The organism is Legionella israelensis (assembly GCF_004571175.1).
GTDB classification, from domain to species: Bacteria; Pseudomonadota; Gammaproteobacteria; order Legionellales; family Legionellaceae; genus Legionella_D; species Legionella_D israelensis.
Genome location: NZ_CP038273.1, coordinates 1,211,099 through 1,268,769, shown reverse-complemented (window position 1 = coordinate 1,268,769; position 57,671 = coordinate 1,211,099). Strand labels below are relative to the sequence as shown.

Below are 57,671 nucleotides of genomic sequence, written 5' to 3'. Positions count from 1 at the left end.
GCTGGATGCAAAGTTTTTACCCGCCCATCAAGTATTTCCGGAAAGCCGGTGTAATCACTGACCTCAGTGACAGACAATCCTTTTTTTCTCAGTAGAGCAGCCGTGTTGCCAGTAGCAATGATTTCAATGTCTTGCTCTTGCAGTTGTTTTGCCAGTTTTACAATATTTTTTTTGTCCGATACGCTGATTAAGGCTCGCTTAGGGCAAAAGGGGATGGTTGTTTTTTTAGCCATATTTTATTTGTATTCCGGGGTGAATCGGACGAAAGGTAGCATAAATTTGGGAATCTGACAAAAAATAGCAGCTTCTTTTTTTCTTAAATTCACAGACAAATTTTTTATTAACCCCCCGTTCGAAGTTTTAGTGCATTTGTTAGATGTCAATATTTGCCGGATGTGCTGGTTATGACCGTTTAAATACCAATAATACCCATTCATCTATAATAAAACGCTCTTGGAACGTAAAGTGCGGTTGATAAACACGGATTAATTCTTCTGCCTGCTCTTTTAAAATCCCTGACACCACTAAACATCCATTTTCTTTTGTTAACTGATAAAAACGTTCTCTTAAATCCAGTAATGGGGCTAACAATATATTGGCAATAAGGATTTCACAACTGGTGTGCAACTCTTGTGGTTTTGAGATTCTGAGCTTGCTTTCAGAAATCTGGTTTGTTTGGGCATTATTTTGGGTTGCCAACAGTGCCTGCTCATCAATGTCTACGGCATACACCTGTTTTGCTCCAAGTTTAACAGCGGCTAATGCCAGTATTCCTGATCCGCAGCCATAATCAATTAAACATTTCTGGTTTAAGGAGGCCTGCTCCAGCCAGGTTAGACATAAAGCAGTGGTTGGGTGGGTACCGGTACCAAAAGCAAGTCCTGGGTCAAGAAACAGATTGACAGCTTCGGGGTCAGGAGGGGTGTGCCAACTGGGACAGATCCATAAGCTTTGGCCAAATTGGCGAGGCTTGAAGGTATCCATCCAGACTCTCTGCCAATCTTTTTCTGGGATTAATTCAATGTTGAAAGATAAAAAAGGATATTGTCTAGCTACTTGCTTCTTATTTTTCTCGGCCTCTTCCATTTGTTCAAACAAAGCTTGAATAATGACTTCCGGCCATAAAGGTGTAGTACCAGGCGCAGGTTCCAGAACAGGATCATCATTTTTATCCGTAAGGGTAACGGATAAAGCGCCCTGAGCTTCGAGCAGATCAGATAGCTCTTCAACCAGCGCTTCATCCTTGCACTCAATATTTAATTGATACCACACTGCATTCATTCCTTTAGCATTTTTTCAAGATAATGAATATTGGTTCCACCCTCGATGAACGATTTGTCTTTGATGATTTGCTGGTGTAATTCAATATTGGTTTTGATCCCCTCAATAATGATTTCATCCATCGCATTCTGCATTCTTGTTATAGCTTCCCGACGTGTTTTTCCATAGCTTATTAATTTACCAATCATTGAATCATAATTGGGGGGAACGGTATAACTGCTGTAGATATGAGAGTCAAAGCGGATACCAGGACCTCCCGGTTGATGTAATAATTTGATGGTTCCCGGAGAAGGAATGAACGTTTTAGGATCTTCGGCGTTGATGCGACATTCAATGGCATGACCTTGAATTCGGATGTCATCCTGTGTCCAGTTAAACGGTAGCTCGCTGGCTATTTTTATCTGTTCTTTGATGAGGTCAATGCCGGTAATCATCTCTGTAACCGGATGCTCCACCTGAATGCGGGTGTTCATTTCAATAAAATAAAAGCAGCCGTCCTGATACAGGAATTCAAAGGTTCCCGCTCCGCGGTAGTTGAGCTCGCGGCATGCATTGATCACCTTTTCACCAACTTCCTGCCTTAATTCTTCTGTGATTCCTGGTGCGGGCGCTTCTTCCACCACTTTCTGATGGCGCCTTTGCATTGAGCAGTCACGCTCAGCCAAATGAATGGCGTTTCCTCTACCGTCACCCAGTACCTGAAATTCAATGTGTCGAGGGTTTTCAAGGAATTTTTCCATGTAGACCATGGAATTGTTGAAGGCGGCTTTTGCTTCACTGCGAGTTAAGGCAATTGCATTAAGAAGATTGGCCTCAGTATGGACAACACGCATTCCACGGCCGCCACCTCCTCCTGCGGCTTTAATAATGACAGGATAACCAATTTTTCGCCCTAACTGTAGATTTAAATCATCGTTATCAGATAAAGGGCCATCGGAGCCAGGAACACAAGGCACACCGGCTTTTTTCATGGCGTTAATGGCGGAAACCTTATCTCCCATCAAGCGTATAGTATCGCCGCGTGGGCCAATGAAACGAAAACCACTTTGTTCCACAATATCAGCAAAATCGGCATTTTCTGCCAAAAAACCATAGCCAGGATGGATTGCGACGGCATCGGTGATCTCTGCTGCCGAAATGATGGCAGGAATGTTTAAATAGCTTTTTTGAGCGGGGGCTGGACCAATGCAAACGGTTTCATCAGCCAGCCGTACGTGCAGCAGATCCTTGTCCACGTCAGAATGAACAGCGACGGTTTGAATACCGAGTTCCTTACAGGCCCGTAAAATACGCAGAGCAATCTCACCACGGTTGGCGATGACTATTTTACTTAACATACTACACTCCCCTCTCATTCAATGATAAACAAGGGTTGATCGTATTCTACCGGCTCACCATTATTGACCAGGATAGCGGTGACGACGCCGGCCCGATCCGCTTCAATTTCGTTAAACATTTTCATGGCTTCAACGATACAGAGAGTGTCACCTACTTTAACCGACTGGCCTACGCTAACAAACGGCGGTGCGTCTGGCGATGGCGAAGTATACATTGTCCCCACCATGGGAGAGCGCACTTTATGTCCTTCCTTTTCTGAGGTGGAAGGTTGCGGTGGGACCTCGACTTGCGCAGGAGATGCAGGAGGAGGTGTTTGCGGTATTGCTGTTGGAGCAAGTGTGCTGGAAGGATAATAATGATAACGTGTTTCTTGAGGGCTGACATGGTTGTGGCGACTGAGACGTACAGACTCTTCACCTTCCTTGATTTCTATCTCTGAAATTCCTGTTTCTTCTAATAGTTCAATTAATTTTCTAATCTTACGAATATCCATGGATAAAATCTCTCTCTATTTGAGTTCGTCAATAACATGTTGTAAAGCAAGGAAATAGCCTTTAACACCTAATCCACAAATCACCCCTTGGGCAATATCTGAAAAATAAGAATGTTGTCGAAAGGTTTCCCGACCATATATATTGGTGATATGCACTTCGATGAAAGGAACATTGACACATTGCAATGCATCCCGCAGCGCAATACTTGTGTGTGTAAAGGCAGCTGGATTAAAAATAATGTATTGGATATCCTCATCTTCGCCGGTTTCATGGATAAAATCAATGAGTTGACTTTCGCTGTTGCTTTGTTTGCAGATGAGTCTCACACTTTCTTTTTCCGCCTCCTTTTGAAGCGCCTCTGTCAGGTCTGTCAGTGAGGTGAGGCCATAAAGCAGAGGCTCTCGAGTGCCAAGGAGGTTTAAACTCGGACCATTCAGAAGAAGTATTTTTTTCATGAAAGTTGCCTTTATTTATTTTGCGGTGAATTTTGCCTGAACTGAGCATAAAAGTCTATATATTAAGAGGATCTCCGCAAGTTCACGGCAGTTGCCTTCATTTTTATATAGGGACATCAACTTTGAACAGGCCAGAATATGATAATAGCTCTCTTTCGAGATTTTACCGCAGAGAAGAATGGTGTTTGCCATACAGTATTCGAATCCTCATGTATCTTTTCGCACATCTCTCTGCATTAAATTTTAAAAGAGAGTTAATGGCGATGTTCTGATGCAGGGGATTATGTTATTGTTTTTTATATTCGACTTTGTGAAAAATTTGCGAATCCCCATGGTCAAGCTACGGGGATTCGTAAGCGGAAAAAATTCACAGCAGAGTGATAATCAAAGCCTATTTATTCAGGATAATTTATGACCAAGACCTACATTACCGATGTGACGTTAAGGGATGCTCATCAGTGTCTGATTGCTACGCGTATGCGCACGGAAGACATGTTGCCGATATGTAAGAAAATGGATGCCGTCGGCTTTTGGGCAATGGAAGTATGGGGAGGAGCAACATTTGATGCTTGTTTGCGCTATTTAAAAGAAGATCCATGGGTGAGGCTGCGGCAATTACGCAAGGCTTTACCCAATACGCGTTTGTCCATGTTGTTAAGAGGACAGAATCTTTTAGGCTATCGTCATTACGCCGATGATGTGGTTCGTGCTTTTATTCATCTTGCAGCAAAAAACGGTATTGATGTGTTCAGAGTATTTGATGCCTTGAATGATGTAAGAAATCTACAGGTTTCTATAGAAGCGGTTAAAAAAAATAAATGCCATGCGCAGGGAACCATTTGTTATACCATAAGCCCGGTACATACGACCGAACGCTTCGTTGAGTTGGGAAAAGCATTGAAAGATTTAGGTTGTGACAGCATTGCCATTAAAGATATGGCCGGATTATTGACGCCTAAAGTCGCTGTAGATTTGTTTAAAGCTTTATCAAAGGCCACACAGCTACCCATTCACTTGCATAGTCATTCCACTTCCGGGCTGGCAAGCACCTGTCTTTATGAGGCGGCTCTAGCTGGGTGTCAACATATTGATACGGCTATCTCTTCCTTTTCAGGGGGAGCATCACATCCTGCTACCGAAGCTTTGGTGGCCGCCTTGGCAGACACCGCTTATGATACTGAACTTGATTTGAATTTATTAATGGAGATCGGGGATTATTTTAAAGAGGTGCGCAAGAAATATCAGCAATTTGAAAGTGAGGCCCAGTATATTGATTCTCGCGTGCAGGTATACCAGGTTCCAGGAGGTATGATTTCCAATCTTTACAATCAGCTAAAAGAACAGCAGGCTTTGGATAAAATAGATGCTGTACATGACGAAATACCGCGTGTTCGCAAGGATCTGGGATATCCACCTTTGGTGACACCGACTTCCCAGGTGGTAGGAACCCAGGCGGTTATGAATGTATTGACCGGAGAACGGTACAAAACCATTACTAATGAAGTTAAATTGTATTGTCAAGGCAAATATGGTGCTGCTCCAGGTAAAATCAGTCCCTCCTTGCGCAAGAAAGCGATTGGACGAACGGAGGTAATTGATGTTCGTCCAGCGGATTTATTGTCTAATGAATTAAATAAACTTCGTAAAGACATTGCTGATTTGGCTGAATCAGATGAGGACGTGTTGACTTATGCCATGTTCCCCGAAATTGGCCACCAGTTTTTGGAGCAGCGTAAAAACAATACACTTGTACCGGAACCTTTGCTGACGCGCGCAGCGGTTGATGAGCGTTCAAAATTATCCGAATTTGATATCAGTGTGCACGGTGAGAATTACCATATCCAGATTGCCGGTTTTGGTGAGCGGGCTCCTGGACAGCGTGCTTGTTTTCTGTGGGTGGATGGTGTTCCCGAGGAAGTGATTGTGGAGCATGGAGCAGTGGAAAATGAGCCTGAGTCAAAGCAGAAACCAAAGCCAAATCAGGCCGGGGATATTACGGTTGCCATGCCGGGAACGATCGTTTCTGTGGACGTTAAGACAGGTGATAAAATAAAGAAAGGACAGGGCTTGCTGGTATTGGAAGCCATGAAAATGGAAACGGAAATTCAGGCTCCTTCTGCTGGAAAGATAAAAGAAGTTCTGTGTGAAAAAGGGGATAAAGTTACACCTGAACAGGTTTTGATTCGCATGGATTTGGAATAAGGCGATAAAGACTTTATGACCAAATCCCGCAATACGCATATGACGTTTTGGTCGCCTTCTTTATGTTCAGATCCAAACAGCCTGAATTTTAAAGAAACTTATCGATGCATGGCTTACATCTTTACATTGATAAGCTCTAAAAACTGATTGACAATCGGGGAGTGTAAACCTTTATTCATTTTGCTATCAATATTAATAATAAAACGATCTTTTAAATCATAAACCCTAAAAAATATCATTCCTTTTTCCTCTAAGGCGACAAAACTGCTCGATTTTTCCCAATCAATGTATTTGTTCTGAATGCAATCTTCGTCGGTTCGATAATTGATATAGGTATACTGAAGCCAATAGGGTAGTTCAGCACGATGTACATAATATTTATGAGCAATGTCGTTACTCCAGAATTTAATGAGAGCTTCATAACTCATATGTCTGAAATTAACATCCAGTTTTTGTTTAATTATTGAAGCAAGCTCATTGATGTTTTTGGTGCTCTCACCATCAATAAATACAGGTAATGAAAAGGCAATGTTGGTCATCAGCTCTTTCAGCTTAATTCCAGGTAGATAGCGATTTGACATACTTGAGTAAATCAAGAGCTTTTTGAAGCCGGAAAATCCAGACATTACCATGTAAAAAACCAAGAGCAATATACTGCTGTTAGGCAGCATATTGAGTTGATAATGGGTAATAAATGCATTGAATTTTTTTTTGGATAAGATGAAAAATGTATTTTTATCAACCAGATTTGAGTCAAACAAATGACTGAGAGGGCTATACTCCTGTTTACGTATATTCTGAGCGAGAGCTAATAATTCTTCAATATTGACATCTTTGGTGAATTTTAATTGATGAAGCCGGTTTAAATAGTATATTTCTTCTGCCGGTGAAAGTTGTTTTGACTTAACCTGTTCATTATCTTCGTACCTTAAAAATAATTCTTCTCTTAGCTGTAAGGCTGACCAACCATCCAAAGCAATGTGATGATAGGCCATAATCAAGTAATAACGTTTACCTTTTTTTTGAATATAAAAATTAACCAATCGCTCAGAGTGTACGGAAGTAATGAGTCTTTTATCAATACGGGACATCGTGAACCATTTATGCTTTAGCTCAAAGTTTGCAGGTTTAAGAGAGCGGACAAAATAATAGTTACCGTCCTTCTCCTCCAGATGACAACATAGCATAAAATGATTATCAATCATTTCTTTTATTGCAAATTGCAGCCTCGGGATATTAATATTTTCAGCCAAACAAAAATAGGAGATAAAATATCGACGACTTTGGTGGTGGCTTTTTTCTCCTTTGATTTGTTTTGCAAAGCTTATTTCCTGCACTTTGTTTAGCTTGACTTTCCCCTCACCAGGCTCATCCTCGATGATAGGGTTGCATAGTTTTTCAGGAATTTGGCCAATGGTACATTCTTCATTGAGAAGCGATGAAGGTAACCATTTGCCGGTATCTTGAAAAATTCTCTCCCCCATCTCTATATAGTCGATGGATTCCATTCCCAGATCCACTAATCGACAATTAAGATCCACATTTCCATTCGGGAAAAACTTCTTAAAAAATGAAAAAAAATCAAGATTTGATTCCTTGTCTAAATGTTTTTTTAAGGCTTGATGATTAATTTTTCCGGTATCCGTTTGTGGAAGTTGCTTCATCAACATATAGTTATCAGGATGCATATAAGAGGGGAAGAAATTTTTAAACAGAAGCTTTAATTTCTCAATAAAAAGAGCTCTGTTCTCGTAAGGATACTCAATAAACAGGTTTATTTTTTCCTTGTCATCATCAAACAAGGTTGTACAGAGATAATTGGGAAAATGTTCTTGAATGAAGGCCTCAATTTGCTTTAAATGAATCAAATGCCCATATCGTTTGATCAAGTCCTGGCTTCGACCGCAAAAATATAACTTTCCTTTTCGACATTGAACAAGATCATTTGATTTGAAAAATCGTTTATTATCTTTTATCAAAAAAAATTCGGTATTTAACTTTGGGTCAAGATAAGCCGTTGCCAGATTGCCACTGATGAGCAAACGGAAGTAGTTATCCGTCTTTCGCAGTAATTGAAAATCCGAGTTTGCCCTAAGCTTACCCAAAAACAGCCCCTCTTCTCTGGTCAGCGGGGCTTTGATATGATGATAAAAAGGCACCAGGTATTCTGTCGCACCATATAGATTAAAAAACTGGACTTCAGCATTAATGATGTAAAACCAATCATTGATGTCACCGACATCAATTGCTTCACCGCTAAGAAAAATCAATCTTATGCATCGATAAGCTTCAATGTCCTTTTGCTGCTTTATTTCTATAAGCAGTTTTTTAAACAGTCCTGGAGTTGTGCTTAAGATTCTACATTGGTACCTGGCAATTTTTTCTCTGTATTCGGCAAAAACAGAATGAACACGCGCTTTAGGAATAACCAAGGTCATATCAGAGAAAAAAGGTAAAAAAAGAGGTCTTAATGAGGCAATGAAAGGGAGTTTTGTGGTAAATAAATAGCTATCCTTGGTTGAGAAATGAAATGTTTCTATACTCCAAAGAAGGTACTTGTATATAACATCATAATGATAATGAACGACTTTAGGCAGCGCCGTGGTTCCGGAGGTAAACAGCAACATGCCTGGTAGAATATTCATGGTTTTGTTTTGACTGATTTTTACGTAATCAAAGCCCAGGGTGTCGTTGCTGCATAAATGCAATGTGTCCCAATTTTTTGCAAGAGCAGATTGAACCAGAAGCAACTCTGCCTGTGTCATATCAAGATACTTTTTTATCGCCAGTGGCGGAGTACTGCTGTGAATGGGAATATAAACACGATGGCTGATAATCAAGGCATAAATTAAACATAGGCAATCTATGCCTGGTTCACTCATTAGCATAACAACTCTAACATCCAACGCATCCAGCCACTGACAATAAGCCAGAACTTTTTCTAGAATTTGTTTTTTATTGAATTGTTCTTCATCAATGACCGTGAAATCAGAGTCTTGATTCAATCTTTCCCATAGCGCCAAACTCAGGGAATGTTCAGGTTTATCCTCAATCATGTAAGTTATTTTTTCGTTTTAGCAGGGTTAACAGTAACTCCCTTTTGCCTTCATGCGGTCTTTTTGCATGCATACATCTTAGGTTATCGACGAGCAGGATATCATCTTTTTGCCATGTAAAAGGCGTAGTACAATCTCTTATAGCCTGGTGCACTTCTTCTATCTCAGATATTGAAAAGTTTGAACCGTCTTCCCAGTAGGCTGTGCAAGGTAAGAAGGACTGTTTTTTCATGATAACGCTTGCTGGAAATTTATAGTTTTTAACAAAGAGATCCCTATAGAAGTGGTAATGAGTATTCATGTGTGAAACATGATTAAACCACATAGGCTCATGCGTAAAAGGGTGAACGCGATAGGCGGGTAATTTTATCCCTGCAGACAAATTTCCGTTTTTTTGTTTCCATTGAAAATGAAAGCCTTCACGCTTTAAAATCATTTCAACAGCTTTAGAATCCATTGTTTTAAATCTAAATTGCCAGCTGTAGGTTTTGAGAGGGGGGGCTAACCATCTTAAAAACCTGTAGGAAAGAGAATCGCCAAAGAAGTGCCATTTATAATAAATTTTATGTGTTGCAAATTTTTGTTTGAGTTGTTCAGGTAAGCATTGCCAGAGCTTTAAATTGTCAGTTAATGGCGTTTGCCCACCGAGCCTGGCTGCCTCTTTGCTATAAAAACAAATGTAATCCGGATAATGCCCCGAATGTGCTTTTTCGCTATGCGGTGTAATGGATGACAAGGGGGATGCAAAGGGTGAGGTGACTACTCCCTTGGCAACTTCTTGATCGTATCTGAAGCCAAAATCATAGTTAAATAATTCCCCCAGTTCAGCGACCTGGATGAGTTGTTGAAATTTTTCTGTATTTACAGCTTTAAATCCCCGAAAGCAAACGGCACCGTATGTATTCAATAATTCAAGCAGTTCTTGAGGGGATTGCTTTATCTCATTTATTAAATGATCAATATCCGCTTCCTGACTTGATACGGGTTGGATAATAATTGGAAAATTCTTATTTTTATCGAAGTTGTTAAATAAGCGATTCATTTCCGGTTCATCATTAATCTGAGTTAAGTTTACGAATATTTAAAATATATGGTGTGGTGTAGTAGATATACTCACCGCCAAACTGACTCTCACTTTCATGTAGAAAATACTTGAGCATATGTTCCAACATGATTTCAGATGTATTTTCATCTATTTGCCGCATGTAAGGCGCGGCTTTAAAAAATGCTTTTAAGATATCTAAAGAGGGTAATTTAATTTGTAATCGTTGTCGAGAAAATGAATAGTCAGAAAAAGGAAGTTGCTTTAGCCGGGTTTCAATGAAAATTTTTACAGCTTGTCTTTTTTCTATCGCACGTTTTGCAAATGCCTGGATATTTGGATATTCGTCTAAAGAATAGAGTGATGTTATGGCATTAGGGAGGGTTCCCTCATAAGAGGAATAAAACAGTGCAAAAATTTCACCTTCTTTTTTTAGTACGCGATATAACTGCTGTGTTGCCAACTTAATATCTGTCCAATGCAAACACCAGAAGGATAGAATGTTATCAAACGGGCCTAATTTTAGCTCTGAGTGAACATCTGCCTGGAGATAAGAAATATTAGGATGCAGGTTATGTGTTTTTGCATATTCAATCATGTTCTTGCTGCTATCAATTGCAGTAAAAGAACAGTTGGAAAATTTATTTGCCAGTTTGCAGGTATACTCCCCTTGACCACAGCCAACATCCAGTATGTGATTTCCTGGTAGAATATTTTCTATTTTTGGCAGGATGAGATCATTTAAATGACTCTGAATAAAAGAGCCTTTCGAGTATTTCTGCGCACACCATTTATCTTTATTCATAAATTACTGGTACTTTTTTCATTCTTGCTTAAAAAATGAGATTTACCAAAAAGGGGGTTAATTACAAATAAGATCCTTTGCTCATAACTTCGTTTTCGTCTGTACTGTATTTATTTTATAGCATATTTTCACTCATTTGTTGTTAGCTGCCTAAAAAAGTCGCTCAGAGTTCATCCATACTCGCAGGTTTTTTCATCCACATGTCTGCAGTTCAATTAAAGGTAATTTTTTTACAAAAAGCGGGCATTTTAGTTTGCTTTGCCACTTTTTTAAAAAAAGATTTTAAAAAAGAAAAAACTGTGCTAGGTTGTTTTGAGTTTGGAAAGTTGTTATCAAATTGTATCGGGGTATCCGGTAAATTTCGTTTGGACCTGGCTAACAACATGAACATTTCTGGATGATTTGTTTGTGCGTATAATTAAGGAGTTTTAGTTCATGCACCCTAATTTTTATTTATCACCTCTGGCGGCTGCTTTGGCAGTTGGCCTGGCTTCACCGGCAAAAGCTGCTGAGCCTGTAAATCTGAGACATTCTTCAATGAATTCAGTTCTTAAGACATTTCAACTGGCTCTGCCCGGAATGAAACAGACTTCAACGGTTTCAGCAAACTCGCTACATGCCATCACCCAGCATACCGATAAAAATCAGGTTACTCATGTCCGTATGCAGCAACATTATGCCGGGATTCCGGTTTTTGGTGGTTATGCAATTACTCACAGTAAACACAGCACTAAATCACTCGCGGCAGCCAAAGCAGATGTAACCATGAACGGTACCATTTATCGGGGATTATCCGAAGAGTTAGGTCATCCTTCCTCTGCTTTTATTAAAGAGGCTCCTGAAGTGCTGGAGCGTTTTAAAGAAAGCTATAAAGCTCATCAGCTTAGTGAGGAAAAAGTAACCCCTATGGTCTATATCGATGAGCAGCATAAAGCACATTGGGCATATAAGGTCAGTGTATTGGTGCATTACAGCGATAAAATTCCTGAAAGACCAACTGCTATTCTGGATGCGAAGACCGAAAAGCCGTTTATTCAGTGGAATGATGTCAAGACAGAGCGTGCCAAGGTGAAAGGCAAGGGTTTTGGCGGTAATCATAAAACAGGTGAGTACCAATTCGGTAAAGATTATCCACTACTGGATCTGACACGTGATGATAGCCAGGAAATCTGCTACATGGAAAACACGGATGTTAAAGTGGTTGACATGGGACATGATTATAGCTCTTCCAATAAACCCATGGAATTCAGCTGTAAGTCAAACCAAATGACACAACAGGGCGATTCTGTAGCTTATTGGACAGGTTATAAAGCAGACGGTTATGATGCCTATAATGGTGCGATGTCCCCGACCAACGATGCCTTATACGCCGGTTATGTCATCAAACACCTGTACCATGATTGGTATGGTGTTGAAGCGTTGAAAAAGAATGATGGCTCTCCTATGCAGCTTGTTATGCGTGTTCATTATGGTTTCAATTATGAAAATGCCTATTGGGATGGTAAACAGATGACCTTTGGCGATGGCGGTTCAATGTTGTATCCACTTGTCTCCTTAGGGGTTGGTAGCCATGAGATAAGCCATGGATTTACTGAGCAGCATTCTGATTTAATGTATTTTGGCCAGTCAGGCGGAATGAATGAATCCTTCTCAGACATGGCGGCTCAGGCTGCGGAATATTATTCCACGGGCCATAATACCTGGCAAATTGGTCCTGAAATCATGAAAGAGGACAGTGGTTGGGAAGCCTTACGTTATATGGATCAACCCAGTAAAGACGGAATGTCTATTGACAGGGCCGATCAATATTACGGTGGCCTGGATGTGCATTATTCCAGTGGTGTATATAACCATCTTTATTATCTTTTGGCCCACCAGCCTGGTTGGGATGCCCGTAAGGCTTTTGATGTGATGGTAAAAGCCAATATGGATTACTGGACACCCTATACAGATTTCGATGAAGGTGGTTGCGGGGTCATCAGCGCGGCGCAAGACTTAGGCTATCCCGTGAAGGATGTTATTCAATCTCTTGAAGAAGTGGCTATTAATACTTCTTCTTGCCTAAAAACACAGTAATTGCTTTTAACCGACATTCCGTACCCAGGTACGAAATGTCGGTTTAAAATCCAATATTTGTATTAAAGATTTTGATAAAAACTCAGCAGCCGTTTTGCAACCCCTTGTGGTTTTTCCATATGAATATGATGTCCGCCTTTTAACTGGTGTGTCTGCAACTGTTTTACCACTTTCATTCTTGTCTCCATGGTTTCCAGATTAAAAGAATAACCTTCGCTAGCCCATATAAGACAGGTTTTTACAATGATTGCTTTAAGACAAGAAAGAACTTGCTCTTCTGTCATGCGTAAGGGCGAAGGGATAAGGAGACGGCGATCGTGCTGCCAATAATATAAATGATTTTCTTTTTTTATACCTCGTTTGCAAAGTATTCTGGCTGCCTCTATCGATACATGTCCGCGCTTTGCGCGTGCTTCGGCGGCTTTTTCTACACTCTTATAGCCTCTCACAGGCTTTTTATCCGTTAAGATTTGATGCTTTATGTAATCACTTAATTGTATATTCGCTGTGTCGGGGGAAGAAGTAAAAGGACCTAAACCTTCAATTAAACTTAAAGATAATATTTTATCCGCTGCGACGCCTCCTGCAAGACTTGCAAGACAGGCCCCCATGGAATGCCCAAGCAGATGGATTTTTTCAAAACCAAGAGCATTGATGATATTGACCACAGCAAAAATACCATCGATGAAATGGTAGTGGCAGCCTTCTGCCAAGTGCGAAGACATGCCGTGTCCTGGCAAATCAACGGCAATTAGGTAAAATTTTTTCTCCAAAAAAGGCGCAAGTTTGTCAAATGTGTTAGCATTATCCAACCAGCCATGCAAAGCAAGGACGGGCGGACTTTCAGGACTGCCCCAGCTTTTACAAGCTATGGTCAAACCAGGTATGGTGAGATTAAATTCTTTCATGGTTTTATATTTATTTCATGGCCTAATTTTTTATTATGCTGAATTCAGGAATATTTACAAAGAAAAAACTCATGCAAGCCTATCTCATTTGGGGAATTGCTGCCTTATTTGTATTGTACCAGGTGATTTTTCAAACTTCGGTCGGAGTCATGATGACGCCGGTAAGGGAAAGTTTTCAATTAACCTATACACAAGTCGGTGTACTGTCTTCTGCATTTTTTTATACTTATCTTTTTCTGCAAATCCCTTCGGGAATTCTGGTAGGACGCTGGGGAATTCGCAATACACTGCTTTTTGCCTTAGTTACCGCTATCGTATCCTGTATTATCTTCGCTAAAGCACAAAATATATCGACAGCAATATTCAGCAGAATTTTAATGGGCGCTGCCTGTGCACCTGCCATTAGCATTGCCATGGAACTGGGTGCACAATGGTTCCCAGTCTCCATGTTTGCTTTCATCGCCGGCTTAACGGAGGCGTTAGGTATGATTGGTGGCGCGTTTGGTGAATTAGGTTTAAGTCGCCTGATGGGAAGTATAGGGCTTAACTGGCGCCAAACCATGTGGGTATGTGTATATATCGGCCTATGTTTGTTTTTTTTGGCATGGATTTTTGTTAAAAATAAGCAAGAGGATCGGAATGCAAGTGAACATGATGCTTCACTGATTCAATTAAGGCAGCAATTGATGGCTAGCCTGACACAGCCACAAATTGTGTTGAACGGTTTATTCGCTGCCTTCACTTTTGCGGTTGTTGCTGCATTTGCCTGTTTGTGGTGTGTCCCCTTTCTCCAGGTAGCCTACCAGGTGGATATCGTCAAAAGTGCTCATGCGACATCCTGGTATTTCATCGGTGCTGCGATTGGCACTACCTTATTAGGTTGGATCGTGGATAAAACCGGCTATTACCGTTTGTGTATGGGCGTTTCTTCATTATTGTCTGCTCTACTTATTTTTTTATTACTTCAGTCCACCCTTTTAAATTTTAAGCAAGTTACTATTGTATTGTTTCTGGCTGGTTTATGCGGTGGTTGTTATGTAATACCTTTTGTTTTGATAAAAAATCAGGTTGGCTTAAATATACGGGCTGCTGCTTTGGGCTATACCAATATGATGTGTACAGTTTTGGGCGCGCCTATTCTCCAGCCTTTGATTGGTTGGTTGCTGCAGTCTATGCATGTAGCAGGTATTAGTCAAGTACAGGCCTATGAGAGAGTGTTGCTAATTATCCCTTTTTGCTACCTATTGGCAGTATATGTAGTATGCTTTATTAAGGAGCCTGCAGTGAGTAGAACACCATGCCAAAAGAATCAACAAGCTTATCACTGATAACTTATAATATTCATAAGGGATTCGGCGTTGGGACTGTTCGCTTTTTATTGCCGAAAATGCGCGATGCCATTGCCAATTTAAAACCTGATTTTGTCTTTTTACAAGAGGTTCAGGGAGAGCATGTACGACGCAGGAAACGCATTGATGCCTGGCCAGAAACATCCCAGACCGAATATATTGCTGAAAAAATATGGCCTCATTATGTCTATGCGAAAAATGCTGTATACCAAAGCGGTCATCATGGCAATGCCATTTTAAGTAAATATCCTTTTGATAAATCAGAAAACATTAATCTATCGAACATCCACCGTGCTTCCAGAGGCATACTCCATAGCCGGCTCGTATGGAAAGATCAAATGATTCACTTGCTGTGCGTGCATTTGGGATTATTTAAGGCGGAGCGAGCTGAACAATGCAAGACATTAATGCGGCGAATCAGTGAAGCTGTGCCAGAGAGTGAGCCTTTATTGATGGCAGGTGACTTTAATGATTGGCGTACCCTACTATCAAAGCCCTTGGCGAGCGAGCTGGGTATCCATGAGGCTTTTGTGGCCGTAGAAGGCCAACATGCCCGGTCCTTTCCTGCCATAAGACCTGCTCTTTGTATCGACAGAGTTTATTTTCGTGGCATGGAGGTTCAGGAAGTAGCCTGTTTACAGGGCAAACCATGGCGGTTATTATCAGATCATTTACCACTATATGCACGTTTTAAACTAACGTGAGTTCGACATAAAAGGCATTTAATGCCTTTTATGTCGCTAAACGAACGTTATCCCGTAAAAAAGCGTAAGCTTTTTATACGGGATCCAGAAATCAATTCTGTGTCAAATTATTCCATATCGCTTTGATAATCGCCAAGGCTGGCTAAGCTGTTTAAACGGGCTCGTTTTAATAACGCTTCTTGTGCCTTCTTTTTATTTTCGTTTTTTCCTTGCCATATTTTAAGGCAATCTTCCTGAAGAGCACGACCATAAGAAAAACTTAGAATCCATGGTTGTCTGCCGACAGAATTAATGGCATTTAGATTAATTGTGGCCTGTTCTGGCGTCTGACCGCCCGAAAGGAAATTAATGCTAGGTACAGCTGCCGGAACATTGTTACGAAAAACACTGAGGGTATAATCGGTTATCTCATCGGGTGAACTGAAAGGCTCATGTTCTATACCGCAGGTGACCATACTTGGCTTCAGTACCATATGTTCCAGTGCAATTTGATGGATATAGAGGGCATGAAAGAGCTCATGAAGAACCACTTCACAAACTTCTGCACAATGCTCTATGGTATGATCACCATCAATTAAAACTTCTGGCTCCACAATAGGGACAATGCCTACTGACTGGCAGGCAGCCGCATAACGAGCTAGATTTTCAGCGCCGCTTTTTACTGCAGCAAGACTGGGTGTATCATCAGAAATCAAATAGACATTTCGCCATTTTGCAAAGCGAGCGCCTAAGTTTTTGAAATGGTTTAAACGTTCAACCAAACCATCAAGGCCCTGGGTTACTTTTTCCTTTTCCGTATTGGGGAGAACAGTCAGTCCTTTATCGACCTTGATACCTGGAATGATGCCTTTTTCAGCAAAAATTTCAGAAATAGATTGACCTTGATCGTTTCGTTGCGAAAAAGTTTCTTCGAAAAGAATGACGCCATTGATGTATTTTTGCAGGTTATCGGTTTCCGCAAGCAATAAACGATAGTTCCGCCGGTTTTCTTCTGTATTTTCAAGATCTATTGAAGCAAAGCGCTTTCCTATTGTGCCATTACTTTCATCGGCAGCCAGGAATCCTTTTCCTTCCTGCAATAAAGCTTCCATTGTGTTTGATAGCTCATCGTAATACATAATGCTTTATTCTCCTCTGTTTTATAAATTGGTATCAGGCATGAGGTTAATACCATTGATGATTATCGGGAAATGTATTTCTCACGAATGATCTGCTGTGTAGTGAACCCTTGTTCTTTAAGATACTCAAAGGCATCATCAATCATAGCGGGATTTCCACATAAATATATCATATCATTTTCAGGGCGCAAATTCAGTTCGGGAAAGGCAAGTTGTACATAGCCGCTGTATTCTCCTTCAAGAAGATGATTGGCCGATTCCCGACTTAAATAAGGCCTGAAAATAACCTGTTCGGGATATTGACGGGCAAATGTTTTAAATTCTTCGCCATAGAGTAAATCTTCCCGCTTTTGCACACCTTCAAGAATAACGATCTTGAGATTTGAATTCTCCAGTCGTTTTTTCAATTCCGGTATCATGGCTCGATAAGGGGTTACGCCGGTGCTGGTAGCGACAAAAATATACCGTTTGGGTGATTCTTCTTTGCAAATCAGTCGGCCAAACGGCCCATTGATTTGAATATTATCTCCGGGTTTTAAATTAAACAACAACTCTGTTCCCGGTCCATGTTCGACATAGCCTGCGGCGAACTCAATACGATTATTTTGTTCCGGAGGGTTGGCGACGCTGTAGCTGCGGCGCAGTACTTTGCCCTCTTTCTCGAAGTGAACCGTTATAAACTGACCTGGAAGATAATGAAATGGCGGAGAATGTTCGCATTTAAAGATAAAATGTTTTACTTTGGGGGAAAGCATGAAAGATTCTTCAAGGGTAATAGGAAATGTAGTCACTTGCATTATCATCTTCAACTATAATTAAATGTGCATAATATAGGAGAAAAATTGTGCATTGCAAGGGCTGGAGCTATATAATTAGAATATGAACAGCGCTGACATTATTACAATGCTTGGCAATATAAGCCAATCGCTTTTTCCAGTACAGCATCTTATCTCGGGCGGCGCTTATTTAATTGGCATTGTATTTTTTATCGTAGCCTTACAAAAACTAAAAAAAATAGGTGATGCCAGGGTAAGTGGTGGTTCTTCTGAAAAAATGTTTGTACCGATTGCCTATCTTCTTGCCGGCGCAGCACTCGTTTTTCTCCCGACAGCCATTTCAGCCTTGTCAGCCACCGCCTTTGGCGAAGGTAATATTCTACAATATTCTAATTACAATCGTTTTAACATATACAGCTCTATGGGTGTTATTATCAGAACGGCAGGATTAATTTGGTTTGTCCGTGGTGCAGTGCTTTTAGCTCATGCCAGCCAGCCAGGGGTTCAGGAAGGTCCAAAGGGGCTGTTGTTTCTCATAGCCGGTATTTTGGCAATAAACTTTGATAATACAGTGGCCATGTTTAATACCATCTTACATTATCTGACCACCATGACCTTATCTATACAAAACTGACTAATTATTCAGGATAAAAGGATGGATGTTTTAGTCGAATGCTCGGATTTTAGCTCAAAATGTGCCCAAATACAGCAGCTCTTGGTAGTGGTGGAGTGCTTAGGTTCAATGACCAATATAAGAGGCCGATGAATACTGTTGCTCATTGATAAAATCTTTTAAATATTGAGGTAGATAAGGAGCAAAATGTTTATTAAAGCGACTGATCTCTTGTGGGTAGTTGGTAAACATTTCTTTAAAGAAATGTTTTATTACTGTTTGTTTGTCAATATCCCCTACCGATAAAACTTTACAGAGCAACTCTTTTCCTTTAGGTAAAAATTTTGTAGAAGAACGAAAAAAAGAAGGTGAAACATCGTCATAAGATATAGAAAAAAAAGCGTTTAAAACAAGCTCATTTATTTTGGAGTCAAAGACTTTAACCGGTTGTTTTGTGAGAAACAGTTCTTCCATTAAGATATTGAAAACCATTGGGTTTTTTAAGAGCATCTCGGTTAATTCAGAACGAGTGGTGAGCTTAAAGAAAAGGCTAGGCTCATCGGGATAAAATGCCGATCCTTCACTAAGACTTGTATAACAGGGGGTTGTAAACAGTAGTTTCAATGTTTGGCGCCAAACACGAGCGTCCGTTTCCTTTTCTAAAAATTTAAGCCAAAACGTATCTGAGAAACCATTATCTTTAGTTTTAGAAATGGCCTCATAGTCTATGACTTGTATAATTTCTAATTTATCTTTTGCCGTCAATGTGTTGATGTCAACCATTTCTAATAATTGTAAATGATTCGTTAAATGAACCATTGTTACTAACAATGGTTCATTATTTTCATCCAGAACGGGATCGTAACTAGTGTTATAATAAATCTCCTCTGAGATAAGATTTAAGTTTTTCATGCATTCTATAATAAAGTTGGCAGGTAAGGAGATTTGAAGGTCTGGATGCTGTTTTTTTATGTCGTCATAGAACCAGATTTTAGCACTGTTATTCAGGTGAATTAAAGAATCCATATGAGCGTCAAAATAGGTGAACATCTTATTTTTTTCTTCTGGAGAAGCGGCGCTTTTAAAATAAAAATTTATGTGATCAAAAAGAGCTTTCTTGCTTATCAGACCTCCCCCTTTTTCATGGGTATAACATTTTGGATGCGATCTTAAATGTTCAATAAATTGGGTAAACAGTACATAGGTGCTGTTTTGCAGAAAATGGTCGAGGTAATCGAGAAAAAGAAGAGATAAATTCTTGTTAATTTCTAAATCGCATCGCAGGGCCTGAGTTTCTTTATATAATATCTCCTTATTTTTTTTATAGAATTCGACTAAGGATTTCAAAGGCGTAGTCTTTTGGCCAACCATTTTAAACCATTCATGAAGGGTAGTGTATTTTTGTGCGGATGCTGCGGTTAATGCTTCATAAAATTTTTGCTTCCAGGACATGGTTTGATAAAAGGCTATCTTTGATAAAGACAAGGCTTCAGAGAAGCTTTGATCCCCTGTTAACAAATTGACAGGTGCTGAAGCTTCTACCAACGCTCTTACGGTGTCTTTATGCAAGGGAAAGGCATTGACGATACGAATTATTTTTTGAGCTTTGTCCTTTTGCCTCTCAAATTCTTCCTCAGATATTTCTTTTGCAGTAAGAGTTTTTCCTGTTCGCTCATACATGAAGTAAACGGGTGGAGAGTTTGGGGGGAAATACGATATCAGAACATGGTCAAAATCTTGTAAGTCATTAATAAAACTGTCGCTCAATAAAATGTTTTCCTTGCCTTCTTCACTGATTTCAGAGGCATTGCGAAGCTGCAGTGGGAGAATAATATCTATATCTTTTTGATGAGAACAATGAATTGCAAAAGCAATAAATCGACTTGGCGTTGCGCCTGTATGAGAAGAAAAGAGTCTGTTAAAATAACCAAAATAAAATTCCTTATTGCCTGACAGCAAATCACTAGGTAACTTTGAAAAATCAGTTGGGTGGATTTTTGCAGGCTCGTTAAATGTTTCGATATAAATGCCCAGATTTTCTTTCCTAAGACCAGAGCTTAGGAAAAAGCACCCTGGTACAATGGGTATAGACTTTCTATGCCTGAGCTGAAATTCCATATCATAATCGTATTCACCAAGAGCAATGACGGGCTTCATGTTAGCCGTGAACAAATCGGCTACGCTTTGGGTAAGAAAATGAGGGGTTGGATAGCTGATAATAATATCGGTCTTCTTAATGGTTTTTTCCAGTTGTGCCATTCCTGTGGCGCTTAGCGTTGAGTCGATAAGCTCATATGGCATGTCCGCTTGAAATAAATTCCTGATAGCGACTTCATCGGATTTGTTTAGGCTAACTACTACTTTGACCACCAAATCTTTATAACGATAAGCCAGTTTGTCCATTAAGAGCCGTTGCAATTTGGCGGCAGAACTTGGATCACCTAAAGTCTTTTGTGGTGCATGGGTGAAGATAACAATTTCTGGCATCTTAGGTTTATCAATAAATACATCTTTAATTGTAGCAAATATTTTTCATTTTGATGGGGGGTGTATTAAGAGACAAATCACTTAGTCCTTAGGTTCTTCTTCCTCACCACAGATTCTTAGATTATTGGTTTTGGCAAACTCCATGATGCTTTGATATATCTGAGGACTTGATTCTTTAAGTTTGGGGTCAAGAAGAACGCATTTATATCCTTCTGTATTGATGCTGGGTTGTAACAAAGGCGAATAGTGGATACGGCTGTTTTTAAAACTGGCCATGGTTTCACTCATTCTTTCAGCCCAGTCGCTGGGTCGGAATTGTTTCCCTTGAGAGGTTACGCCTTCAATGATGATGGTTTTATCTTTAGACTTGGTCATTTAAGTTTACATAATAAATACACTATGTGTATTATAGCATCATCCGATCGATTCACTAAGCAGTTATTTGTCAGACTACGAATCCATGAGCAGTCAGACGTTTTTTTTTTCTGTTTGAATCATTATGTTTTAATTGGTGATATTATTTATCCTTATGATAGCATTAGACCTGTTGTTTTATTGGGAAAGGGTTAAGATCATTATGCGAAAAGAAAGCCGTGGCGGTATTTATTTATTACCCAATCTGTTAACCACTGCCAGTTTGTTTGCCGCTTTCTATTCTATAGTGGCTTCAATGAAATCACATTATGAAACCGCTGTGACAGCAATTTTTGTAGGCATGATTGCTGATGGTCTGGATGGACGTATTGCTCGAATGACCAATACGCAAAGTGCTTTCGGTGCTGAGTACGACAGCTTGTCTGATATGGTGACTTTTGGTGTTGCTCCTGCTCTCTTGTTGTATAGCTCTCATTTACATCAATTAGGCAAAATTGGCTGGTTGATAGCTTTCATTTATACTGCTGCCGTTGCTTTGCGTCTCGCGCGCTTCAACACCCAAGTGGAAACCGCCGATAAACGTTACTTTCAGGGGCTTGCCTGTCCTCCAGCCGCAGCGCTGTTGGCCTCTTTTGTCTGGTTGTGTCATCAGCATCTGGGAAAAAATCTTATCCTCGATATAGCGACAGGTCTGTTGGCATTAATTGCGGCAATGCTGATGGTAAGTAATGTTCGCTATTACAGTTTTAAAGAAATCGATTTCAAAGGCAGGGTGCCCTTTCTCTACATTCTGATCATGGTCATTTTATTTGCTGCTATAGCTGTTAATCCTGCTCTTGTTCTGTTTGCTGCTTTTTTGGTGTATGCCTCCTCAGGTCCCGTACAAACCTTACTTATTTTACACAGAGTAAGGAAACAGCGAAAAAAAGGTAATAAATCCAAAGGAAAAAGGTGATGCTCAGCTGTTATGTTGACGGTAGCAAAAAAGGACAGATTTAAGTTCAGGTTTTGCGGTTGCAATATGAATTACGTTTTTATTCCTCTTCACCAAAGCGGTTATGAATCAGGCTTGTCAACGCTTCTTCCATAGCCGTTTCGTCAGTGCCTTCAATTTGCAGGGTAAGCTCACTGCCTTTGCTGGCAGCAAGCATCATAACCCCCATGATGCTTTTGCCGTTTACGGTTTGGGAGCCTTTGCTGACTTCAATATGACTTTGAAATCTTGCCGCAGTAGAGACAAATTTCGCTGATGCTCTTGCGTGTAACCCAAGCTTGTTAATAATGGTGATTTTTTTTGTAATCATAACTTCGCCAATTTTTCAAGAATCATACTTTATCATAATTTTCCAGGGCATGTCCTCATTTCATTCCTGGAAGCCAGGAAATGGCACGGTTGATGGCAGAGCTTAGGGCTTGCATCGTCATTGAGTGAGCAGTTCATACAGCCTTTTCTCATCGTCAGCATTGCGGCATTCATTTCTGAAATCCGAATGCTTAAATTTATCCATGATATTGGCAAGAATCGTTAAATGCTGTTGCGTTTCATGGCTTGGGACCATGAAGGCCAGAACCAAATCGATCGGCTGTTTGTCTTCAGCGCCGAAATCGACCGGATTTTTTAATTTCAAAAAACAACCGTATGTTTTTATGATGTCATCAATACGTATATGCGGGATTGCGACGCCGTGACCTATAGCTGTGCTGCCAAGGGCCTCTCTTTTCCAAAAAGCGCTGAACAATTCCTGCGTGTCAAGACTTGATTGTGATTGAGCCAATAATTGACTGGCTTGCAGTAATACGGCTGTCTTACTAAATGATGTGGTATCGATATATACCCGCTCGGGAACAATAAAGTCTGAAAATAACATGTGATTTATATATCGTTTGCTGAAAAAAGGAAATTTTATACCCTGAACCTAACTTTGCAAACAGTTAGTGCGACTTCGTCCTAAAAAACATCGTTATCCCGTAATAAAGCAAAAGCTTTATACGGGATTGCAAGTCACCCCAAATGAAATTGAGAGTTTAATTTCCCGCCTCAATTTAGACATGACAGAAGGACATGTTTAAAATAACTATCAAGAATTAGGAACGATGATTCCGCATTTTTTCTTTATGTTTTATCAGCTGACGATCCAGCTTATCAACCAAGGTATCAATAGCGGCGTACATGTCTTCTGATTCAGAGCGAGCATGTAGCTCACCTTTAGAAACCAACAAGGTTGCTTCAGCGATCTGACGAAGTTTTTCCACATCAAATATAACATTAGCTGACGTTATTTTGTCAAAATGACGCTCCAGTCGATCAAATTTTTCTTTGGTGAACGCTCTCAAGGCAGGTGTGACTTCTAAGTGATGACCGGTAATATTGATTTGCATAACGCCTCCTACAATAAATTGAGATAACAGAAAAATAATACCTTATGTCTTAAGCATTTTGCGTTCATAAGATGGAGGAATGGCCATTTCTTCCCTGTATTTTGTAATTGTCCTGCGGGCAATTTGAATGCCTTGTTTCTCTATCATTTGAGCAATTTTGTTGTCACTTAATGGTTTGTTACGATCTTCCTCAGCAATCAGTTTCTTTATCATGGCTCGAATGGCTGTCGAGGAGCACTCTCCTCCGGATGCTGTCGCCAGATGACTGGAAAAAAAATATTTCAGTTCAAAGACACCTCGTGGAGTATGCAGATATTTTTGAGTGGTGACTCTTGATATAGTGGATTCATGCATATTCAGGTCATTGGCAATATCATTAAGAACAAGAGGCTTCATCGCTTCTTCACCCTGTTCAAGAAAATCCTTTTGGTGTTTAACAATACAACTGGCCACTTTAAGCAAGGTGTCCTGGCGGCTTTGGATGCTTTTCATAAACCATCGTGCTTCCTGCAGATTGTGTTTTAAGAATTGATTATCAGCACTGTCATTTGCCCGTTGAATGAGAGACGCGTACTGATGGTTAATGCTTAGTTTAGGCAAAATATTCTGATTCAGAAAAACCTGCCATTTCCCATTTATTTTTTTTACCGAAAGATCTGGAATGATGTACTCAGTCACATTCTGATGAATCAGACTACCCGGTTTTGGGTTAAGTTTGTGAATGGTATCCAGGATTTTTTGGGTGATCGTTTCATCAATATGATAGTCTTTCATCAGTTGCCTGTAATTGTGGTGGCCAAGCAGATCAAGATCATTCTGAACAATCTTTTTAGTGATATCAAGGTAAGGTGTTTCATCACTTAATTGAGTTAACTGGGCTATTAAGCACTCTGAAAGGTTAAAAGAGCCGCATCCTACAGGGTCAAAATTTTGAATAATATGACGAACAGCTTCTATTTCTGCTTTGTCCAGGGAATGGTTTTCGCTATTGAGACTCGCGTGTAGCTCGTTCAAGGATTGGGTGAGAAAACCATCGTCATTGATGGCATCAATAATGGTGGTACCAATGACCCGGTCCATGTCGCTCATTGGCGTAAGATTCAGTTGCCATCTCAGATGATCTTGTAATGTTGTGGTCGTGGAATATAAATTTTCAAGATTATAATCGTTTTCATCGGTACTGCCTTGTCTCGTATTGCTGCTATAAAGCTGTGACCATTGAAAATCGGTATAGTCGTCAAGTTCTTGGGAAGTGGCCTCCAATGTAATTTCATCCTTGTCCTCAGATGGAGACGTGGCTTCCAGCAGAGGATTTGATTCAAGAATATTCTGAATTTCCTGTTGCAGATCCATTGTTGATAGCTGGAGTAAGCGGATCGCCTGTTGTAATTGCGGTGTCAGAGTAAGATGTTGCCCCAGATTGAGATGTAATGCTGGTTTCATGTAGATCCTCTTTTTACATCCTTATATTAACAGTTTAAACAATTTATAGCGTTTATCCAGTTTTTTAGGGCTATGACAGAGCACTTTGCTTCCTATTGTGATAGAGATAATGATTTTTTTACAATTTTCAAGAGGTGATTTTTATTCGACATGTATTCACAGTTCGATTGCAAGCAGGATGAGAATTTTTTGGCAAAAAAGAGCGATTGATTATTCGCATATTGATATGCCGCAGTCTGGCTGCGGCATTGACCATTTGCAGAATGGGAAAGATTTCGTCTTAAAAGAAGTGTTCGTTACTGTCTTGGACTGGTGCAATAATGATGCTTAATATAAATTTTATATTTGGAATTACTTGACTTTTTTCTCTTTAAAAAGCACGTGCTTACGAACAACTGGATCATACATCATTAATTCCATTTTTTCCGGATGATTACGTGGGTTTTTAGTGGTGGTTTTGTAATAACCCGTTCCTGCCGTCGATTCCATTTTAACTTTTATGTTAACAGCTGCCATGAGTATACCTCTCAAATTAATCGATAAAACATTTAAACTTTTTCGCCTTTGGCTCTGAGTTTATCCAGAACGGCTTTAATACCCAGTTTGTCAATGATGCGCATGCCTTTTGTGCTGACTTTTAAACTGACAAAACGATTTTCTTCCTCTACCCAGAAACGATGATTTTGAATGTTGGGTATAAAGCGTCTTCGAGTTTTATTGTGTGCGTGAGAGACATTGTTACCTGAAATGGGTCTCTTGCCAGTGACCTGACATACTTTAGACATGGTGTTACTCCAAATTAATTATATTTGAGTGTCATTCTATGATTTGTATTTTTATGTACAAAAAGATTCGAAAAAAAGACGAATGACCTGCATTTTAGTACAAGAGCGCTTTTATAGCAAAAAAAGGTCAATGGTGCAAGATCTTGTTGACTTAAGATGCGGCTGCTTATTACAGGTAGGACATATTCTCAGCAACGTTGGTATATTAATACATTTCCAGTATAATGTGAGCGTTTTTTTAGAGCCAATATTATGCATCATCGAACGATTAAAAGCTTTGTCCTGCGTGGTGGACGGATTACGCCCAGACAACAGCAGGGATTGGATAAGTGGTTTGAATTTTATCAATTGCCAAGGCAAGCGCTCTGGGATTTCGATGATCTGTTTGAGCGTCAGTCTGATACTGTCGTTGAGATCGGGTTTGGCATGGGGAACTCTTTACTGACCATGGCAAAGAAAAATCCTGATATCAACTATGTTGGTATAGAAGTTCATCGTGCCGGAATCGGCAGTTTGGCAGCCGATTTATATGATGAGCAACTGACCAATGTTAAATTGGTTGCACAGGATGCTGTTGATGTATTTAAGAATAATATTGCAGAAGTTTCTTTAAGCGGTGTGCAGATTTTTTTTCCTGACCCCTGGCCTAAAAAAAAGCATCATAAAAGACGTCTGATTCAGCCAGAATTTGTGCATCTGCTGGTTCAAAAAATAAGGTCAGGTGGTTTTATTCACTGTGCCACTGATTGGCAGGACTATGCTGAGTTTATGCTTGAAACTTTGTCCGCTGAGCCTTTGTTAATGAATCGGCAGAAAGATGGTGGTTATACACCGAAACCGGAAAGCCGCCCATCAACAAAATTTGAAACGCGAGGTCAACGTTTAGGGCATGGTGTTTGGGATTTGGTTTTTGTAAGGAAGTAAATTCAAATGAAAAAAATCGTCACGTTAACTTTTGCATGGATGTTATCGCTCCCAGTATTTGCTGTTACCGAATTGCCGTTACTGGCCAAATTAACAGAGACTGCCGGAGCATCTGGTTTTGAAAAACCCGTTCGCCATATGCTTAAAGAACAATGGCAGCCTTTCATGAGCAAGTTAGCTGTAGATGGAATGGGTAATCTGATTGGCAGCCATAAGAACAATCAGGATGGGCCAAGGGTTCTTATCATGGCTCATATGGATGAAGTGGCATTCATGGTAGAATCCATTACTCCGGAAGGATTTTTAAAAGTGATTCCAATAGGCGGAATTTATAATTCAGTGGCTTATGCACAACGATGGCAGGTGAGCACAGCAAAAGGGCTTGTAAAGGCCTATTCCGGCATGGATTCGCCTCACATTGTGGAAAAAAAACCATCTGGTTCTCCCGAACTTAGCGCCTTGTTTCTTGATATTGGCGCTGCGAGCCGTGAAGAAGTAGAAAGTAAATTTGCCATCCGTCCAGGTTTGCCAGTGACGCCTGAGAGCGCTTTCACCTCTTTGGGTGAGCATCGATTTCTGGCTAAGGCTTTGGACGATCGTCTGGGGCTTGCAGTCATCAGTGATGCCATGCGCCTTATTAAACATCAGCAACCCAATCAGTTACATCTGGCAGCGACGGTGCAGGAAGAAATTGGTCTGCGCGGGGCAAGTACGCTTTTTGAAAGCATCCATCCTGATATAGCCATCAATGTTGAAGTTGGCATTGCGGATGACTATCCACTCTTGCAGTCAGAGCGAAAAGGCCGGATTAGCTTGGGCAAAGGACCGACTCTGTTTGTTTACGATCGCAGCATGATACCTAATCAGGAACTGCTGAACTGGGTGCTTGCCCTGGCTGAAAAATATCATATCAATGTGCAACTGGAAGTCGAGCCAGGTTATGGGGAAGATGCCGCCAAATTACAAACCTCAGGTTCAGGGGTACCCGCTCTCAATATCGGTATCCCCGTACGTTATGCTCATCAACATGCCGGCGTTTTTGATGAACGGGATTATCAGCAAGCGGTAAAACTTCTGGGATTAATTATTGAACATTTGAATCAGGAGGTTATGGACCAGATCAAAGCTGGGTGAAATAAAATAATGGGTTTAGAAAAATCATTTGCAAAACTCCTATTGTTTGTCCCTCCTCTTTTTCCTTAAAAAAATCATATTCTTATCTACGAATTTGCAAAGGTTTAACAATATTTTGATCTTTGATTGCCCATTGTGTAGCATGTAGCAACGGAAAAATTGGATTGAACATAACTAACCAGAGGGAGATAAAATGGTGGCTTTTAAGACAATAGATGAGTTCATTCGCAACAATGATCAAGAGGGATTTGAGCAGTATCTCAGCAAACAAAATACCTCTTTTTTTCAAAGTTACTGGAATCACAATGGCAAGCAACTGACGCTGCTCGATTATTTGATAAGTCAGTATGAAGAGACGCCGCAAAAAGAGGAAGTAGCAGAGCATTCATCGGCAAAAGGAAAAGAAATTGCGTCAGAAGATGAAGAGGAACGAAAAAAGGAAGAGCAGAATGTATTTGTTTTCATTCAAATTCTAATGAGGAAATCTCAAAAATTTCATACCGGAACCCCTATTCATCAGGCTACCAAAGAAGGTAAATTGCAACTGGCCCGTACCCTAATTGAGAATACGGAATTTTCCTTGAATTCCTATGATAAAGATGGAAATAGCCTTTTAAAGCTTGTTCTTGAGACAAGAGATAAAAAGTTTATTCAATTCCTTCTCTCGCAGGAAAGGCTTAACCCTCATCAGCCGTTTGATGTTAAGGAAAATTCAGAGACCATAGAGATGCAACCGATTCATTACGCAATTTATCTGGATTTCCCAGAAGCGGTTGAAGGGCTTGCTAAAAGAGGCGCTGATTTGAATAATTCCTGTAATCAGGAGCAAAACTATCCTATTCATCTGGCCGCGAAATATGGTAGTGAGCAGGTAATGAGAGGATTATTGGAGGCAGTAGAAAAGCCAAATCTTGAACATCTTAACTCCAAGCAGCAGACCGCTATAGAATTAGCTTGTGCGAGATTAAAAGAGGCAAAAGGAAAAGATGAGAAACAGAGTCTTCTAAGCAACATTAGCCTCTTGCTTTGTTATGGAGCCGAACTCCCGAGAAAGGAATTTATGAAGAATTTCCTTCAAAATCATGCCGATGAATTGCTTGAAAAAATCAATGAATATTTAAGTGAGCATACTGAATTAGTTGAAGCGTTTGTTGACCGCTGTCATGATCGAAATGATGATTTACATTCATTTTTTTATGATACCAATCCTCTAAGCACCGCTTTTAAGCATTTGTTCGGCAAACCAAACAATAGACCTCTTATCATTGAAGGCTTGATTACAAAAAAATATAAAGATGAGTGTACTAGTAAAGAACATGTCTCAGAAACAGACAAGGTGAAGTTTGCACGATTTGTCCAGACTTATCGTGAAATGTATAAGGATGATACCATTAGTAATCCCTGGAGCAAAATGCATATGAATATAGCCTGCGGAACCATGACATCCTGGAAATCTGTGACAGACTATGCCAATGAACATCCAAAAAGCAGAACGGCTAAAGTGTTGAAGCGAATGGAAGAAACAGCAAAAGGACAAACGCTTACTCAAATGTTGAATAACTAACTCATGTTAAGCAGCACAGTATTTTTTAGAAGACTTGGATGTAAAAAAGACGAAGCTGCATAACATGAGTAACTAAATTAAATGTCTGTCCTTATGTAGCCCATGTGAATGGGCTGCTCTACCCTGTGGGCATTTATTTTTCTTAACTGTAACTCGATTTTAGCCATTTTTCCGGATCCCCGTGGCTTGACCACGGGGTCCATAAAGGAGGTCATTTGTATTATCAAAGTCTCGTAAAATAGCTTTGATAAATACATTGACCATGAACACCGCGGTCGAGGCCGCGGTGATTCGTATGCTACGAAAATGGCTATAGTCGAGTGTAAAAATTGATTTTTTCTGTGCCTTACAGTTACAGGAAAATCAAGATGCTTCAGCTTGGGTTATTAAGCGCCGACCGCCACTAAAAACGTTTATACCTGTCAGGGACCGTGGGTGAGATGTTTTATTGTCTTTTAAAACATAAATCCCACTTCCCACTTGCTTAAACGGCTTATAGCCCATAGAATTCTATCTTTGTGTTCATTGTAGAGGAACCTCATATGGGATGGAATGATCCGGATAAGGATAAAGATCCATGGAGCGGTAAAAATCAGCCGCCTGATTTGGATGAAGCCTTAAAGCGCTTTCAGGATAAATTGAAAAAGACTTTTTTAGGGGGTAAAGGCAAAAAATCTGACGGTGGAGATGGCCGTGATTCAAGTGGTGGCCTGTTGGTGATTCTTGTTCTTGCCATTGCCGTTATCCTCTGGGCGTTGGCTGGTATATTTATCGTGGATCCTGCGGAAAAAGCCGCCATTCTTTATTTTGGCAAATACAGAGAAACGGTGGGCCCTGGCCCTCACTGGATACCGAGAATCATAGCCACAAAAATTGTGCGTAATGTTGATAGAGTGATGGATTATTCCTATTCGGGGCAGATGTTAACGAAGGATGAAAACCTTGTCTCCGTTTCTCTTGTGGTGCAATATCATATTGGCGATCTGGAAGATTATTTATTTAACGTTTCTGATCCCCAGGAAAGCTTGCAACAAGCGACCTCCAGCGCCTTACGTGAAGTGTTGGGAACAACCAATCTTGATCAAATCATTACCGAAGGACGAAGTGTCTGGGGGGCTCGCGTTCAACAGACATTGATAGAGATTCTTGGCAGTTACAAGACGGGCATCAGAATCGTTAATGTGTCGCCTCAGCCGGCGCGAGCTCCTGAAAACGTTCAGGACGCTTTTGATGATGCCATCAAGGCCCAGGAAGATGAAAAGCGATTCAAGGAGCAGGCATTGGCTTATGCCGCACGAGTCATTCCTATTGCCAATGGTAACGCCAGACGTATCACGGAAGAAGCCGAGGCATATAGAGAACAGGTGGTGTTGCGTGCCAGGGGGGAGGTTGCTGAATTTTTGGCGGTGTTACCGCAATACATCGCTTCTCCATTCGTGACGTCAGAGCGTATGTATCTGGACACCATGCAGAAGGTATTGAACAATACCTCCAAGATCATTGTAGATGGTAAGGCAGGTAATCTCCTTTATTTGCCACTGGATAAATTATCCATGCGCATTCCTCCTGCAAAGAACGGAAAAGCAGAGCTTGACGATGAAGAATCCGTAAAGAAAGAGGTGCAAAACCTGATTCCTGATACACGTCAGGCAGGACGGGATATCATAAGACAGACGTATCGTCCGGGGAGAGGTGAATAAATGAATGCGATGAAAGCCGGTTTAGGGATTATTTTATTTATAGTACTGCTGATCTTTTTTGCCAGCGTATTTACAATCACTCAGGGGAATCATGGAATACTGTTGCGTTTGGGGCGTTTAGTAGATGACTCGGCCACGGGTAAAGCCAGAATTCTGAATCCAGGGCTACACGTCAAGATGCCTTTTATCGAAACCGTTCGTATTTTTGATACTCGTATCCAGACGCTGGATATAAAATCATCGCGAATCGTGACTAAGGAAAAGAAGGATGTAATTGCGGATTATTATGTAAAATGGCGTATTAGTGATCTTGCACAGTATTTTAAGTCCACAGGGGGAAACGAATTTAAGGCAGAAACCTTGTTGGAACAGCAATTGAACACCTTGTTACGGGCAGAATTCGGCAAGCGTACCATTCCGGATGTGGTCTCCGATGCACGGGGTGATATTATGGACGTTCTGCAGCAAGGTGCTGAGGAACAGGCCGGTAAATTGGGAATCCATGTGGTGGATGTACGGATCAAAGGTATCGAATTGCCGCCAAGCACCAGCAACGCCATTTACCAGCGCATGCGGGCAGATATGCAGAAAATAGCTAATCGTCATCGAGCCGATGGGAAGGCTGCTGCAGAAGCCATTCAGGCCAAAGCTGATCGAGACGTTACGGTTATTTTGGCCACGGCAAAAAGTAATGGTCAGAAAGTGAAGGCCGAAGGACAAGCTAAAGCGGCTGAAATCTATGCAAAAGCATTTGGTCAAAATAAAAATTTCTTTGAGTTTTATCGTAGTTTGCTGGCATACGAAGCAAGCTTCAATAATAAACAGGATATATTGGTTCTGGATCAAAGCAGTGCTTTTTTTGATTATTTTAAACATTCCATGCCAAAAAATAATGGTACAACTGCTGGAAATTAATTATAATGTTCAATTTTTTGCTGGAATGCCTGTAAAATGGCATTCCTGATTTAATTTAATGTTTCAGCATAATGAGCTGCGGAGAATAGAGATATGATCATCAATTTTCTTTCAGCATTGGCATTGGTTCTTGTGTTGGAGGGGCTGATGCCTTTTGCCTCTCCTGAGCGTTGGCGGAGTTTACTGCGCAAGATCATAGAGCAAGATGAAAAAACGTTACGCATAGCAGGATTTTTTAGTATGTTGGTTGGCGTGGCACTGTTGACCATCATTCACCAATTTTCAGATTAATCAAGAGTAAAAAATGGGCAGGAATGTTGTTGTTATCGGTACACAGTGGGGGGATGAAGGTAAAGGCAAAATCGTAGACCTTCTTACCCAGGATGCTCAGGTTGTTATCCGTTATCAAGGTGGTCACAACGCTGGACATACGTTAAAAATCAATGGTGTCAAGACAGTTTTGCGACTGATACCCTCAGGCATGCTACGACCTCATGTCCAATGCTATATAGGGAACGGTGTTGTCGTATCACCAGAAGCTTTATTTGCTGAAATTAAAGAGTTGGAAGAACGAGGTATAGATGTTCGCCAACGCTTGCGCATCAGTCAAGCCTGTCCTTTGATATTGCCCAGCCATATTGCACTGGATAAGGCTCGGGAGGAGAAAAAAGGGAACGCCGCTATTGGAACAACGGGTCGGGGAATTGGACCTGCTTATGAAGATAAGGTGGCGCGGCGTGCTTTGAAAATTGGTGATTTGCTTGACTCAGAGCGTTTTTCAAGAAAGCTGTCTGATTTATTGAGTTACCATAATTTCCTGCTGACGGAATATTACCAACAGGCTCCCATCTCTTTCGAGTCTTTGCTTGAAAATGTGAGAAATTGGGCTAAAGCATTAAAACCTTTGGTCTGTGATGTCACTGAACACATTCATAAACATCGCTTAAAAGGCGACTCTTTATTGTTTGAAGGCGCGCAAGGAGTTTATCTTGATATTGATCATGGCACTTATCCCTTTGTCACTTCATCAAATACTTGTGTGGGAAGCGTAATCAATGGTGCTGGTTTCGGCCCTCGTTATCTTGATTATATTCTGGGTATTACCAAAGCGTATACCACGAGAGTTGGTGGAGGTCCTTTTCCAACCGAACTATTGAATGAAACAGGTAAGCACCTTGCAGAGCGAGGCAATGAATTTGGCGCGGTGACTGGCAGAGCACGTCGTTGTGGCTGGTTTGATGCGGTATTGTTGCGCCGTTCAATTGAATTGAACAGCATTACCGGCTTATGTTTGACTAAGCTTGACGTCTTAGACGGTCTGGATACTTTGAAGATAGCTGTAGCCTACAAAAATTCAGATGGTCAGTTATTGACTAGCCCACCGCAGGCAGCCGAGGATTTTGAGAAACTTACGCCAGTGTATGAAGAACTGCCAGGTTGGCAGGAATCAACAGCTGATTTAAGGGATATGGCACAGCTTCCTGAAAATGCTAAAGCTTATATTCAGCGTATCGAAGAATTGTTAGACATTCCGGTGGATATCTTGTCTACTGGTCCGGAGCGCGAGTCAACGATCATCTTACGCTATCCTTTTTCAGAATGATTTTGCATCTGTCCTTTAAGTATGCTTATCTCAACTTCCTGTAGCCGCCACAAGGCTCCAGTAATGTGGAAGGATGTCTGGAGCCTCGCGTCAACCTGCGCAAGATACAATAATGGATATTAAATAATCCGTCTGGCTCATTTGCTCATTGAAATGTTAATACCACCCTGTGCCACAAACTCCCATACCACAAGAACTGTAAGTATAAGTGGTTGTTGTTGCGCAGGTTGGTGCGCAGACCGGCGTACAAGCTGTACGACAACCTGTGTTAGAAAATCCGCAGCTGCTTAATACCGCTGTGGATGATACGAGCATAAGAGCAATGATTATTTTTTTCATAATGCTTCCTTGCTTAGTGGGTGTATAAAAATTATATTAAATGATTTTTTATTTTTCAAGCTGTGGTTTATTTGGATTTTGCTGTGAACATTTAATTTCTGCCATAAGTCTCTGCGTGAGACGAGAGATTTGCCTGGAAAAAAGAGGTTATTGTATATTTTTTAGATCTCATATTCCGTGAAAAAAATCTTGTTCACGGAACCTGGGATAAAAAATTTTCATTTATTCAGATTTACATTGGCCGGCTCATAAAGATAATAGGCAGGAAAGAAATACTAAGCGTTTTCAAATGATTAATTCTTTGATATAACTGGTTTTATTATCAAAGAAATTGTTGCAACAATAGCAGCCAGGAAGAAAAGAGTGAGTGAGATAACCGATCCAGATAATGAAAAAAAAGATAGATCAGAAGACTCTTTTGATGAAGACAGGCGTAAGTTTCTGGTAGCTACAACCAGTGTTCTTGGCGGAGTGGGAGCGGTATGTGCTTTAAGTCCTTTTGTGTCCTCATGGTTTCCCAGCGCTAAAGCTCAGGCTGCTGGTGCGCCGGTGGAGGTCGATCTGAGCAAACTTGAGCCTGGTCAACAGGTAACGGTTGAATGGCGGGGCAAACCGGTTTGGATTATTCGACGGACCAAGGAGATGCTGGATCAGATTACTGGACATTCAGAATTTTTAAGGGATCCTGAATCGCTGGTCGATCAGCAACCGGAGTATGCACAAAACAAATACCGCTCAATTAAACCGGAGTATCTGGTGCTTATTGGTATCTGCACGCATTTAGGCTGTGTACCTAAATATAATCCTGAAGAAAAATCGCTTGGACAGGATTGGCCCGGTGGTTTTTTTTGTCCTTGCCATGGTTCAAAATTTGACCTTTCAGGACGCGTCTTTAAAGGTGTGCCAGCTCCAATCAACCTGGAAGTGCCTCCCTATCATTTTATTGATGAGCATGTCATTGTCATTGGTGAAAGCAATAATAAGGATTAAACATGAGTGGACTGGTAAATTGGTTGGATGCAAGATTCCCACTGATCAGCACATGGAAAAAACATTTCAGTGAATATTACGCACCAAAGAATTTTAATTTTTTTTATTATTTCGGCTCCTTTGCAACCATCGTACTGCTCAATCAGTTATTAACCGGTTTATGGTTAACCATGTTTTATACACCGACGGCAGACCAGGCTTTTTCCTCAGTAGAATATATTATGCGGGACGTCAATTACGGTTGGTTATTGCGTTATTTGCATTCAACCGGCGCCTCCGCCTTTTTTATTGTGATTTATCTGCATATGTTTCGTGGATTGCTCTATGGTTCTTATCAGAGGCCGCGGGAACTGGTTTGGCTTTTAGGAATGGCTATTTTTCTTTTGCTGCTGGCGGAAGCGTTTTTTGGCTATCTTTTGCCCTGGGGACAGATGTCTTATTGGGGGGCACAGGTCATCACCTCTCTTTTTGGCGCTATCCCTTACATCGGCGATGGTCTGGTGACTTGGCTACGTGGAGATTTTAATGTGGCTAATGCCACTTTACAGCGCTTTTTTGCCTTGCACGTGATTGGTATACCCTTATTATTATTGTTTCTTGTTTACCTGCATATCGTCGCTTTACATAAAGTCGGTTCCAATAATCCTGAAGGTATTGAAATCAAGAAACATTTAAACAAGGAAGGCAAACCGGTCGATGGCATTCCTTTCCATCCTTATTATACCCTAAAAGACATGGTAGGGTTGACGGTGTTTTTTATTGCCTTTTTTGCTGTGGTCTTTTTTTTCCCGGAAATGGGAGGATATTTTCTCGAGCATGCCAATTTTGAGCCGGCTAATCCCATGGTGACGCCAGAGCACATAGCCCCAGTGTGGTACATGACTCCGTATTATGCCATTTTAAGAGCTATTCCTCACAAATTAACCGGCGTAATAGCAATGGGAGCTTCTATTTTGTTTCTTTTCTTTATGCCTTGGTTGGATCGCAGTCCCGTACGCTCTCTGCGCTATAAAGGTCTTTTGTCAAAAATAGCTTTAACTTTGTTTGTTATCAGCTTCCTTGTTCTTGCTTACCTGGGAACCCTTGCGGTATCACCGTTAAAATTGTTGCTTGCAAGAATTTTAACTGTTATTTATTTTGCCTATTTTATTTTTATGCCACTCTATACTTCGCTGGAGTCGTGTAAGGAAGTCCCATCACGAATAGGGGGGAGAAATGAATAAGCTGTTGATTTTTTTGCTCTTTCTCTCTCCCGCACTGTTCGCTGTCACGGACTCTGAGATCCCTTTACAGCATGTCTCTGTCAACATTAAAGATCAGGCAAGACTTCAGCGCGGTGCAAAAATGTACATGAATTATTGCTCCGGCTGCCATTCTCTGAAGTACATGCGCTACAATCGTATGGCAAAGGATATGGGGTTGACCACTTTTGCAGGAGAAGTGGATAAAGATTTGCTATATAACAACCTGATTTTCACCAGTGCCAAAATTCATGACCCCATACAAATAGCCATGCCGGCTGAAGATGCTCGTGAATGGTTTGGTGTTGAGCCACCGGATCTGTCTTTGGTAGCCAGAAAAAGAGGGGCGAACTGGATTTTTACTTACTTAAAAAGCTTTTATATTGATGAAAGCCGTCCTTTTGGTTCAAATAACCTGTTGGTTCCGGGAGTGGCTATGCCAAATATTCTGGCTCCACTGGAAGGCAGAGTGATTGCAGTCAGGAAAAAAGATACCGATGAACACCTGCAAATTTCCCATTTATTGCTTATCAAACCAGGGAGAATGACGCAGCATGAATTTGATAATGCCATAACTGATTTAGTGAATTTTCTTGTTTATGTGGGAGAACCGGCACAACTCATACGTTACAGAATAGGCGTTTGGGTGCTTCTTTTCCTTTTTGTTTTCTTTTTTGCGGCTTATAAACTAAAGAAAGCATACTGGCGCAAACTTAATCTTAATGCTGGCGGGAAATGAAAATTCAGGCATAGGGAATAAATCATTCCCGGGAAAAGATTCGACTTTTGTCATTAAACTCACCCAAATGGGCAAATTTATGGTAAAATAAGCGCTTTTGACGGTTCTTCCTGATTATTATTGACTCATGATACGTAGCATGGGTATTTTTAGCAAGATTTTGGTAAATGTCTGGTGTTCGAAGCGGAGTTTACTGGAGTAAATGAGCATTTGAAACAAATATTTGCCAAAAGGTATAAAAACGCTGCGTAACATGAGTTATTTAGACTCAGGAATAAACAATAATGAGGAGTTTCTGATGGCTATCGTTGCAAAGCGTACAGTTATGTCTTTGTATTCTGAAAATGATGATATATATAGTCATCAAGTTCGCATTGTGTTAGCTGAAAAAGGTGTAAATGTAGAAATCCTTTCTGTAAAACAGCATGAGCCTTCTGCGGATCTGATGGCAGTTAACCCCTATGGCACGGTTCCTACATTAATTGACAGAGAACTTGTCCTTTATGAAGCCAGAATCATCATGGAGTACCTTGATGAACGCTTTCCTCATCCGCCCTTATTGCCTGTATACCCAGTCGCCAGGGCCGAATCACGCAAAATGTTGCACCGTATTGAAAAAGACTGGTATGAATTAATGCGTCAGATTAATCAGGGCGAGAAAGCAGATGAAGCACGGAGACTTCTTCTCGAGAGCCTGGTTGCCCTTGAGCCTGTTTTTGCAGACAAGGCGTTCTTTTTAAGCGAAGAATTTTCCCTGCTTGACTGTGCTCTTGCTCCTTTACTTTGGCGTTTGCCAAAATTAGGTGTTGATATTCCAGCTAACGCTAAAGCTTTACAGGACTATATGCAGCGTGTTTTTAAGCGTGATTCATTTCAAACCAGCCTAACTGAAGCAGAAAGACAATTGAGAGCAGCATAATGAAAAGGATGACATCAAACCGACCTTATCTTATTCGTGCTTTTTACGACTGGATTGTTGATAACAACATGACCCCCTATATCCTTGTGGATGCGAATTATCCCAGTGTCCAGGTGCCTGGTGAACATGTACAGGATGGTCGTATTGTTCTTAATATTTCGCCTTCAGCATGCCGTGGCTTGATGCTGGAGAATGATAGAATTATATTTACCACGAAATTTTCGGGACAGTCGATGCAGATTTCTCTTGCTCCTGGAGCGGTACTTGAAATTTATGCAAAAGAGAACGGCCGAGGAATTTCTTTTCCACCGGAAGAAGATGAGACGCCACCCCCATCCAGCACAAACTCTGATAAGATATCCCGTAAAAAACCTTCCTTAAAGTTGGTAGAGTAAAAGAATGGAAAATGAGAACCATTTTCCGCTAATGGTCTTATATGCTGAATATATGAACTTATGATTCCTCCCGAGCATAAGCTGTATCTATGTGAGCAGATTCGCCGCTGCGAAGATATGGCAATTAACCAATACAACATCAGTGAGCACACACTCATGTTGCGCGCAGGCGAAGCTGCTTTTGAGACGGTTTTAAAACACTTTCCCCATATTCAGCGTATGGCCATTTTTTGCGGTGCGGGTAATAATGCAGGTGATGGCTATGTATTGGCGAGGTTGGCGCAGCAATATGGATTAAGCGTTAAAATTTATCAATTAAAATCCCCGGAAAATCTACCCTCCGCCGCAGCTCATGCTGCCATGCATGCTATGGTGGATAACATTCCTTGTGCTTGGCTTGATGAACCGTTTGATACTGAAGTTGACCTGATTGTTGATGCACTGCTTGGTATCGGCTTGCAAGGTGAGGTTCGTGGGGAAATGGTGGGGGCGATTAATCTGATCAATGAAACTGAGCTGCCGGTGATTGCTCTCGATATACCCTCAGGCCTTAATGCCGATACCGGTCAAGTCTATAATTGTTGTGTTCGTGCAGACTGTACAATTTGTTTTATTGGACGAAAAACCGGCATGTATACCTTGGATGGTCCCGATCATTGTGGAGAGATTTACTGTGCTGATCTTCAATTAAAAGATATTCTTGAGCAGCTTCCGTTTTATGCCTTGCAGTTGACGAGACAAACGATTGACTTACCCTTACCTCCCCGGAAGAAAAATTGCCATAAAGGCGATTTCGGTCATGTGCTGGTGGTAGGCGGAGGACCTGGCATGCCTGGTGCTGTGGCACTTGCTGCTAAAGCCGCTTTGCGAACAGGGGCAGGTGCCGTTACAGTTGCCACACGCCCAGAACATATCACAGGTGTTTTGCCCTTCTGTCCTGAAATAATGGTCCACGGTGTTCGTTCTGAAAATGAACTTAAACCTTTATTGAGGAAAGCTACCGTTTGTATTTTGGGACCTGGACTCGGTGTTGACGAGTGGGGAAAAAAGTTGTTTCATGCAGCTATAACGGCCCAATTGCCAATGATCATCGATGCATCGGCCTTGAGGCTTTTGGCTGAGCATCCACAAATCGATGATAACTGGATACTAACCCCTCATCCGGGTGAAGCGGGTGCTTTATTATCTTGTACTGCGGCAGGAATACAAGAAGACCGATTCGAGGCTGTGGAAAAACTACAAAAGCAGTATGGCGGAGTTATTATACTCAAAGGCGCTGGCAGTATTCTGCGTACAGTAAATGCAGAAAATTTTGTCTGTATTGCCGGTAATGCAGGTATGGCTACAGCCGGCATGGGTGATATTTTAAACGGCATTATTGCAGGATTACTGGCACAAGGTCTTTCTCTGTCCGAGTCAGCGAAAGCAGGGGTTTGGTTACATGCTCATGTCGCCGATCAAATCGTCCAAAGACAAGGAGAAAGAGGACTTTTAGCCAGTGATTTATTGGCTCAATTTCCAAAATTCATCAATGGATTATCAATATGACCCGTTCGGCGTTGCGAACAGTATGGAAGCAGACTCTGTCCAATGAAGACAGCAGTCGGACATTTGGCAAAAAACTGGCAAACTGTTTGTTGCCATCTGCTGTTTTGGCTTTCAGCGGTGAGCTGGGCGCAGGAAAGACGACCATCATTCGTGCTATGCTGCGGGCCTTAGGCGTTGCATCGGCCATTAAAAGCCCTACTTTTTCCCTGGTTGAAAGTTATCAATGTCAATCTTTACAAATACATCATTTTGATTTGTATCGTATTCAGGATGAAGAAGAATTAGAATATATAGGTTTTCGGGAGTATTTCTCTGAAGATGCAATTTGTTGTATTGAATGGCCGGAGAAAGCAAGCAATTTGTTCATTCATACGGACTTACAATTTGATTTGAAAATCAAAGAAACAGGACGTGAAATGCGAATCAAGGCATTAAGCGTTTTGGGTGAGCGCATTTTAACATGTTTAACAGGTGGGGTATGAATTTGCGCATACTGGTTTGTTACTTATTGATAGCTGTATATTCGATAGCTTACAGCCATCAACTAAAGGGAATCGATATAAAAGAGCAATCCCGACATCTGTTGCTGTTTTTTTCATTAAACGGTCGTGTTGCCCCTAAAATATTTACCCTTTCTCATCCTGACAGACTGGTAATTGATTTTTCCCATACAAACCTTGATTTTAAATTAAATACCAATTCACTTCGTCGCTCTATGATTAAAAATATTCGTAGCGGCCATCCAAAGACAGGTATTCTGCGACTTGTTTTTGAACTGAATGAGCCCATTGATTTCAAGACCACGAATTGGCAACCGAGAGATAGACAGCTTTCCGGCTTTCAGATTGAACTCACAGGGAAAAACAAGGCGGTACAGAATAAAAAAACCTTGGTGAGCACTCGACATTCTGGCAAAAAACTTCGTGATGTGGTGGTGGTCATTGATGCTGGACATGGTGGCAAAGATCCAGGTGCTACGGGGCCTCACGGCAGTAAAGAGAAAGATGTGGTTCTGGCCATTGCCCTCAGACTAAAAAAATTAATTGATCAACAGCATGGAATGCGCGCCGTACTAACTCGCAATGGCGATTATTATATCGGATTGCGCCAACGCTTAAATATTACCCGAAAATATGATGCTGACATTTTTGTTGCTGTTCATGCTGATGCATTTATTAATCGCCAATCGAACGGTGCTTCTGTTTTCGCGCTCTCTCAAAGAGGTGCAACGAGTGAGGCAGCAAGATGGCTTGCTGAAAAGGAAAACTATTCGGAATTGGGCGGTGTTGATCTCTCTGATCTGGATGATCAAAATGGTATGGTTCGGTCAGTATTGATTGATTTATCCCAAACCGCAACCATTGGCGCCAGTTTACAAATGGGAGCTCGTGTATTGAAGCAGCTGGATAAAATAACGCGTTTACACAATGATAATGTTGAACAGGCACGATTTGTTGTTCTGAAATCACCTGATATCCCTTCGATTCTGATAGAAACCGGTTTTATATCCAATCCTCGCGAAGAGAAAAATTTGACTAATCCTGCCTATCAGCAACAGTTAAGTCAGGCTATTTTTAGAGGGATTAAACAGTACTTTGAGGACTACCCGCCTTATGGAACGTATGTTGAAGCCATGTCGGAAGGAAAAACACATGTTGTTCAAGCCGGAGAAACCCTGTCAGGTATTGCTGAACATTATAAGATTAGCCTCAGTTCTTTATGCTCGGCAAATAAATTATCAAAAACTGCCCCCTTGAAAATTGGCCAGAAATTAATTATACCTTCCTCATGGGCATAAGAATCAAAGAACTGCCTTTGGCCGTTGCCAATCAGATTGCAGCGGGCGAGGTAATAGAACGACCGGCTTCTGTGGTTAAAGAATTGCTTGAGAATGCTTATGATGCTGAAGCCAGTCAAGTGAGCATAGAGATCCGTCATGGCGGATTGAATCAGATCAAAGTTATTGATAATGGCGTGGGAATTGTTGCCGACGATTTACCTTTAACCATCAAAGCCCATGCCACTAGCAAAATACAAGATATTCATGATCTCTATTCGATCGCCAGCATGGGGTTCAGAGGCGAAGCTCTGGCAAGCATTGCCTCTGTTTCCAAAATTGCTATCAGCTCGAAAACAAAAGAGCAGCTACATGCAATGACATTGGAGGCAGAGGGGAGTAAAGTCCGATTATCCGTTTGTCCAAGAAATAATGGCACCACAATTGATGTGCGTGATTTGTTTTATAACCTCCCTGTGAGAAAAAAATTTCTTAAAAGCGAGCGCTTGGAATTTTTGGCCATTGAGGCTGTGGTGAGACGATTTGCCATGGGAGCTCCATATATTGCCTTATTGTTTAAACACAATGGCAAAACAGTGCTGAACTTACCTGCTGCGAGTCATGCTCAAGCCCAGCAAAAACGAATGGCGCGCTTGTTTGGCCACCGTTTTATGGAAGACGCTGTATACGTTGACGTTGAAGATAGTGGAATGCATCTGTATGGCTGGTTAAGCGGCCTTCAGTACCAACGAAGCCAAAATGACCGCCAGTGGGTATACATTAATCGACGCATGGTAAAAGATAAGCTCATTTTACATGCAATTAAGCAAGTATACGAAGAGGTCCTGCACCCTGGTCGTTTTCCTTCATGCTTACTCTATTTTCATTTGCCGGCCTCAGAAGTCGATGTAAATGTTCATCCAGCCAAACATGAGATCAGATTTCAACAGCCCCGCCTGGTTCATGATTTTTTTGTATCCCAGTTATCTAAAGCACTAGCGTCCGTATATGGGGATAAAACTGCTGTCAGACAAGCGATAAAAACACAAGCCCTATCAGGGGTTTCTGAAAACCACGGCCCTTCTTATAAACCACTTTTAACAACATCTAAGCTTTGTGTGCAGGAGAAAACCTCACCATGGATTGCTTTAAACAAACGATATGCTTTATTGCTTCATCAGGCAACGCCTTATCTTGTTGATGTCCTGAAGCTGCAGCAAAAACGTTTTTATAGCCACCTGAAAGATATGACTCACCCTTTCGCTTCTCGTCCACTGCTCGTACCCGTACAACTTCAAATTCTCCCAGAAACGTATCTATTATTGGCTGGAAAACTGGAGATGATGAAAGGTTTTGGTGTACACTGTCTGTTTTCTAAACAGAATGAGCTTATTGTTCAGGCATTGCCTGTTTTAATGCCTCAGTTGGATATTCATATGTTTTTGCAAAATCTTTCAGAAGATTGTTTATCTGAGCCTGAAAAGCTGCTGGTAATGCTTTCAACCTGCCAGGCATTCGATGTTCAACAACTGACTATAGATGAAGGTGATGAGCTTTATCGTTTTTTTCTGCAATTGCAAGCTTGTGAGGCTGAGGCCTTGAAACTGTACAGATGTTTACATGAAAAAGATTGTCAGGTGTTATTAGGTGATTGAGACGGTTTTTTGTTTAATGGGCCCTACAGCGTCAGGGAAAACAGATTTGGCCTGCCAGTTGGTACAGCGCTATCCTTTTGAGATAGTCAGTGTCGATTCGGCAATGATCTATCGCGAGATGAATATTGGCACTGCGAAACCAACACCTGAGGAATTATGGCAAACTCCGCATCACTTAATCGATATTCTTGATCCTGTAGAAGTTTATTCCGCAGCAAGATTTTGTTCCGATGTCGACAGGCTATGTCGACAAATCAGAGCCAGGAATAAATACCCTTTACTTGTGGGCGGAACAATGATGTATTTCAAGGCTTTGCAGCAAGGATTATCCCATTTGCCGCAAGCGGATGGGCTTATAAGAAAACAGCTTATACAACAGGCTTCAACTCATGGCTGGAATAAACTTCATCAACAGCTGGCCGTCGTTGACCCTGATTCTGCCAGTCGGATTCATCCTAACGATGCTCAACGAATTGCTCGAGCGCTGGAAGTGTATTATTTAACCGGAACAACTTTGTCTGGGCATCTTGATCAACAAAAAACAGGAGAAAAATATTCATTCATTAATATGGTGCTTTTCCCTGCACAACGTTCATGGCTCCATACTCGAATTGAACATCGTTTTGCAAACATGTTGGCAGGCGGTTTGATTGAAGAAGTGGAAGTTTTGATCAATAAATGGTCCATGACCACTGATATGCCTGCTTTACGCTGTGTAGGTTATCGTCAGGTGTTTGATTTTTTACAGGGACAATTTAATGTTCAAACATTAAAAGAAAAAGGAACGGCGGCTACACGACAGTTGGCCAAACGTCAGCTAACCTGGCTAAGACACTGGCCTGATGCGGTATACTTCGACCCTCAGGAAAACGATTGCGCAACCAAAATGATGGAGAAATTAGACAAATTATTAGATAATAACCTCGACTCGACCTAAGCATCATGCCTAAGCGAGAGAGATTGTATCCTGCGAGACAAAAGGTGGTCAAAAGCACAGGACTAGCTAGGCTAATTCGAGCATTTTGGCCTCCTTTTAACGAAACAAGATACCATTTATCGAAGTTTAGACATGATGCTTACGTCGAGTTGAGGTTAAAAATAGATAAATCCGTAATTTAAATCTAAAGTCTGTTGAGCTTATTAGGAGTAGGTAAACCCTTTTTGAGCAATGATCAACAAGACACTGACTAAAAAGTCTTAATCCTATAAGAGGAAATCATGTCTGAATCAACAAAAAAAACTGCAAGCGCAAAAAAGGAATATATTATCCATCCCAAAGATTTGCCTCTCAGTTGCCCTACGGATGAAATGGAACTTTGGAATGCACATCCTAAAGTTTACCTGCCCATCGAAGAAACTGGCGTTGAAGTTTGTCCTTATTGCGGTGCCAAGTATATCCTGAAAAAATGATTCAATCGGTCTGTGTAGTGCGGCTTTCAGCCTTAGGTGATGTTTTAATGCTGGTTCCTTTGATTCGAACCCTACAGGCCCATTTTCAAAATATAAAAATCAGCTGGGTGATTTCACGCCCTGCTTATGATTTAGTCGCAGGGATGGATGGGGTGGAGTTTATTGTTATTGACAAACCCAAGCGACCTGGCGATTACTGGCGATTTAAAAAAAACTTGCAAGGGAGAAAATTTGATGTGCTTTTGGCGGCTCAGGCCAGTTTTCGTGCAAATCTTTTATATCCACTGATAAAAGCCAAACGTAAAATTGGCTATGACAAATTGCGAGCTAAAGATGGACATGGTTGGTTTGTTCGCGAAAGAATTTCTTTTGGCCATGAACATACCTTGGAAGGTTTTTTAAAATTTGCCGAACCTTTAGGTATAAAACATAAAATGGTTCGCTGGGATTTACCCATTAGTGCTGTGGATAAGCAATGGGCAAGGCAGTATCTGTCTGAATATAAGATATTAATTGTTAATCCAGCAGCCAGTAAGCCTGAACGATGCTGGCCTGTAGAGCGATATATCGAAGTCATTCGGCGTGCTCAGCAACGATGGAAGGTTGATGTGATTCTAACAGGTGGTCCAGGAGCACTGGATAAAGATCTGGCTGCTAAGATCATGCAGGAAGTCAAAGTGAGGAGTTTGGTAGGACAAACAAAACCTAAACAATTATTGGCATTAATCAGTCAAGCCGATGCAGTATTATGTCCCGACACAGGACCTTCTCACATGGCTGCAGCAGTAGGAACCCCTGTGGTTGCTTTACATGCTGTTACAAGTTCAGAGGTCTCAGGTCCTTATACTTTCCTCCATCTGACAGTGGATTGTTATCCACAGGCCGTTGAACAGATTTTAGGTACGACTTTGGAGAAAAACATGTGGGGAACTCATGCTCATGGAGCGGAGACCATGAAACTTGTCCAAATCGATGCGGTTATGGAAAAATTAGGTCAGATTTTCGATGAAAAATAAGCAAATTTTCCAAGTAAGTACTGAATTATAAAATCTGTCCATTTACTCTACTGTCAACATAGAAGCTAGTGGTCAAGCCGGCAGTTTATTTCAAAACGCCGACTTGACCAGGCTCAGAAGCGCATCTGAGCTTTACTGAGTGTCGTTATTTCCCGTATTTCCTTCTGTGAAGCCCAGTGACGATTGAGTAGGTTCTGAAGCTTTGGAATTTTGCAACAGATAGATGGAATTGGTTAATAATATTCGCTCCTGTTGTTGCCGATTAAGGTACAACTGATAGTTGATCTCAGCAAGTAAAACGGCAATTTCTTTTTGTACCGTGGCTGAAGAGGCCTTATTAATCATATTAATCCACTGTTGATTCGGCTGAGGGACGCCGTCTTGCTGTGATTGTGGCTTATATAATCTCCATGTTGCCATATTAAATTCGTTTAAGGCTTGGCTGGTATTGTTTTCGGAATCGGTACCAAAATTCTGAGGCATTCGTTTGGATAAGATATAGTAGAGATTACTGAGACCTACCGAAGTTTGTGCAGCATAGACTCTTAAATTAGCAAAATAAGAGGCAATTGCTGCCTGAGCTTGCAGCTGCGCCATTTTACTGACACTCTTGTCATTCCCCGAAGCCTGCTGATAAAGTGTGTCATAATTTTGTAACTTGGGCAGATTAGGTGGTACAGCCATTCCTGAAGCATATAGAATAAAATTGGCTGCTTGTTGTGCCTGGCTGTTTGCAGTTAGTCCAGGATTTTCTGATCCTTGTCCTTGTTGGTTTGTGCCTGTGCCTGTGACTTGAGTTGAATAAAGCAAAGGAGAAAGTAAGTTGTTGCTGTTTAACTGGCTTAAAAATTTCTGATTGTAGTCGTATGTGAAATAATCATGGGTTCCAGGTAATGTTCCGATGATATTCGTCATGACTTTGTTCTGATACAGTAATTGGCAGCTCTCATTCTGCAACTGTGTTCCCTGATAATTTAAGCAGTAACTGAAATCCGGAGTCGCCAAAATATTTAAGACAGCCTGACTTACCGGATCCTGTTGATAGTTTTGCTGATCAATTAGGTTTGATACAGCAATATTTCCCTGTTGTCTTGCCTGAGGTGAGCTGTATTGCTGGCTCTTAAAAGTATAGTTGGCAAAGGCATTAAGACTTTGAGATATGGGTACAGCGCTGGGAACAAAAATGGAAAAGGCTTGACTGAAGGCATTCACAGGAATGGCTCCCAGAACGGAATTGTATAAATAATTCTGTTTGAGCTGCGTTCCTGAGGGGTCAAGAAGCTCATCGCTGACATTTTGCTGCGATGGGGGGGTGCTGAGGTTATATCCCAAAAACAGACCCAGATTAAAAAGGTATTTGACTAAATCGCGGGTGTTGCTGCTGGTTTGTTGTTCATAGTAGGAATCATAGCCATCTTGAGTCGTTTGGGAATAGACAGGAGTGACAGTAAGAGATAATAAAGAGCCTGAGATTAAGAGTTTACACAATAATTTCATTATTCTTCTCCTTCGAGAGCGCGTAGAACCAATTGTAAGCGGGATTCAGAAAATACTCGTCCCAATAAACGCAGTCGCTCAAAAACAATGTTGCGTTTGAGAAAAAAGCCTGCGGGATCATCTGATCCCATACTGGTTTCCTCCGCATGAATCAGAATTCGCGAAGCAGAACCGGGATGAACTGTATCTAAGGCTTGGAGCAAACGAAGGCCGCGTCCTGTTTTAATGTTTCCAACAATACGAATGAATTTGTCCTCTTCAGCCAGTGCCCCTAAGTCAACATTTTCAATGTTATCAAGTGCTTTTCCCAAGTCAGAAAGCGCTTCCTCCAATTCCGGATTGCCATCCAGCGTCCAGTCTTCCACACCTTCCATAAAGGTGATAACACGGTAAATCATGGGATCAACATACTCATACCAGTACTGGGCAGAGGCTTCATGGCTGAGATCAGGCATATTTTACTCTTTTTTTACGGTTATTGATATTGATGGACTGCACTTAAACTTACTACTATATTATATTATGACATATAAAAAATCATTGCCAGAATAGTAAAGATTATGAAAAAAGAGAAAGGTTCGCGCACCTGGAAAGTCATCACAAGCATATTTAATGTTCGTGCGTGGATTGATTATGATCGTATCAAAGCGGCTTGGCTGTATATAAAAAATGGGATAAAGAAATTGTTTATCCCGCAGAAAAAAGTCAAAAAAGCTGATTTTAATCGTGTTGTGGAAGAAATGAGCTTGACTGAAAAAGATCTTATTTCTCGTCAAAAGGCCTTAAAACGGTTAAGTATTTTTATGGTTATTGTGGCTTTTGGAATTTTCACTTATGCCGGATATCATCTTTTTTCCGGAAATATACGAGCCACGGTAGTGAGTTTGGTAGTGATGTTGATCGCTTTGACTTTAGCCTTTCGCTATCATTTCTGGTATTTCCAAATCAAGGAACGTAAATTAGGTTGTACCTTTCGCGAATGGTTCAGGCAAGGTTTAATGGGTGAAAAAGAATGAAAAAATCGCTAATCCTCTTTTTACTCACAGTATTCCCAGTTCTTGCCATAGCTGCTGATGGGGATAGTGGTGCTTTGACCTTCGCTCCGCCTGCCAGTGATTATTCAGTGGTTTTTCTTGGCAACCTTTTTGGCACAGTTGATGGTGTGCTCCACGGTTCCGGCAGCCAGATCATGGGGGCTATGTTTGGTGTTTTTAATGCCGCAGTGCTGGCTATTGGCGGCATCATTATCATGTACACCCTTCTGGTGTCGACCATGAACACAGCCCATGAAGGACAGGTATTAGGGCAAAAGTGGTCTTCCATTTGGATACCTATCCGTTCAACGGCTGGCCTGGCTTTATTGATACCCAAAGCATCCGGCTATTGTCTGATGCAGATTTTTGTCATGTGGATAGTGTTGCAGGGAGTCGGGGCTGCCGATAAAATCTGGGATGCAGCGCTGGATTATCTAAATCGCGGCGGAGTGATCATTAGGGCTGAGGTCAAAAACCCTTTAGGTGATGGAAGTGATGTGCGCACAAGTCCGATCTCCGCTGGTGCTGGAAGGATTCTTTCCGGTCAAGTGTGCATGTATGGTTTGCAAAGAGCATTGGAACAACAGCGTCAAAAATATTTGCAGGCCAAGCAAAATAACTCTGGTCCCTGTAGCGGGTCACCTACGGGCGCTATGAAAACGTTTTGCCAGACGGCCGTTCCTGATTTTTTGAGTACAGTGAATGCTATTGCAGCTCAAAATGATCAGCAAAAGAGTGGTGGAACAAACAATAAAAACCAAAGTTTTTATGTCGATATGCCTAATTTTGATGATCAATCCCCGTATTATTTTTTAAACGGAATTTGCGGCACCATCAAGTGGAATCCTTTTACTTCTGACCAAATTTCTGACATGCAAAAAGTCGCCGGTAACAATCAGCTGGACACGATAAAGCTATCCAGAGCCATCGGCGTTCAGCAGATGTATACTGATCTTGCTTCAGTTGCACGGATTATGGTGAATAATAATCCACGCTTATCGCAAAAAACAGGTGATGATGATAAAAACAATTATTCCAGTATTGCCGAGGATCAGTTTGGTGTCCCCTATGGTGAAGACGGTTCAATATGTCAATCTGTAGGAAACTGCGTTACTTGGGGGGCTGCTTCCACTGCTGATGATACCAACAGGGCAGTTCTGTTTAATGGAACGGAATTTTTAGGTGCAATCTCTGATTATAACGGCATTTTAAATCCAGCTTTGAATTTACTCAATGAGGCGAAGAAAGGCCAAACAAAAGACGATGCAAGGAAATTCATTTCTGAGGCTGAAAATAAAGGATGGATGCTGGCTGGCAGTTACTTTTTTGATTTAGTCAAATTAAATAGTTCAGCAGCCGCCTCGTCGGATTTCGATGTTTCTAAAGATCAACCTGAACAAGGTTCTGGCCTTAGCGGCAGTTCATTTAACGCAACAAAGTTAACCGATGCTTTCGGGTCAAATAATACCTGTCAGGGGACGCGTGCAGCATTGTGCACCTGGTTTAATGGAAAGTCGATGGTATTGCAGTATTTACAAGGTTCAATAACAGGACCAACGGGTAGTAATATTCCTAATCCAACGGACCCATCCAGTCAGATAAAAATCGTTACTGGTACACAATCTGCGACTGTCTGGGGTTTTATTAATAATTCCTTAACCATGAAGACTCCGGGCCAACCTGGAATTGATCCTGGTTTTAAGTTTGCCAATATGATTCATGTGAATGTTGATACGTCCGATTATCGGCTTCCTAATGCAAGCTTTGATTGCGGAGAGATAAAAATATTGACTTTCCATGTATGCCTGGGACGTATGTTTGGTGAGTTATTTTATAATGGCATTTTCAGGCCTGTTTTCAATTTTTTTCTCAATCGTCTTCAGCATTTTATTGAACAAGCCGTTCTTGCATTTCTGATGATTCCTCTTCAGGGGATGGCCTACATCTTTCAAGATGGCCTGAAAGTTTTGTCGACACCTGGCATTAATCCCATTGTGGCTTTGGCCCAGATGGGAACCACGTATATCAATTTCACCTTCAATTTGTGGATCATGCTGCTCACTATGTCAATTACAGCCGCTATTTTACCTTTTGGAATTGGAATGTTTATTCTTGCATTGATCATCATGGCCATGCCTTTATTGGCTTCCTGGTTAAGCGTGATGGTGGCGATAGGCTTTGTCACGGCTTATTATATTCCTTTATTGCCTTATTTAATTTTTATTTTCGGTGTTATTGCCTGGTTGATGGCTGTGATTGATGCCATGGTTGCAGGACCTGTTGTAGCACTTGGTGTAACTTACCCTGAAGGTCATGACGCTTTTGGAAAGGGTGAACCTGCGATTATGATTTTACTGAATGTATTTTTAAGACCGTCAATGATGATTATTGGCTATATTGCTGCAATTGCACTTTCTTACGTGGGTGTATGGATCTTGAATACGGGTTATGAACATGCTGTTAGCTTTATGCAGCCTGTCAGTTCTGCAAGTGATGCTACGGATTTTGGCCAGTATGGTGTGACAGCAGCAGGTTCACAAACCAAGAGCGCAGCTGGAATCGCGGTAGCTACCGGCTATACCAGTTGGGCAGGAGTGTATGCCTTTTTCTTCTCTATTTTGGCTTATACCTCGGCCTATTTGATTATTGTACAAAAATCCTTTGGTTTAATTACCAGCTTGCCTGACAAAGTGTTGCGCTGGATTGGTGGTCCAGCTGAGGGTGTTGGTGCTGAAGCTGCTCAGTGGGGCGAGGAAGCAAAAGGCAAGGTGGAAAAAGGTGGTGAGGCTACTTCTGCAGGTCAAGGAGCAATTGATAAAGCCTTGAAAGCCAAAGGGCAGCAAGCCATTCAAGGCGCTAAAGATTCAGCTAAAAAAGGTTTGGATAAACTCAAATCCGGAGAGGGAAACATCGAGGCAACACCTTCGGCTGGACCCGAATAATAGAAAGAACATGTATGTTCAGCCTTTCTTGCTTGTGTTATAACTACTAGCCCTTTTTGGGAACTTGGCCATCTTACGAGAATCACTAAAAAACGTAGCATAGTTACTTTGGGCTTTGGCTATTTTTAAATCGAATTCGCACCGCTTGATAATAGATTGCAAACAAAGCTGCATGTGGATAGCGGTCGATCAGGGGTAGGGATATATAGAGATGTAGAGATGATCAGCGTTGATATTCTTTTGTTCCGGCAATAATAAGCTTGTAAACACGTTCACTGATGATGCCTTCTTCAAATTTCCTTTTGGCATCTACTGTCATGAGCTGACCTCTTTCACGAACCAGTTTTCTTGTGATCGATGTTACTTCATTAGGATTACCTTCCAGGAGTACATCGCGTGTTTCTTCATCAAACACAAGATATTCGCGCAGAGCAACCCGTTTTCCATCTACGGTGGGAACCAGTTTCTGCCAGATGCAGAGGCGTATGGTTTCCAAAATATCAATCGTTCGTCCCAGACGCTCTTCTCCGGCAAATGAAGTCACCAGTCGGCGCATGGTCTCAGCCACACCTGAGGTATGAAGAGTCGTATATACAGGATGGCCGGTAAGCGCTGCTTCAAGTGCGGCGCTGATGGTTTCAGCATCTCGGCATTCACCCACCATAATCAATCTAGGCTTTCGTCTCAACGCATTCCTTACACCGTCTGCAAAATCAGGTAGGTGACGAGGAATTTCTGACTGACTGACCACGGCTGAAATGGTTTCAATTTCATCAAAAACAAACTCGATTGGTGCCTCATAAGTCAGTACTTTCCGGTTGGAGTCTTCATTCTCTATGAGCTCTCTGATAATGGAGGCAAGTAATGTTGATTTACCTGATCCAGTCGCTCCGGTGATAAACACAATGCCTTCCTGAGGGGCAATAGCTTCAATGATGTTATCGGGAAGTCCGAGGGTTTCAAGCCTTGGAGGCGTTGTTGGAATCGTTCTTAAGGTAATCTGGATAGCGTCATGTCCTTCTACAAGACACGAGGTGGCATTTACCCGATAGCGGTATCGAACCCCACGATTTGGCCGGAATTCATAGTGAGTATCAATATCAACACCGGATAATAACTGGGTGGTTGCATTAGGACCATAAATCGAATTAATTAAATCACCAAGCTCAGTATTAGATAATCGTCGATTGGTGATCTTAAGGAGTCTGCCATACACTTCAGCGAAAATAGGCTCGCCGGTTTGAATAGTAATATCTGAAGCATTCAAACTTTCAGCATGTTCAAGCATTTTGTCCATGAAGACAGGCGAAAAACGCGTAGGTTCATCGGGCATTAAGTTTACATTGTTCATCTTATCGCAGGATTATTTATCTATTATTTATTCACAGGAGCAATGACGGGTTGCCATGCTTTGCTGGTTATAATAATTTTAGACCTCTGCGCTAATTTTGTCATGTTTTTATATTTTTCCAGCTCATTTTCTTTTTTAGCAACAGCCGCACGCCATTCTTCGCTGTTAATATTAAGTGTTGGCAGAGCCGTAATGCGCAATACACGATCATCGATATGAAGCTCTGAACCATTGCCAGTAACTCCTAGATCGGTATGGGTCACAAAGGGGGGAGAAACCATATTCATCGCTAAAAGCTTACGATAAAGAATCATACCTACAAAGTCTTCTTTAATCCGCGCGAGATTTTCTTCAAGAATAATGTTGGCTTGCTCAATACCATTTTTCCATCCTTTTTCAACATAAGTGCACCAGATTTGCTGCTCTTCCTTTGTTTTGGGAAGAAGCGTCATATGTGGAGGCTCCGGTTTGACAAAATCCATCCATAAATACTGGCGCCAGTTTGGAGGAGTCGTTATAAATCGAGCTTGCTTGGCAATCTTGTAGTTTCTATCAGACAGTCGAATGGTATGTGTATCGGCAAGATTGAAAGTACTTCGTCCTTCCAGTAAGACAGGAGGTAAGATATTATGCTCGAGGATCAGTGAATTGAAATCAAAAACAGTATCCAGATTACGAGCATTGCGATTGAGTTCTTCATCGATGACTCTGGCTCGACAGGCAAGTCCTGACTGGGCGCCCACGGTCAATGCGGTTTCTTTCAAGGCCATTTCGCGAATTTTGCTGACATCGCCAGAGGGACATTTCCTGCAACCCATACTGAGCAAACCGGACAATGAACCAGTATCCCCCATGCCCATATAAGAGGATGACGTACATGCGCTAAGCAGTATGGCTGATAGGAATATGAATTTAGGAATATATTTTAGCATAGCGTAATTCAACAACCTGACTGTTAGGGTAGACATGAATAGAGGCTCGTTTTCTGGCCTGATAGTCTATATCGCGCAATAATTTAGCCAAACTCTCGTCTTTTGCTGTAATACTGATCAGAACGGGCACAGGCGGTGCTTTTCCAAGCACACGAAGTTTAAAATGGGCGGCTTTGGCAATGCGCAAGGTAAGATCTTCAATTGGCCCAGACCAGTCAACAGAAGCACGGGCTTGTAGATTATAGGCATTGGGAATGGTCAGTACATTATCGACAGAAGGGGGAGAGATGACTTTTTCCACTCTTGCTATTTCAAGCATGGAGTCACTTACTGAACTTGCCGCCTCTGCCAGTTTGATGGTGGCATCATCACTTGGGCGATTGATAGGGGGCTTTTTATATGTTATCGAGGTACATCCAGTCATTAAAGCTGAAATAATCAACAGCATGATGATCTTATTATGCATCGCCAACATTATCATAGAGGAATATGCTTTGATTGAAACAGGAGCTTGCCTTCTTGTCAAGCAGTTGTGAAGTATAGACTGTAATTTGGCAGAAATTTTTATGGGACGGGCTTATGGACTTTTTCATAGAGACCATAAAAAACCTGGCCGGCACGTTTTGCTCTCAATCCCTGCCATTTGTCTTCGTCAAGATTTAAAATTCGGGATGATTCGATATAGACCAAGCCATGAGAAGAGAGAACTGAGGTGGTTGAGAGAATATCAAGACATTCCTCCAGCAGTTGGCTCTCAAAAGGAGGGTCAAGAAAAACAATATCAAATTGTTCTTTCGTATTGCGCAGGAAATGTCTTGTATCCATTCTCAGCAGTTTTAATCGGGAACTGTTAAACTCCATCAGCGTCTTATGTAAATATTGATAAGCAGTTGTAGATTGCTCGATAAGTGTAACTTTAGCAGCTCCACGAGAATAAGCTTCAAGCCCCAGTGCGCCACTGCCGGCAAAGGCATCCAGGCAATGAGCGTTTTTAATTCGCTGCATAAGCCAGTTAAAGACCGTCTCCCGAACACGATCGGGTGTCGGTCTTAAGCCTTCGATATCAGGAAATACAAGTTTTTTGCCACGAAATTGACCGCCAATGATACGAACGGTTTGCTTCATGCCTGCCGTCCAACAGTGACGAATAAAAATTTATCCGGGTGGATTTCCTGTTTGAAGGCTTGCTCAATATCTTTAAGACTAACCTGTTCAACATTCTTAATGTAAGTATCAAGGAAATCATCTGGTAAATGATAAAAAGCTATTTTTAACAGCATGGTGGCAATATTTTTATTACTTGCAAGAGATAAAGGAAAACTGCCGGTTAAATATTGTTTAGCGGCTCGTAGTTCTATTTCATCAGGTCCTTTGGATAAAAAGTTTTTCACTGTATTCATCGTCACGTTCAAGGCTTCTTTGGCCTGTTCGTTTTTTGTGGACAGGCTAATTAAAAAAGGACCATCACCAGGCATGGGAATAAATTGACTATAAGCCCCATAAGTGAGACCACGTTTTTCCCGAACCTCAATGGCTAATCGTGAAACCAGAGAGCCTCCTCCCAGAATGTAATTACCGACCATAAGGGGAAAATAGATGGGGGAATGATGATCAATGCCCAGTTGTCCCATCCTCAGTATGGTTTGCGAGGAGGGATATGGAATGTTCAGTTCCTTTTTTTTTGCCGCTGCTTTGGCTTTGGGTATGGTTGAAGCAAAAGTGCCTCTGGGCAGGTTTTTACTGATGGACTCTGCAAGCTGATGTGCAGAGGAGCTATCGATATCTCCTACCATCACAAGTACTGCATTTGCCGCAACAAAATATGTTTTATAAAATTGCATCACCTCCTTTCTGCTCAGGGCCTGAACCTGGTTTACAGTTCCGAGCACCGGATGAGCGTAGGGGTGCTGCTGGTAAAGCAATTTAAAAAAGGCATCAGTTGCCACTCTGTCCGGCGATTCCATCGATTGCTCAATGGCTGTGATTTGTTGTTTTTTTTCGCGTTCAACCGCTTGCTCGGGAAAATCAGGTTGGCCGATGATCTGTATGAAGGTATCGACTGCCTTTTGCAAGGCATCTTGGCGAGTCAATGTTCGCAAGCTGACAGCAACCATGTCACGGCTGCTGTCAGCACTGTATTGCGCCCCCGTTTCGGCAAGACGTTCTGCAATTTCCGTCGCGTTAAGGCCAGCATTGCCCTGGTTAAGCAAGTTGGTAGTCAGCGTGCTTAAGCCAAAATGTTTATCATCATAAGCGGAGCCGGCAGCAAAGGCTATCTGAATATCCAGTATCGGTACTTCCTTTGTCTGATAAAAAACCACACGAGTTCCGTTTGGCGTCAGCCAGCGTTCCGTATGAAATGATTTTGCTTCTGCAAGGCCAAGAAAGCTGATGAAAAAAAAGATCGTCAGATTTTTAAAGGTATTCATGCTTTCCTCCCGGATTCGGCTAAAGGAATAAGCTCTGCTTCCGTCAGGGCTTTTTCCCGAAAATAACGTTGTGCCGTTTGCTGGATTTGTTCAGGCGTGATTCGCTCGATTTGTTTCACATAATTTTCTGTTTCCTGCCAGCCTACATTGACCGTCTCCAATAAACCAAGCTCCATAGCCTGACCGAAAATTGAATCTTTTTCGAAGGTTTTCTGCGCAATGATTTGGTTTTTTACTCGTGCCAGTTCGGCTGGATCTACAGTTTGTGCTTGTAATTTTTTTATCTCATCAATAATGGCATTTTTCAGTTGTTCGATATTTTTGTCCTGAGCCGGCAATCCATACAGGATGAACTGAGTCTGATAACGACTGTACAGATTGTAATAAACCTCTACTTCGCTGGCAACGTGCTTGCCACGAATCAAATCTTTGGCAAATCGTGCGCTTTCTCCGGCATCCAATAAGCCGGCAATCAGTTCTAAAGCGTAAGGTTCATATTTTTTGTCTGCTGTTTTCACACTGGGAACGGTATAACCGAGCATGAGCATGGGCAGACGGGCAGGGGCATGTATTTTTACTGATTTTTTTCCTAATGCTGGTGGTTCCATTTGTTGCTTACGTTTAGGTACATTGCTTTTTTGAATGGCGCCAAAATACTGCTTGGCCAGTTGATGTATCTTATTTGCCTCAACATCACCGACGACCACTAAAGTAGCATTGTTAGGAGCATAATAACGCTTATACCATTTTTTAAGATCATGAATGCTCATGTTTTCCAGATCATTCATCCAGCCAATCACAGGATGTTGATAAGGCACAGACAAATGAGCCGTTGCGAGAAAACGTTCGAAAGCTAATGCTTGTGGGTTATCATCCGTACGCAATCGGCGTTCTTCCTGAATGACTTTAATCTCCCTGGAAAATTCGAGGGGATCTAAAAGAAGATTGCGCATTCTGTCGGCTTCCAGTTCAAAAGCAATTGGGAGGCGGGAGGCGGCAATTTTTTCAAAATAGGCCGTATAGTCGAAATTGGTAAATGCATTTTCCTGACCGCCATTTTCTGCAATGGTTTTTGAAAAGACACCTAAAGGGTATTTATGGGTTCCTTTAAACATGATGTGTTCCAACGCATGAGACACTCCTGTTATCCCCCCAGGCTCATCGGCTGAACCTACCCTGTACCAAATCATCGATACAGCAACGGGTGCACGATGATCTTCTTTGACCAGAACTTTCAGACCATTATCTAAAATAAATTCATGAACCTGACTGTAGATAGGATATGATATAAATGCTAATAAAATAAAAATTAATCTGCGCATTGAATATCCCCAAAGCAAAAAAAGATGATAGAATTTCACATTTCAACAGTTTTGTATACCCATGATCAAATGGTTTAGAAAAAAACAAGCTCAGGGGCATGTTGACGCTGACTCTTTTAAGGAAACAATACAGGAGGAAGAAAATGGCAAAGAGGCTACGCCTGAATTTGCCGATGATGATTCTTCTTCCCGCACAGGTGTTTTTGCGCGTTTCAGAAAAGGTTTAGCTAAAACGCGTCATCAGTTAGGTGAGGGAGTTGGCCGGCTGTTGCTGGGTAAAAAAGAAATCCCTCCAGAGATCCTTGAAGAACTGGAAACTTTGTTGTTAAGTGCGGATTTTGGCATTGAAACGACGGAGAAAATTTTAACCCACTTATCGGAGCGTCTGGCAAGAAAGCAGTTGTCGGATGGTCAGGCCGTGTATGAGGCCTTAAAAGCAGAACTGATAAAATTACTGACCTTTGATGCCCCTCCCTTAGCGCTTGATTCTGGTTTTCCTTTTATCCTGTTGATGGTGGGTGTTAATGGAGCGGGTAAAACGACCACGATCGGCAAGCTTGCTCGAAAATATCAGCAAGAAGGCAAAAAAGTCATGCTGGCTGCGGGTGA

General features: G+C 41.4%; 57 protein-coding genes (2 of these 57 running past the window's edge). 29 read left to right on the top strand and 28 right to left on the bottom strand.

What is annotated here, in order from left to right:
• The 5 genes from purH to aroQ form a co-directional block, all read right to left on the bottom strand.
• Positions 1–233, bottom strand: the beginning of a protein-coding gene (purH, locus tag E4T55_RS05565) for a bifunctional phosphoribosylaminoimidazolecarboxamide formyltransferase/IMP cyclohydrolase (protein WP_058502914.1). 1,357 nt of this gene lie to the left of the window's left edge; only the first 233 of its 1,590 coding nucleotides appear in the window; the start codon lies at positions 231–233; the stop codon falls past the left edge of the window.
• A gap of 169 nt (positions 234–402) precedes the next feature.
• Positions 403–1,272: a 50S ribosomal protein L11 methyltransferase gene (gene prmA, locus E4T55_RS05560; RefSeq protein WP_058502980.1), complete on the bottom strand. Its 870-nt coding sequence runs from the start codon at positions 1,270–1,272 to the stop codon at positions 403–405.
• Positions 1,273–1,277: 5 nt separating this feature from the next.
• Positions 1,278–2,618 (bottom strand): acetyl-CoA carboxylase biotin carboxylase subunit, encoded by a 1,341-nt coding sequence (gene accC / locus E4T55_RS05555; protein ID WP_058502915.1) that lies wholly within the window; start codon positions 2,616–2,618, stop codon positions 1,278–1,280.
• 14 nt (positions 2,619–2,632) lie between these two features.
• A complete protein-coding gene (gene accB, locus E4T55_RS05550) occupies positions 2,633–3,112 on the bottom strand; it encodes an acetyl-CoA carboxylase biotin carboxyl carrier protein (protein WP_058502916.1) in 480 nt (159 codons plus the stop codon).
• A 15-nt stretch (positions 3,113–3,127) separates the two neighbouring features.
• The gene (gene aroQ, locus E4T55_RS05545; protein ID WP_058502917.1) at positions 3,128–3,568 is read right to left on the bottom strand and encodes a type II 3-dehydroquinate dehydratase; all 441 of its coding nucleotides are present in this window, start codon (positions 3,566–3,568) and stop codon (positions 3,128–3,130) included.
• 411 nt (positions 3,569–3,979) lie between these two features.
• On the opposite strand from aroQ, the gene oadA reads away from it, so the two are divergent.
• A complete protein-coding gene (gene oadA / locus E4T55_RS05540; protein ID WP_058502918.1) occupies positions 3,980–5,770 on the top strand; it encodes a sodium-extruding oxaloacetate decarboxylase subunit alpha in 1,791 nt (596 codons plus the stop codon).
• A 113-nt stretch (positions 5,771–5,883) separates the two neighbouring features.
• On the opposite strand, the gene E4T55_RS05535 is transcribed toward oadA, so the two are convergent.
• From E4T55_RS05535 to E4T55_RS05525, 3 genes are read right to left on the bottom strand one after another with little or no spacing between them, the layout of a single operon-like run.
• On the bottom strand, positions 5,884–8,826 hold the full coding sequence (locus E4T55_RS05535; protein WP_058502919.1) for an AMP-binding protein: 2,943 nt from the start codon (positions 8,824–8,826) through the stop codon (positions 5,884–5,886).
• Entirely contained in the window at positions 8,819–9,868 is a 1,050-nt protein-coding gene (locus E4T55_RS05530) for a TauD/TfdA family dioxygenase (RefSeq protein ID WP_058502920.1), read from the bottom strand. Before E4T55_RS05530 ends, E4T55_RS05535 begins: the two co-directional genes overlap by 8 nt.
• A gap of 13 nt (positions 9,869–9,881) precedes the next feature.
• On the bottom strand, positions 9,882–10,673 hold the full coding sequence (locus tag E4T55_RS05525; RefSeq protein ID WP_058502921.1) for a class I SAM-dependent methyltransferase: 792 nt from the start codon (positions 10,671–10,673) through the stop codon (positions 9,882–9,884).
• Between the two features lie 200 nt (positions 10,674–10,873).
• Here E4T55_RS05525 and E4T55_RS05520 point away from each other — a divergent pair, with 200 nt between their 5' ends.
• On the top strand, positions 10,874–11,074 hold the full coding sequence (locus tag E4T55_RS05520; protein WP_058502922.1) for a hypothetical protein: 201 nt from the start codon (positions 10,874–10,876) through the stop codon (positions 11,072–11,074).
• Between the two features lie 34 nt (positions 11,075–11,108).
• Complete coding sequence (proA, locus tag E4T55_RS05515; protein ID WP_058502923.1) at positions 11,109–12,749, top strand: zinc metalloprotease ProA; 1,641 nt, start codon at positions 11,109–11,111, stop codon at positions 12,747–12,749.
• Between the two features lie 62 nt (positions 12,750–12,811).
• Here the strand turns inward: proA and E4T55_RS05510 are convergent, their stop codons facing one another.
• A complete protein-coding gene (locus E4T55_RS05510) occupies positions 12,812–13,657 on the bottom strand; it encodes an alpha/beta fold hydrolase (RefSeq protein WP_058502924.1) in 846 nt (281 codons plus the stop codon).
• Positions 13,658–13,728: 71 nt separating this feature from the next.
• On the opposite strand from E4T55_RS05510, the gene E4T55_RS05505 reads away from it, so the two are divergent.
• Together E4T55_RS05505 and E4T55_RS05500 are read left to right on the top strand one after the other, a co-directional pair.
• Positions 13,729–14,985 (top strand): MFS transporter, encoded by a 1,257-nt coding sequence (locus E4T55_RS05505; protein ID WP_058502925.1) that lies wholly within the window; start codon positions 13,729–13,731, stop codon positions 14,983–14,985.
• Positions 14,955–15,710 (top strand): endonuclease/exonuclease/phosphatase family protein, encoded by a 756-nt coding sequence (locus E4T55_RS05500; protein WP_058502926.1) that lies wholly within the window; start codon positions 14,955–14,957, stop codon positions 15,708–15,710. The genes E4T55_RS05505 and E4T55_RS05500 overlap by 31 nt, the downstream gene beginning before the upstream one ends.
• Positions 15,711–15,817: 107 nt before the next feature.
• Here the strand turns inward: E4T55_RS05500 and E4T55_RS05495 are convergent, their stop codons facing one another.
• The gene (locus E4T55_RS05495) at positions 15,818–16,828 is read right to left on the bottom strand and encodes a class I fructose-bisphosphate aldolase (protein ID WP_058502927.1); all 1,011 of its coding nucleotides are present in this window, start codon (positions 16,826–16,828) and stop codon (positions 15,818–15,820) included.
• A gap of 62 nt (positions 16,829–16,890) precedes the next feature.
• On the bottom strand, positions 16,891–17,625 hold the full coding sequence (locus E4T55_RS05490; protein WP_058502928.1) for a ferredoxin--NADP reductase: 735 nt from the start codon (positions 17,623–17,625) through the stop codon (positions 16,891–16,893).
• An 82-nt stretch (positions 17,626–17,707) separates the two neighbouring features.
• Here E4T55_RS05490 and E4T55_RS05485 point away from each other — a divergent pair, with 82 nt between their 5' ends.
• On the top strand, positions 17,708–18,238 hold the full coding sequence (locus tag E4T55_RS05485; protein ID WP_058502929.1) for a hypothetical protein: 531 nt from the start codon (positions 17,708–17,710) through the stop codon (positions 18,236–18,238).
• Positions 18,239–18,343: 105 nt separating this feature from the next.
• On the opposite strand, the gene E4T55_RS05480 is transcribed toward E4T55_RS05485, so the two are convergent.
• Positions 18,344–20,704, bottom strand: coding sequence for a hypothetical protein (locus tag E4T55_RS05480; RefSeq protein ID WP_058502930.1), 2,361 nt, complete (start codon positions 20,702–20,704; stop codon positions 18,344–18,346).
• A gap of 81 nt (positions 20,705–20,785) precedes the next feature.
• A complete protein-coding gene (locus tag E4T55_RS05475) occupies positions 20,786–21,079 on the bottom strand; it encodes a DUF3579 domain-containing protein (protein WP_058502931.1) in 294 nt (97 codons plus the stop codon).
• 202 nt (positions 21,080–21,281) lie between these two features.
• Here E4T55_RS05475 and pssA point away from each other — a divergent pair, with 202 nt between their 5' ends.
• A complete protein-coding gene (pssA, locus tag E4T55_RS05470) occupies positions 21,282–22,034 on the top strand; it encodes a CDP-diacylglycerol--serine O-phosphatidyltransferase (RefSeq protein WP_058502932.1) in 753 nt (250 codons plus the stop codon).
• Positions 22,035–22,113: 79 nt separating this feature from the next.
• Here pssA and E4T55_RS05465 read toward each other — a convergent pair whose 3' ends face one another.
• The 6 genes from E4T55_RS05465 to rpmB all read right to left on the bottom strand — a co-directional run bounded on the left by E4T55_RS05465 (position 22,114) and on the right by rpmB (position 25,686).
• Positions 22,114–22,383: an HPr family phosphocarrier protein gene (locus tag E4T55_RS05465; RefSeq protein ID WP_058502933.1), complete on the bottom strand. Its 270-nt coding sequence runs from the start codon at positions 22,381–22,383 to the stop codon at positions 22,114–22,116.
• 117 nt (positions 22,384–22,500) lie between these two features.
• Positions 22,501–22,947 carry a PTS sugar transporter subunit IIA gene (locus E4T55_RS05460; protein WP_058502934.1) on the bottom strand — a complete coding sequence of 149 codons (447 nt, stop codon included), beginning with the start codon at positions 22,945–22,947 and terminating at the stop codon, positions 22,501–22,503.
• Positions 22,948–23,164: 217 nt separating this feature from the next.
• Positions 23,165–23,458 carry a ribosome hibernation promoting factor gene (hpf, locus tag E4T55_RS05455; RefSeq protein WP_058502935.1) on the bottom strand — a complete coding sequence of 98 codons (294 nt, stop codon included), beginning with the start codon at positions 23,456–23,458 and terminating at the stop codon, positions 23,165–23,167.
• A 42-nt stretch (positions 23,459–23,500) separates the two neighbouring features.
• Positions 23,501–24,901 carry an RNA polymerase factor sigma-54 gene (locus E4T55_RS05450; protein ID WP_058502936.1) on the bottom strand — a complete coding sequence of 467 codons (1,401 nt, stop codon included), beginning with the start codon at positions 24,899–24,901 and terminating at the stop codon, positions 23,501–23,503.
• Positions 24,902–25,252: 351 nt separating this feature from the next.
• The gene (gene rpmG / locus E4T55_RS05445) at positions 25,253–25,417 is read right to left on the bottom strand and encodes a 50S ribosomal protein L33 (protein WP_058502938.1); all 165 of its coding nucleotides are present in this window, start codon (positions 25,415–25,417) and stop codon (positions 25,253–25,255) included.
• A gap of 32 nt (positions 25,418–25,449) precedes the next feature.
• The gene (gene rpmB / locus E4T55_RS05440; RefSeq protein ID WP_058502939.1) at positions 25,450–25,686 is read right to left on the bottom strand and encodes a 50S ribosomal protein L28; all 237 of its coding nucleotides are present in this window, start codon (positions 25,684–25,686) and stop codon (positions 25,450–25,452) included.
• A 252-nt stretch (positions 25,687–25,938) separates the two neighbouring features.
• Between rpmB and trmB the strand changes: the two genes are divergently transcribed.
• The 7 genes from trmB (at position 25,939) to E4T55_RS05405 (ending at position 33,526) form a co-directional block, all read left to right on the top strand.
• Entirely contained in the window at positions 25,939–26,610 is a 672-nt protein-coding gene (gene trmB, locus E4T55_RS05435; RefSeq protein ID WP_058502940.1) for a tRNA (guanosine(46)-N7)-methyltransferase TrmB, read from the top strand.
• Between the two features lie 6 nt (positions 26,611–26,616).
• Entirely contained in the window at positions 26,617–27,744 is a 1,128-nt protein-coding gene (locus tag E4T55_RS05430; protein ID WP_058502941.1) for a M42 family metallopeptidase, read from the top strand.
• A 193-nt stretch (positions 27,745–27,937) separates the two neighbouring features.
• Entirely contained in the window at positions 27,938–29,308 is a 1,371-nt protein-coding gene (locus E4T55_RS05425; protein WP_058502942.1) for an ankyrin repeat domain-containing protein, read from the top strand.
• Between the two features lie 542 nt (positions 29,309–29,850).
• Entirely contained in the window at positions 29,851–31,008 is a 1,158-nt protein-coding gene (hflK, locus tag E4T55_RS05420) for an FtsH protease activity modulator HflK (RefSeq protein WP_058502943.1), read from the top strand.
• A complete protein-coding gene (gene hflC / locus E4T55_RS05415; protein ID WP_058502944.1) occupies positions 31,009–31,923 on the top strand; it encodes a protease modulator HflC in 915 nt (304 codons plus the stop codon).
• A gap of 93 nt (positions 31,924–32,016) precedes the next feature.
• Entirely contained in the window at positions 32,017–32,214 is a 198-nt protein-coding gene (locus E4T55_RS05410) for a DUF2065 domain-containing protein (RefSeq protein WP_058502945.1), read from the top strand.
• A gap of 13 nt (positions 32,215–32,227) precedes the next feature.
• Positions 32,228–33,526 (top strand): adenylosuccinate synthase, encoded by a 1,299-nt coding sequence (locus tag E4T55_RS05405; protein WP_058502946.1) that lies wholly within the window; start codon positions 32,228–32,230, stop codon positions 33,524–33,526.
• Between the two features lie 156 nt (positions 33,527–33,682).
• Here E4T55_RS05405 and E4T55_RS05400 read toward each other — a convergent pair whose 3' ends face one another.
• Entirely contained in the window at positions 33,683–33,865 is a 183-nt protein-coding gene (locus E4T55_RS05400; protein WP_131780721.1) for a hypothetical protein, read from the bottom strand.
• Between the two features lie 363 nt (positions 33,866–34,228).
• Here E4T55_RS05400 and petA point away from each other — a divergent pair, with 363 nt between their 5' ends.
• The 12 genes from petA to E4T55_RS05340 all read left to right on the top strand — a co-directional run bounded on the left by petA (position 34,229) and on the right by E4T55_RS05340 (position 45,555).
• A complete protein-coding gene (petA, locus tag E4T55_RS05395) occupies positions 34,229–34,855 on the top strand; it encodes a ubiquinol-cytochrome c reductase iron-sulfur subunit (protein ID WP_058502947.1) in 627 nt (208 codons plus the stop codon).
• Positions 34,856–34,857: 2 nt separating this feature from the next.
• On the top strand, positions 34,858–36,078 hold the full coding sequence (locus tag E4T55_RS05390; protein ID WP_058502948.1) for a cytochrome b: 1,221 nt from the start codon (positions 34,858–34,860) through the stop codon (positions 36,076–36,078).
• On the top strand, positions 36,071–36,835 hold the full coding sequence (locus tag E4T55_RS05385; protein ID WP_058502949.1) for a cytochrome c1: 765 nt from the start codon (positions 36,071–36,073) through the stop codon (positions 36,833–36,835). The genes E4T55_RS05390 and E4T55_RS05385 overlap by 8 nt, the downstream gene beginning before the upstream one ends.
• A gap of 298 nt (positions 36,836–37,133) precedes the next feature.
• Positions 37,134–37,754, top strand: a complete 621-nt coding sequence (gene sspA / locus E4T55_RS05380; RefSeq protein ID WP_058502950.1) for a stringent starvation protein SspA — start codon at positions 37,134–37,136, stop codon at positions 37,752–37,754.
• Between the two features lie 8 nt (positions 37,755–37,762).
• Positions 37,763–38,149, top strand: a complete 387-nt coding sequence (locus E4T55_RS05375; protein WP_058502981.1) for a ClpXP protease specificity-enhancing factor — start codon at positions 37,763–37,765, stop codon at positions 38,147–38,149.
• A gap of 60 nt (positions 38,150–38,209) precedes the next feature.
• Positions 38,210–39,697 carry an NAD(P)H-hydrate dehydratase gene (locus E4T55_RS05370; protein ID WP_058502951.1) on the top strand — a complete coding sequence of 496 codons (1,488 nt, stop codon included), beginning with the start codon at positions 38,210–38,212 and terminating at the stop codon, positions 39,695–39,697.
• A complete protein-coding gene (tsaE, locus tag E4T55_RS05365; RefSeq protein WP_058502952.1) occupies positions 39,694–40,179 on the top strand; it encodes a tRNA (adenosine(37)-N6)-threonylcarbamoyltransferase complex ATPase subunit type 1 TsaE in 486 nt (161 codons plus the stop codon). Before E4T55_RS05370 ends, tsaE begins: the two co-directional genes overlap by 4 nt.
• Complete coding sequence (locus E4T55_RS05360) at positions 40,176–41,495, top strand: N-acetylmuramoyl-L-alanine amidase (protein ID WP_058502953.1); 1,320 nt, start codon at positions 40,176–40,178, stop codon at positions 41,493–41,495. Before tsaE ends, E4T55_RS05360 begins: the two co-directional genes overlap by 4 nt.
• On the top strand, positions 41,486–43,129 hold the full coding sequence (gene mutL / locus E4T55_RS05355) for a DNA mismatch repair endonuclease MutL (RefSeq protein ID WP_058502954.1): 1,644 nt from the start codon (positions 41,486–41,488) through the stop codon (positions 43,127–43,129). The genes E4T55_RS05360 and mutL overlap by 10 nt, the downstream gene beginning before the upstream one ends.
• Positions 43,122–44,066, top strand: coding sequence for a tRNA (adenosine(37)-N6)-dimethylallyltransferase MiaA (gene miaA, locus E4T55_RS05350; RefSeq protein ID WP_058502955.1), 945 nt, complete (start codon positions 43,122–43,124; stop codon positions 44,064–44,066). The genes mutL and miaA overlap by 8 nt, the downstream gene beginning before the upstream one ends.
• Positions 44,067–44,347: 281 nt before the next feature.
• Positions 44,348–44,539: a zinc-finger domain-containing protein gene (locus tag E4T55_RS05345; RefSeq protein WP_058502956.1), complete on the top strand. Its 192-nt coding sequence runs from the start codon at positions 44,348–44,350 to the stop codon at positions 44,537–44,539.
• Positions 44,536–45,555: a glycosyltransferase family 9 protein gene (locus E4T55_RS05340; RefSeq protein WP_058502957.1), complete on the top strand. Its 1,020-nt coding sequence runs from the start codon at positions 44,536–44,538 to the stop codon at positions 45,553–45,555. Before E4T55_RS05345 ends, E4T55_RS05340 begins: the two co-directional genes overlap by 4 nt.
• Positions 45,556–45,687: 132 nt before the next feature.
• On the opposite strand, the gene icmX is transcribed toward E4T55_RS05340, so the two are convergent.
• Both icmX and icmW read right to left on the bottom strand, forming a co-directional pair.
• Positions 45,688–47,052 (bottom strand): type IVB secretion system protein IcmX, encoded by a 1,365-nt coding sequence (icmX, locus tag E4T55_RS15180; RefSeq protein ID WP_058502958.1) that lies wholly within the window; start codon positions 47,050–47,052, stop codon positions 45,688–45,690.
• Positions 47,052–47,507: a type IVB secretion system protein IcmW gene (icmW, locus tag E4T55_RS05330; protein ID WP_058502959.1), complete on the bottom strand. Its 456-nt coding sequence runs from the start codon at positions 47,505–47,507 to the stop codon at positions 47,052–47,054. The genes icmX and icmW overlap by 1 nt, the downstream gene beginning before the upstream one ends.
• Positions 47,508–47,612: 105 nt before the next feature.
• On the opposite strand from icmW, the gene icmV reads away from it, so the two are divergent.
• On the top strand, positions 47,613–48,068 hold the full coding sequence (gene icmV, locus E4T55_RS05325) for a type IVB secretion system protein IcmV (RefSeq protein WP_058502960.1): 456 nt from the start codon (positions 47,613–47,615) through the stop codon (positions 48,066–48,068).
• Positions 48,065–51,028: a type IVB secretion system protein DotA gene (gene dotA, locus E4T55_RS05320; RefSeq protein ID WP_058502961.1), complete on the top strand. Its 2,964-nt coding sequence runs from the start codon at positions 48,065–48,067 to the stop codon at positions 51,026–51,028. Before icmV ends, dotA begins: the two co-directional genes overlap by 4 nt.
• A 223-nt stretch (positions 51,029–51,251) precedes the next feature.
• Here the strand turns inward: dotA and dotB are convergent, their stop codons facing one another.
• From dotB to E4T55_RS05290, 6 genes are all read right to left on the bottom strand, one after another.
• Complete coding sequence (gene dotB / locus E4T55_RS05315; RefSeq protein WP_058502962.1) at positions 51,252–52,361, bottom strand: Dot/Icm type IV secretion system ATPase DotB; 1,110 nt, start codon at positions 52,359–52,361, stop codon at positions 51,252–51,254.
• Between the two features lie 41 nt (positions 52,362–52,402).
• Complete coding sequence (locus E4T55_RS05310) at positions 52,403–53,311, bottom strand: type IV secretion system DotC family protein (RefSeq protein ID WP_058502963.1); 909 nt, start codon at positions 53,309–53,311, stop codon at positions 52,403–52,405.
• Positions 53,292–53,777, bottom strand: a complete 486-nt coding sequence (dotD, locus tag E4T55_RS05305) for a type IVB secretion system lipoprotein DotD (protein WP_058502982.1) — start codon at positions 53,775–53,777, stop codon at positions 53,292–53,294. Before dotD ends, E4T55_RS05310 begins: the two co-directional genes overlap by 20 nt.
• A gap of 98 nt (positions 53,778–53,875) precedes the next feature.
• Positions 53,876–54,436, bottom strand: coding sequence for a 16S rRNA (guanine(966)-N(2))-methyltransferase RsmD (gene rsmD / locus E4T55_RS05300; RefSeq protein ID WP_058502964.1), 561 nt, complete (start codon positions 54,434–54,436; stop codon positions 53,876–53,878).
• A complete protein-coding gene (locus E4T55_RS05295; RefSeq protein WP_058502965.1) occupies positions 54,433–55,740 on the bottom strand; it encodes a M16 family metallopeptidase in 1,308 nt (435 codons plus the stop codon). Before E4T55_RS05295 ends, rsmD begins: the two co-directional genes overlap by 4 nt.
• On the bottom strand, positions 55,737–57,062 hold the full coding sequence (locus E4T55_RS05290) for a M16 family metallopeptidase (protein WP_058502966.1): 1,326 nt from the start codon (positions 57,060–57,062) through the stop codon (positions 55,737–55,739). Before E4T55_RS05290 ends, E4T55_RS05295 begins: the two co-directional genes overlap by 4 nt.
• A gap of 61 nt (positions 57,063–57,123) precedes the next feature.
• On the opposite strand from E4T55_RS05290, the gene ftsY reads away from it, so the two are divergent.
• Positions 57,124–57,671, top strand: the 5' portion of a protein-coding gene (gene ftsY, locus E4T55_RS05285; protein ID WP_058502967.1) for a signal recognition particle-docking protein FtsY. Its footprint extends 520 nt past the window's final position; 548 of the gene's 1,068 nt are visible here — the first part of the coding sequence; its start codon is at positions 57,124–57,126; the stop codon falls past the right edge of the window.

Bases quoted from the DNA above. Each gene is read 5' to 3' on its own strand.
- E4T55_RS05525 (WP_058502921.1), bottom strand. From the start codon at position 10,673: ATGAATAAAGATAAATGGTGTGCGCAGAAATACTCGAAAGGCTCTTTT.
- E4T55_RS05430 (WP_058502941.1), top strand. From the start codon at position 26,617: ATGAAAAAAATCGTCACGTTAACTTTTGCATGGATGTTATCGCTCCCA.
- E4T55_RS05390 (WP_058502948.1), top strand. From the start codon at position 34,858: ATGAGTGGACTGGTAAATTGGTTGGATGCAAGATTCCCACTGATCAGC.
- E4T55_RS05405 (WP_058502946.1), top strand. From the start codon at position 32,228: ATGGGCAGGAATGTTGTTGTTATCGGTACACAGTGGGGGGATGAAGGT.
- E4T55_RS05485 (WP_058502929.1), top strand. From the start codon at position 17,708: ATGAACAGCGCTGACATTATTACAATGCTTGGCAATATAAGCCAATCG.
- E4T55_RS05510 (WP_058502924.1), bottom strand. From the start codon at position 13,657: ATGAAAGAATTTAATCTCACCATACCTGGTTTGACCATAGCTTGTAAA.
- sspA (WP_058502950.1), top strand. From the start codon at position 37,134: ATGGCTATCGTTGCAAAGCGTACAGTTATGTCTTTGTATTCTGAAAAT.
- icmW (WP_058502959.1), bottom strand. From the start codon at position 47,507: ATGCCTGATCTCAGCCATGAAGCCTCTGCCCAGTACTGGTATGAGTAT.
- E4T55_RS05370 (WP_058502951.1), top strand. From the start codon at position 38,210: ATGATTCCTCCCGAGCATAAGCTGTATCTATGTGAGCAGATTCGCCGC.
- accB (WP_058502916.1), bottom strand. From the start codon at position 3,112: ATGGATATTCGTAAGATTAGAAAATTAATTGAACTATTAGAAGAAACA.
- proA (WP_058502923.1), top strand. From the start codon at position 11,109: ATGCACCCTAATTTTTATTTATCACCTCTGGCGGCTGCTTTGGCAGTT.
- E4T55_RS05480 (WP_058502930.1), bottom strand. From the start codon at position 20,704: ATGCCAGAAATTGTTATCTTCACCCATGCACCACAAAAGACTTTAGGT.
- E4T55_RS05520 (WP_058502922.1), top strand. From the start codon at position 10,874: ATGTCTGCAGTTCAATTAAAGGTAATTTTTTTACAAAAAGCGGGCATT.
- pssA (WP_058502932.1), top strand. From the start codon at position 21,282: ATGCGAAAAGAAAGCCGTGGCGGTATTTATTTATTACCCAATCTGTTA.
- hflC (WP_058502944.1), top strand. From the start codon at position 31,009: ATGAATGCGATGAAAGCCGGTTTAGGGATTATTTTATTTATAGTACTG.
- rpmB (WP_058502939.1), bottom strand. From the start codon at position 25,686: ATGTCTAAAGTATGTCAGGTCACTGGCAAGAGACCCATTTCAGGTAAC.
- trmB (WP_058502940.1), top strand. From the start codon at position 25,939: ATGCATCATCGAACGATTAAAAGCTTTGTCCTGCGTGGTGGACGGATT.
- E4T55_RS05460 (WP_058502934.1), bottom strand. From the start codon at position 22,947: ATGTTATTTTCAGACTTTATTGTTCCCGAGCGGGTATATATCGATACC.
- E4T55_RS05345 (WP_058502956.1), top strand. From the start codon at position 44,348: ATGTCTGAATCAACAAAAAAAACTGCAAGCGCAAAAAAGGAATATATT.
- hpf (WP_058502935.1), bottom strand. From the start codon at position 23,458: ATGCAAATCAATATTACCGGTCATCACTTAGAAGTCACACCTGCCTTG.
- accC (WP_058502915.1), bottom strand. From the start codon at position 2,618: ATGTTAAGTAAAATAGTCATCGCCAACCGTGGTGAGATTGCTCTGCGT.
- rpmG (WP_058502938.1), bottom strand. From the start codon at position 25,417: ATGGCAGCTGTTAACATAAAAGTTAAAATGGAATCGACGGCAGGAACG.
- E4T55_RS05400 (WP_131780721.1), bottom strand. From the start codon at position 33,865: ATGAAAAAAATAATCATTGCTCTTATGCTCGTATCATCCACAGCGGTA.
- mutL (WP_058502954.1), top strand. From the start codon at position 41,486: ATGGGCATAAGAATCAAAGAACTGCCTTTGGCCGTTGCCAATCAGATT.
- E4T55_RS05495 (WP_058502927.1), bottom strand. From the start codon at position 16,828: ATGTATTACGATGAGCTATCAAACACAATGGAAGCTTTATTGCAGGAA.
- E4T55_RS05490 (WP_058502928.1), bottom strand. From the start codon at position 17,625: ATGCAAGTGACTACATTTCCTATTACCCTTGAAGAATCTTTCATGCTT.
- E4T55_RS05375 (WP_058502981.1), top strand. From the start codon at position 37,763: ATGACATCAAACCGACCTTATCTTATTCGTGCTTTTTACGACTGGATT.
- E4T55_RS05475 (WP_058502931.1), bottom strand. From the start codon at position 21,079: ATGACCAAGTCTAAAGATAAAACCATCATCATTGAAGGCGTAACCTCT.
- E4T55_RS05530 (WP_058502920.1), bottom strand. From the start codon at position 9,868: ATGAATCGCTTATTTAACAACTTCGATAAAAATAAGAATTTTCCAATT.
- dotA (WP_058502961.1), top strand. From the start codon at position 48,065: ATGAAAAAATCGCTAATCCTCTTTTTACTCACAGTATTCCCAGTTCTT.
- rsmD (WP_058502964.1), bottom strand. From the start codon at position 54,436: ATGAAGCAAACCGTTCGTATCATTGGCGGTCAATTTCGTGGCAAAAAA.
- E4T55_RS05360 (WP_058502953.1), top strand. From the start codon at position 40,176: ATGAATTTGCGCATACTGGTTTGTTACTTATTGATAGCTGTATATTCG.
- E4T55_RS05535 (WP_058502919.1), bottom strand. From the start codon at position 8,826: ATGATTGAGGATAAACCTGAACATTCCCTGAGTTTGGCGCTATGGGAA.
- dotD (WP_058502982.1), bottom strand. From the start codon at position 53,777: ATGCATAATAAGATCATCATGCTGTTGATTATTTCAGCTTTAATGACT.
- E4T55_RS05465 (WP_058502933.1), bottom strand. From the start codon at position 22,383: ATGATTACAAAAAAAATCACCATTATTAACAAGCTTGGGTTACACGCA.
- E4T55_RS05385 (WP_058502949.1), top strand. From the start codon at position 36,071: ATGAATAAGCTGTTGATTTTTTTGCTCTTTCTCTCTCCCGCACTGTTC.
- tsaE (WP_058502952.1), top strand. From the start codon at position 39,694: ATGACCCGTTCGGCGTTGCGAACAGTATGGAAGCAGACTCTGTCCAAT.
- E4T55_RS05505 (WP_058502925.1), top strand. From the start codon at position 13,729: ATGCAAGCCTATCTCATTTGGGGAATTGCTGCCTTATTTGTATTGTAC.
- E4T55_RS05410 (WP_058502945.1), top strand. From the start codon at position 32,017: ATGATCATCAATTTTCTTTCAGCATTGGCATTGGTTCTTGTGTTGGAG.
- icmX (WP_058502958.1), bottom strand. From the start codon at position 47,052: ATGAAATTATTGTGTAAACTCTTAATCTCAGGCTCTTTATTATCTCTT.
- dotB (WP_058502962.1), bottom strand. From the start codon at position 52,361: ATGCCCGATGAACCTACGCGTTTTTCGCCTGTCTTCATGGACAAAATG.
- E4T55_RS05310 (WP_058502963.1), bottom strand. From the start codon at position 53,311: ATGCTAAAATATATTCCTAAATTCATATTCCTATCAGCCATACTGCTT.
- oadA (WP_058502918.1), top strand. From the start codon at position 3,980: ATGACCAAGACCTACATTACCGATGTGACGTTAAGGGATGCTCATCAG.
- E4T55_RS05340 (WP_058502957.1), top strand. From the start codon at position 44,536: ATGATTCAATCGGTCTGTGTAGTGCGGCTTTCAGCCTTAGGTGATGTT.
- icmV (WP_058502960.1), top strand. From the start codon at position 47,613: ATGAAAAAAGAGAAAGGTTCGCGCACCTGGAAAGTCATCACAAGCATA.
- hflK (WP_058502943.1), top strand. From the start codon at position 29,851: ATGGGATGGAATGATCCGGATAAGGATAAAGATCCATGGAGCGGTAAA.
- E4T55_RS05500 (WP_058502926.1), top strand. From the start codon at position 14,955: ATGCCAAAAGAATCAACAAGCTTATCACTGATAACTTATAATATTCAT.
- aroQ (WP_058502917.1), bottom strand. From the start codon at position 3,568: ATGAAAAAAATACTTCTTCTGAATGGTCCGAGTTTAAACCTCCTTGGC.
- E4T55_RS05290 (WP_058502966.1), bottom strand. From the start codon at position 57,062: ATGCGCAGATTAATTTTTATTTTATTAGCATTTATATCATATCCTATC.
- E4T55_RS05450 (WP_058502936.1), bottom strand. From the start codon at position 24,901: ATGAAACCAGCATTACATCTCAATCTGGGGCAACATCTTACTCTGACA.
- E4T55_RS05295 (WP_058502965.1), bottom strand. From the start codon at position 55,740: ATGAATACCTTTAAAAATCTGACGATCTTTTTTTTCATCAGCTTTCTT.
- E4T55_RS05425 (WP_058502942.1), top strand. From the start codon at position 27,938: ATGGTGGCTTTTAAGACAATAGATGAGTTCATTCGCAACAATGATCAA.